Source organism: Aquimarina spongiae (assembly GCF_900141785.1).
In the GTDB taxonomy this organism is placed as follows: Bacteria; Bacteroidota; Bacteroidia; order Flavobacteriales; family Flavobacteriaceae; genus Aquimarina; species Aquimarina spongiae.
In genome coordinates this window covers 683-58,353 of record NZ_FQYP01000011.1, presented here as the reverse complement: position 1 = coordinate 58,353, position 57,671 = coordinate 683, and the positions used below count along the sequence as shown (strand labels likewise).

General features: G+C 35.3%; 55 protein-coding genes and 1 tRNA gene (1 of these 56 cut by a window edge). 38 read left to right on the top strand and 18 right to left on the bottom strand.

All coding sequences use genetic code 11. The annotated features are described in order from the left end of the window. Both BUE24_RS21380 and gyrB read right to left on the bottom strand, forming a co-directional pair. Positions 1–393, bottom strand: the 5' portion of a protein-coding gene (locus BUE24_RS21380; RefSeq protein ID WP_073321024.1) for an outer membrane protein assembly factor BamB family protein. The gene continues 1,506 nt to the left of window position 1, outside the view; 393 of the gene's 1,899 nt are visible here — the first part of the coding sequence; the start codon lies at positions 391–393; its stop codon lies off the left edge, out of view. 41 nt (positions 394–434) lie between these two features. After that, positions 435–2,375, bottom strand: coding sequence for a DNA topoisomerase (ATP-hydrolyzing) subunit B (gene gyrB / locus BUE24_RS21375; RefSeq protein WP_073321021.1), 1,941 nt, complete (start codon positions 2,373–2,375; stop codon positions 435–437). A 422-nt stretch (positions 2,376–2,797) separates the two neighbouring features. On the opposite strand from gyrB, the gene BUE24_RS21370 reads away from it, so the two are divergent. Beyond that, complete coding sequence (locus BUE24_RS21370; protein WP_084549646.1) at positions 2,798–3,970, top strand: M12 family metallopeptidase; 1,173 nt, start codon at positions 2,798–2,800, stop codon at positions 3,968–3,970. 122 nt (positions 3,971–4,092) lie between these two features. On the opposite strand, the gene asnB is transcribed toward BUE24_RS21370, so the two are convergent. Further along, on the bottom strand, positions 4,093–5,775 hold the full coding sequence (gene asnB, locus BUE24_RS21365; protein ID WP_073321018.1) for an asparagine synthase B: 1,683 nt from the start codon (positions 5,773–5,775) through the stop codon (positions 4,093–4,095). Between the two features lie 263 nt (positions 5,776–6,038). Here asnB and BUE24_RS21360 point away from each other — a divergent pair, with 263 nt between their 5' ends. Beyond that, positions 6,039–6,572, top strand: a complete 534-nt coding sequence (locus tag BUE24_RS21360) for a DUF2911 domain-containing protein (RefSeq protein ID WP_073321015.1) — start codon at positions 6,039–6,041, stop codon at positions 6,570–6,572. 1,736 nt (positions 6,573–8,308) lie between these two features. Here the strand turns inward: BUE24_RS21360 and BUE24_RS21355 are convergent. Continuing rightward, complete coding sequence (locus BUE24_RS21355) at positions 8,309–8,938, bottom strand: 7-carboxy-7-deazaguanine synthase QueE (protein WP_073321012.1); 630 nt, start codon at positions 8,936–8,938, stop codon at positions 8,309–8,311. A gap of 69 nt (positions 8,939–9,007) precedes the next feature. Then, positions 9,008–9,442, bottom strand: a complete 435-nt coding sequence (locus BUE24_RS21350; RefSeq protein ID WP_244548194.1) for a RidA family protein — start codon at positions 9,440–9,442, stop codon at positions 9,008–9,010. A gap of 121 nt (positions 9,443–9,563) precedes the next feature. On the opposite strand from BUE24_RS21350, the gene BUE24_RS21345 reads away from it, so the two are divergent. The 9 genes from BUE24_RS21345 (at position 9,564) to BUE24_RS21305 (ending at position 17,831) form a co-directional block, all read left to right on the top strand. After that, positions 9,564–11,099 (top strand): helicase HerA-like domain-containing protein, encoded by a 1,536-nt coding sequence (locus BUE24_RS21345; RefSeq protein WP_073321006.1) that lies wholly within the window; start codon positions 9,564–9,566, stop codon positions 11,097–11,099. A 39-nt stretch (positions 11,100–11,138) separates the two neighbouring features. Continuing rightward, positions 11,139–11,705, top strand: coding sequence for a hypothetical protein (locus BUE24_RS21340; protein ID WP_073321003.1), 567 nt, complete (start codon positions 11,139–11,141; stop codon positions 11,703–11,705). A gap of 9 nt (positions 11,706–11,714) precedes the next feature. After that, complete coding sequence (locus BUE24_RS21335) at positions 11,715–12,083, top strand: cupin domain-containing protein (protein WP_073320999.1); 369 nt, start codon at positions 11,715–11,717, stop codon at positions 12,081–12,083. Further along, positions 12,080–12,919, top strand: coding sequence for an alpha/beta hydrolase (locus BUE24_RS21330; RefSeq protein ID WP_073320996.1), 840 nt, complete (start codon positions 12,080–12,082; stop codon positions 12,917–12,919). The genes BUE24_RS21335 and BUE24_RS21330 overlap by 4 nt, the downstream gene beginning before the upstream one ends. Positions 12,920–12,982: 63 nt before the next feature. Beyond that, a complete protein-coding gene (gene rluF / locus BUE24_RS21325) occupies positions 12,983–13,843 on the top strand; it encodes a 23S rRNA pseudouridine(2604) synthase RluF (RefSeq protein WP_073320993.1) in 861 nt (286 codons plus the stop codon). A gap of 84 nt (positions 13,844–13,927) precedes the next feature. Further along, entirely contained in the window at positions 13,928–14,887 is a 960-nt protein-coding gene (locus tag BUE24_RS21320) for a YybH family protein (protein ID WP_073320991.1), read from the top strand. Positions 14,888–14,909: 22 nt separating this feature from the next. Next, on the top strand, positions 14,910–15,338 hold the full coding sequence (locus BUE24_RS21315; protein ID WP_073320988.1) for a VOC family protein: 429 nt from the start codon (positions 14,910–14,912) through the stop codon (positions 15,336–15,338). Positions 15,339–15,471: 133 nt separating this feature from the next. After that, complete coding sequence (locus tag BUE24_RS21310; RefSeq protein ID WP_073320985.1) at positions 15,472–16,470, top strand: sterol desaturase family protein; 999 nt, start codon at positions 15,472–15,474, stop codon at positions 16,468–16,470. Further along, positions 16,467–17,831, top strand: coding sequence for an aldehyde dehydrogenase (locus BUE24_RS21305; RefSeq protein WP_073320982.1), 1,365 nt, complete (start codon positions 16,467–16,469; stop codon positions 17,829–17,831). Before BUE24_RS21310 ends, BUE24_RS21305 begins: the two co-directional genes overlap by 4 nt. On the opposite strand, the gene BUE24_RS21300 is transcribed toward BUE24_RS21305, so the two are convergent. Next, the gene (locus tag BUE24_RS21300) at positions 17,828–18,628 is read right to left on the bottom strand and encodes a class I SAM-dependent methyltransferase (RefSeq protein ID WP_073320978.1); all 801 of its coding nucleotides are present in this window, start codon (positions 18,626–18,628) and stop codon (positions 17,828–17,830) included. The genes BUE24_RS21305 and BUE24_RS21300 overlap by 4 nt on opposite strands. A gap of 123 nt (positions 18,629–18,751) precedes the next feature. Between BUE24_RS21300 and BUE24_RS21295 the strand changes: the two genes are divergently transcribed. The 10 genes from BUE24_RS21295 (at position 18,752) to BUE24_RS21255 (ending at position 25,738) form a co-directional block, all read left to right on the top strand. Next, a complete protein-coding gene (locus tag BUE24_RS21295) occupies positions 18,752–19,396 on the top strand; it encodes a flavin reductase family protein (RefSeq protein ID WP_073320975.1) in 645 nt (214 codons plus the stop codon). Between the two features lie 42 nt (positions 19,397–19,438). Beyond that, positions 19,439–19,975: a GNAT family N-acetyltransferase gene (locus BUE24_RS21290; RefSeq protein WP_073320972.1), complete on the top strand. Its 537-nt coding sequence runs from the start codon at positions 19,439–19,441 to the stop codon at positions 19,973–19,975. Between the two features lie 51 nt (positions 19,976–20,026). Continuing rightward, the gene (locus BUE24_RS21285; RefSeq protein WP_073320969.1) at positions 20,027–21,448 is read left to right on the top strand and encodes an amidohydrolase family protein; all 1,422 of its coding nucleotides are present in this window, start codon (positions 20,027–20,029) and stop codon (positions 21,446–21,448) included. Between the two features lie 115 nt (positions 21,449–21,563). Beyond that, the gene (locus tag BUE24_RS21280) at positions 21,564–22,403 is read left to right on the top strand and encodes a helix-turn-helix domain-containing protein (protein ID WP_073320966.1); all 840 of its coding nucleotides are present in this window, start codon (positions 21,564–21,566) and stop codon (positions 22,401–22,403) included. Positions 22,404–22,519: 116 nt separating this feature from the next. After that, on the top strand, positions 22,520–22,993 hold the full coding sequence (locus BUE24_RS21275) for a hypothetical protein (RefSeq protein WP_073320962.1): 474 nt from the start codon (positions 22,520–22,522) through the stop codon (positions 22,991–22,993). Positions 22,994–23,032: 39 nt separating this feature from the next. Then, entirely contained in the window at positions 23,033–23,404 is a 372-nt protein-coding gene (locus BUE24_RS21270) for a DoxX family membrane protein (protein WP_073320959.1), read from the top strand. Positions 23,405–23,558: 154 nt separating this feature from the next. Continuing rightward, positions 23,559–23,714, top strand: coding sequence for a hypothetical protein (locus BUE24_RS24105; protein ID WP_170864653.1), 156 nt, complete (start codon positions 23,559–23,561; stop codon positions 23,712–23,714). 166 nt (positions 23,715–23,880) lie between these two features. Continuing rightward, positions 23,881–24,429, top strand: coding sequence for a carboxymuconolactone decarboxylase family protein (locus tag BUE24_RS21265; RefSeq protein WP_073320956.1), 549 nt, complete (start codon positions 23,881–23,883; stop codon positions 24,427–24,429). 128 nt (positions 24,430–24,557) lie between these two features. Beyond that, positions 24,558–24,926, top strand: coding sequence for a cupredoxin domain-containing protein (locus BUE24_RS21260; RefSeq protein WP_073320953.1), 369 nt, complete (start codon positions 24,558–24,560; stop codon positions 24,924–24,926). Between the two features lie 86 nt (positions 24,927–25,012). Next, entirely contained in the window at positions 25,013–25,738 is a 726-nt protein-coding gene (locus tag BUE24_RS21255) for a hypothetical protein (protein WP_073320949.1), read from the top strand. A gap of 2 nt (positions 25,739–25,740) precedes the next feature. Here the strand turns inward: BUE24_RS21255 and BUE24_RS21250 are convergent, their stop codons facing one another. Next, positions 25,741–26,883, bottom strand: a complete 1,143-nt coding sequence (locus tag BUE24_RS21250; RefSeq protein WP_073320946.1) for an MFS transporter — start codon at positions 26,881–26,883, stop codon at positions 25,741–25,743. A 126-nt stretch (positions 26,884–27,009) separates the two neighbouring features. Between BUE24_RS21250 and BUE24_RS21245 the strand changes: the two genes are divergently transcribed. The 10 genes from BUE24_RS21245 to BUE24_RS21200 all read left to right on the top strand — a co-directional run bounded on the left by BUE24_RS21245 (position 27,010) and on the right by BUE24_RS21200 (position 36,666). Beyond that, positions 27,010–27,876, top strand: coding sequence for an AraC family transcriptional regulator (locus BUE24_RS21245; RefSeq protein ID WP_073320945.1), 867 nt, complete (start codon positions 27,010–27,012; stop codon positions 27,874–27,876). A gap of 110 nt (positions 27,877–27,986) precedes the next feature. Continuing rightward, positions 27,987–29,255 carry a kynureninase gene (gene kynU, locus BUE24_RS21240; RefSeq protein WP_073320942.1) on the top strand — a complete coding sequence of 423 codons (1,269 nt, stop codon included), beginning with the start codon at positions 27,987–27,989 and terminating at the stop codon, positions 29,253–29,255. Further along, positions 29,255–30,652: an FAD-dependent oxidoreductase gene (locus tag BUE24_RS21235; RefSeq protein WP_073320940.1), complete on the top strand. Its 1,398-nt coding sequence runs from the start codon at positions 29,255–29,257 to the stop codon at positions 30,650–30,652. The genes kynU and BUE24_RS21235 overlap by 1 nt, the downstream gene beginning before the upstream one ends. 23 nt (positions 30,653–30,675) lie before the next feature. Next, a complete protein-coding gene (locus BUE24_RS21230; RefSeq protein WP_073320937.1) occupies positions 30,676–31,092 on the top strand; it encodes a RidA family protein in 417 nt (138 codons plus the stop codon). 26 nt (positions 31,093–31,118) lie between these two features. After that, positions 31,119–31,886: an IclR family transcriptional regulator gene (locus tag BUE24_RS21225; RefSeq protein ID WP_073320935.1), complete on the top strand. Its 768-nt coding sequence runs from the start codon at positions 31,119–31,121 to the stop codon at positions 31,884–31,886. A 12-nt stretch (positions 31,887–31,898) separates the two neighbouring features. Next, on the top strand, positions 31,899–33,341 hold the full coding sequence (locus BUE24_RS21220; RefSeq protein ID WP_073320932.1) for an aldehyde dehydrogenase: 1,443 nt from the start codon (positions 31,899–31,901) through the stop codon (positions 33,339–33,341). A 23-nt stretch (positions 33,342–33,364) separates the two neighbouring features. Next, entirely contained in the window at positions 33,365–34,144 is a 780-nt protein-coding gene (locus tag BUE24_RS21215; RefSeq protein ID WP_073321152.1) for an SDR family oxidoreductase, read from the top strand. A gap of 80 nt (positions 34,145–34,224) precedes the next feature. After that, on the top strand, positions 34,225–34,752 hold the full coding sequence (locus BUE24_RS21210; protein WP_073320929.1) for a 3-hydroxyanthranilate 3,4-dioxygenase: 528 nt from the start codon (positions 34,225–34,227) through the stop codon (positions 34,750–34,752). A gap of 61 nt (positions 34,753–34,813) precedes the next feature. Beyond that, the gene (locus BUE24_RS21205; RefSeq protein WP_073320926.1) at positions 34,814–35,914 is read left to right on the top strand and encodes an amidohydrolase family protein; all 1,101 of its coding nucleotides are present in this window, start codon (positions 34,814–34,816) and stop codon (positions 35,912–35,914) included. A 110-nt stretch (positions 35,915–36,024) separates the two neighbouring features. Beyond that, positions 36,025–36,666: an O-methyltransferase gene (locus tag BUE24_RS21200; RefSeq protein WP_073320924.1), complete on the top strand. Its 642-nt coding sequence runs from the start codon at positions 36,025–36,027 to the stop codon at positions 36,664–36,666. A gap of 102 nt (positions 36,667–36,768) precedes the next feature. Here BUE24_RS21200 and BUE24_RS21195 read toward each other — a convergent pair whose 3' ends face one another. The 6 genes from BUE24_RS21195 to BUE24_RS21170 form a co-directional block, all read right to left on the bottom strand. Continuing rightward, positions 36,769–38,265, bottom strand: coding sequence for a S8 family peptidase (locus BUE24_RS21195; RefSeq protein ID WP_073320921.1), 1,497 nt, complete (start codon positions 38,263–38,265; stop codon positions 36,769–36,771). A 345-nt stretch (positions 38,266–38,610) separates the two neighbouring features. Then, positions 38,611–38,904 (bottom strand): Sec-independent protein translocase subunit TatA/TatB, encoded by a 294-nt coding sequence (locus BUE24_RS21190; protein WP_073321149.1) that lies wholly within the window; start codon positions 38,902–38,904, stop codon positions 38,611–38,613. Between the two features lie 87 nt (positions 38,905–38,991). After that, positions 38,992–41,298 (bottom strand): M1 family metallopeptidase, encoded by a 2,307-nt coding sequence (locus BUE24_RS21185; protein WP_073320918.1) that lies wholly within the window; start codon positions 41,296–41,298, stop codon positions 38,992–38,994. A 63-nt stretch (positions 41,299–41,361) separates the two neighbouring features. Next, positions 41,362–41,868: a DUF6702 family protein gene (locus BUE24_RS21180; protein WP_073320914.1), complete on the bottom strand. Its 507-nt coding sequence runs from the start codon at positions 41,866–41,868 to the stop codon at positions 41,362–41,364. Between the two features lie 41 nt (positions 41,869–41,909). Then, positions 41,910–42,665 carry a peptidase associated/transthyretin-like domain-containing protein gene (locus BUE24_RS21175; protein WP_139242077.1) on the bottom strand — a complete coding sequence of 252 codons (756 nt, stop codon included), beginning with the start codon at positions 42,663–42,665 and terminating at the stop codon, positions 41,910–41,912. An 80-nt stretch (positions 42,666–42,745) separates the two neighbouring features. Then, a complete protein-coding gene (locus tag BUE24_RS21170; RefSeq protein WP_073320908.1) occupies positions 42,746–43,537 on the bottom strand; it encodes a carboxypeptidase-like regulatory domain-containing protein in 792 nt (263 codons plus the stop codon). A gap of 100 nt (positions 43,538–43,637) precedes the next feature. Between BUE24_RS21170 and pepE the strand changes: the two genes are divergently transcribed. Beyond that, positions 43,638–44,345, top strand: coding sequence for a dipeptidase PepE (pepE, locus tag BUE24_RS21165; protein WP_073320905.1), 708 nt, complete (start codon positions 43,638–43,640; stop codon positions 44,343–44,345). Between the two features lie 9 nt (positions 44,346–44,354). Continuing rightward, a complete protein-coding gene (locus BUE24_RS21160) occupies positions 44,355–45,269 on the top strand; it encodes a glutaminase (protein ID WP_073320902.1) in 915 nt (304 codons plus the stop codon). A 24-nt stretch (positions 45,270–45,293) separates the two neighbouring features. Here BUE24_RS21160 and BUE24_RS21155 read toward each other — a convergent pair whose 3' ends face one another. The 3 genes from BUE24_RS21155 to rffA are packed head-to-tail and all read right to left on the bottom strand — an operon-like array spanning position 45,294 to position 49,896. After that, complete coding sequence (locus BUE24_RS21155) at positions 45,294–46,508, bottom strand: hypothetical protein (RefSeq protein ID WP_073320899.1); 1,215 nt, start codon at positions 46,506–46,508, stop codon at positions 45,294–45,296. A gap of 30 nt (positions 46,509–46,538) precedes the next feature. Beyond that, positions 46,539–48,761, bottom strand: coding sequence for a tetratricopeptide repeat protein (locus tag BUE24_RS21150; RefSeq protein WP_139242076.1), 2,223 nt, complete (start codon positions 48,759–48,761; stop codon positions 46,539–46,541). A gap of 10 nt (positions 48,762–48,771) precedes the next feature. Next, the gene (gene rffA, locus BUE24_RS21145) at positions 48,772–49,896 is read right to left on the bottom strand and encodes a dTDP-4-amino-4,6-dideoxygalactose transaminase (RefSeq protein ID WP_073320893.1); all 1,125 of its coding nucleotides are present in this window, start codon (positions 49,894–49,896) and stop codon (positions 48,772–48,774) included. A 174-nt stretch (positions 49,897–50,070) separates the two neighbouring features. Between rffA and BUE24_RS21140 the strand changes: the two genes are divergently transcribed. The 4 genes from BUE24_RS21140 to BUE24_RS21125 all read left to right on the top strand — a co-directional run bounded on the left by BUE24_RS21140 (position 50,071) and on the right by BUE24_RS21125 (position 54,971). Continuing rightward, positions 50,071–50,988 (top strand): glycosyltransferase family 2 protein, encoded by a 918-nt coding sequence (locus BUE24_RS21140; RefSeq protein ID WP_073320870.1) that lies wholly within the window; start codon positions 50,071–50,073, stop codon positions 50,986–50,988. Positions 50,989–51,031: 43 nt separating this feature from the next. Next, a complete protein-coding gene (locus tag BUE24_RS21135) occupies positions 51,032–51,712 on the top strand; it encodes a GNAT family N-acetyltransferase (RefSeq protein WP_073320867.1) in 681 nt (226 codons plus the stop codon). Between the two features lie 163 nt (positions 51,713–51,875). Further along, positions 51,876–53,846, top strand: coding sequence for a tetratricopeptide repeat protein (locus BUE24_RS21130; RefSeq protein ID WP_073320864.1), 1,971 nt, complete (start codon positions 51,876–51,878; stop codon positions 53,844–53,846). 18 nt (positions 53,847–53,864) lie between these two features. Then, complete coding sequence (locus tag BUE24_RS21125) at positions 53,865–54,971, top strand: glycosyltransferase family 2 protein (protein ID WP_073320861.1); 1,107 nt, start codon at positions 53,865–53,867, stop codon at positions 54,969–54,971. 2 nt (positions 54,972–54,973) lie between these two features. Here the strand turns inward: BUE24_RS21125 and BUE24_RS21120 are convergent, their stop codons facing one another. Together BUE24_RS21120 and BUE24_RS21115 are read right to left on the bottom strand one after the other, a co-directional pair. Further along, positions 54,974–55,894, bottom strand: coding sequence for a lysylphosphatidylglycerol synthase transmembrane domain-containing protein (locus BUE24_RS21120; RefSeq protein ID WP_170864652.1), 921 nt, complete (start codon positions 55,892–55,894; stop codon positions 54,974–54,976). A 78-nt stretch (positions 55,895–55,972) separates the two neighbouring features. Further along, positions 55,973–56,045, bottom strand: a tRNA-Gly gene (locus BUE24_RS21115). A gap of 316 nt (positions 56,046–56,361) precedes the next feature. On the opposite strand from BUE24_RS21115, the gene BUE24_RS24170 reads away from it, so the two are divergent. Continuing rightward, positions 56,362–57,671: collagen-like domain-containing protein (locus BUE24_RS24170; protein WP_483188850.1), on the top strand; the 1,310-nt coding region annotated here is incomplete at its 3' end.

Here is a 57,671-nt window from a genome sequence, read left to right as displayed (position 1 = left end):
ATCAAACACCAATTCTCCGTTGAATGTATTGATCACTAGAAAAGCACCTCCCAAATCGATATTCATATAAGGAGTATCCTGTACATTAGAAAGTACTTTTGTCTTTTCTGAAGAAAACATGTCTAAGCTAATACCTCCATTTGTGAGGACCTGAGACATAAATGAAAATGCAGAAAACTCTTTTTCCCAAACTTTTTTATTGGTACTAGTATCAATTCCAGAATAACTTTTACCAGTCAATACAACAATATAACCGGTTACATCATTCAATAGCAATTCTTTAGCACTTTCATTCAATTTTACAACCGCACTTGGCTGTTGAAATTGAGCATAGGAAATGACTGAAATAAACGCGAACAGCAAAAAGACGCGTGTAGTTCTATAAAACTTCATAGTTAGTGTGTTAGATTAATTATTAGATCTCAATTGTAAAACTAAGCATCTATATTTGCATACACCGCATTTTTCTCTATAAATTCTCTACGTGGCGGTACCTCGTCTCCCATCAACATCGAGAAAATACGATCTGCTTCGGTAAGATTATCAATACTAACTTGACGCAGCGTTCGATACTCAGGATTCATTGTAGTATCCCATAATTGCTCTGCATTCATCTCTCCAAGACCCTTATATCGTTGGATTTTGGAATTCTCACCAAACTCTCTAACAATTTGATCTCGTTGATCATCATTCCACGCATACTGCTTTTTAGCACCTTTTTTCACTAAATACAGCGGTGGTGCCGCTATATATATATGTCCAGCTTCAATAAGCTCTTTCATATATCTGAAGAAGAATGTCAAAATTAAGGTCGAAATATGACTACCATCAACATCGGCATCACACATGATTACAATTTTGTGATATCGTAGTTTTGATAGGTTTAACGCTTTACTATCTTCTTCTGTTCCTATGGTTACTCCTAAAGCCGTAAAAATATTCTTGATTTCTTCATTCTCAAACACCTTATGATGCATCGCTTTTTCTACATTCAAGATTTTTCCACGAAGCGGAAGAATTGCCTGAAACATCCGATCACGACCTTGTTTTGCTGTCCCCCCTGCAGAATCACCCTCTACAAGGAACACTTCACACAATGCTGGATCTTGCTCAGAACAATCAGAAAGCTTTCCAGGAAGCCCTCCAATACTCATCACACTTTTTCGCTGCACCATCTCACGAGCTTTCTTGGCTGCATGACGTGCTTGTGCTGCAAGAATTACTTTTTCTACTATGGTTTTAGCATCTGAAGGATTTTCTTCCAGATAATTCTCAAGCATTTCAGAAACCGCTTGAGATACTGCAGAAGTCACCTCACGGTTACCTAATTTGGTTTTTGTTTGCCCTTCGAACTGAGGTTCGGCTACTTTTACCGAAACAATCGCGGTAAGTCCTTCTCGGAAATCATCACCAGAAATTTCGAATTTCAATTTATCGAGCATTCCAGAAGAATCTGCATATTTTTTTAGTGTAGACGTAAGTCCTCTCCTAAACCCTGAGAGATGAGTACCCCCCTCATGAGTATTAATGTTATTTACATACGAATGAAGATTCTCTGCATAAGAATCATTATAAATCATCGCCACTTCTACCGGAATATTATTCTTTTCTCCCTCCATAGAAATCACATCTCCTATAATCGGACTACGACTAGTATCAAGAAATCTTACAAATTCTTTTAGTCCTTCTTGAGAATGAAAAATTTCAGATACATTATTCCCTTCTTCATCCTGGTGACGCTTATCGGTCAAGGTGATCGTAATCCCTTTATTAAGGTATGCCAATTCACGCATACGACTAGCAAGAGTATCGTAATTATACTCCAATGTCTGTTGGAAAATTGTTGGATCGGGTCTAAAGGTTACTATTGTACCATTAAAATCGGTATCACCTGTTGATTTTACTGGATATAAAGGTTTTCCTCTTTCATATTCTTGCTCCCACACTTTACCCTCTTTATGCACTATCGCGTGCAAGTGATCCGATAATGCGTTAACACATGATACACCTACTCCATGCAGACCCCCAGAAACTTTATAGGAATCTTTATCAAATTTACCTCCCGCACCGATTTTGGTCATTACCACTTCCAGGGCAGAAACTCCTTCTTTTTTGTGTATCCCAACCGGAATCCCTCGTCCATTATCCTTGGTAGTAATGGAGTTATCTTCATTAATAGTTACATCGATGGTATCACAGTGTCCTGCCAACGCTTCATCGATAGAGTTATCCACAACCTCGTATACCAAATGGTGTAATCCTCTTACTCCTACATCTCCAATATACATGGACGGACGCATCCTTACGTGCTCCATTCCCTCTAACGCCTGAATACTATCGGCGGAATAATTACTTTTCTTTTGTTCTTCGCTCATAAACCAGCTTTATTTTTATGATAATTTTGGTCAACGAACAAAGATAAAAAAACACTAAAAGGATAAAAGGGTTTTCACAAAGATGATTTAAAGAGTTATCAACAATTAGTTAAGATAAATACCAGAAAAACAAAAAAAGCTCTTAAAAACGATAAAAACACCCTTAAACGGGTTTTATAAAAATTTTAATATTTCTTTAAGTACACTCGATTTATCTTCAAATGATGGTAAAAAAACCGGTTCGCAAGATAAAAAAAGCACTAGATATCTACGCTTACTCACTCATCTCTTACGAATACTCAGGCCTTATGAATAATTAACATTTTTTAGATTTTTTTTAACCTGTTGATTTGTACTAACCGCAGGAAACATCAAGTTATCACTGCTGTAACAAAACACAAACCCATAATTTAAACTTTAAAATGAAAACGAAAAACCTAATTAATTTAGCAAAGGTATCGATGTTTAGTCTGGGACTATTTATGACTTCCTGTTCTAACGAAAGCTTTGATGAATTACCAAACCCCGTAGGAGAACAACCTCAACTTATCGAAAAATTCTTTTTGGGAGAATCTATTCAGGTAGAAGACCTAGGAGAAGGATTGTATCTGCATGATGATGTGATCTTTACAGAAGATCAACTTACAGATTCTGCCATAAATTTCAACAAATCTCCAGAACCTGGCTCAGACGAAGACCAAAAACTAGGCCTAGCCGGTGGTGTACGTAAATGGCCAAACAATACCGTTATCTACGTATTAGACAACAGTCTGACATCAAACCAAATACAGGTGACGCTTAACTCTATGCAAGAGTGGTCTACAAAAACCAATGTCCGCTTTAAAGAAAGAACGAATGAGAACTATTATGTAACCATAAGAAACAATGGAAATACTTGTAATTGTGGTTCAGCGAATCTTGGTGTAATTGGGGATCGAGGAAGAATTAACATCGGAACAAGAACCAGTGAAGTAGTAATGATCCATGAGATAGGTCATACATTAGGATACATTCATGAGCAAAATCGATCTGATAGAGATGACCATGTAATTATCCGATTTGAGAACATTCAGGATGGAGCAGAGAGCCAATTCAGAAAAAGTAATAGCGCACAATTGATTGGAGATTTTGATATTCAGTCTACCATGATGTATGGAGCATTTACATTTAGTAAAAACGGTCAACCAACCATTACTCTTTTAGATGGTTCTACACACCCAAGAAGACAACCTAGATTATCTGCGGGAGATATTGCTGGTACCAATCAGGTATACCCTGGTGATGGTGGCGGTGGAGATGGTGGCGGAGATAATGACATCTGTGCCGGAGTTGAAGAATGGGTTCGTGGAAGACAATATAATGTTGGTGACAAAGTGACCTATCAAGGATTCTTATACGAAAGAGATTTCACAAGATGGAATCGTATCGGGCAGTGCGAAAACACTAATCCTGGTCCTGCAGATATTTGCGAAGGAGTGGAGCCTTATAACAGATCGAGAAGATACTCCCCAGGAGACGAAGTAACGTACCAAGGGTTTTTATACGAATTGCAGAGCAATTTTAGATGGGCAAACCAAGGAAGATGCGGAAACTAAATCAATTTCATTATACAATTAATTAATCAAAATAAAACCCTGAGACTCACTTCTCAGGGTTTTATACTCTCAATTAAACTCAACTTTCAGCTAGCAAATAAACTGAATTCTTCAATTTCTTCTTATACCGCTTCTACAGACTCGTAAGCTTCTTCGTGAACGTTAGCTACGGCTCTTCCACTAGGATCATTCATATTTTTAAAAGCTTCATCCCATTCTAAAGCAATTTTGGTACTACAAGCTACCGATGCTTCCTGAGGTACGCTTAACGCAGCTACATCACTAGGAAAATGACTTTCGAATATAGAACGATAGTAAAATTCTTCTTTATTTTGAGGGGTTTGTATAGGAAATCTAAAATGCGCATTTGCCATTTGCTCATCAGAAACTTCTCTTTCTACCACTTCTTTCAAGGTATCTATCCAGCTGTACCCTACTCCATCAGAAAATTGTTCTTTTTGTCTCCATGCTACACTTTCCGGCAGATAGGATTCAAAAGCTTTTCGGATCACCCATTTTTCCATTCTTTCGCCGTTAATCATCTTATCTTGTGGGTTAATACGCATGGCTACATCCATAAATTCTTTATCCAAAAACGGCACACGTCCTTCGATACCCCAAGCAGCCAGAGATTTGTTAGCTCGCAAGCAATCATACATATGAAGTTTACTTAGCTTACGAACTGTCTCCTCATGAAACTCCTGAGCATTTGGAGCTTTATGAAAATACAAGTATCCTCCAAATATTTCGTCTGCACCTTCACCAGACAATACCATTTTTACTCCCATAGACTTAATTACTCTCGCCATCAAATACATTGGCGTAGAGGCTCTAATGGTGGTTATATCATAGGTTTCAAGATTGTAGATTACGTCTTTTATTGCGTCTAATCCTTCCTGGATTGTAAATTTAATTTCATGATGCACAGTACCAATATGATCGGCTACCTTTTGGGCTGCAGCAAGATCCGGAGATCCTTCTAACCCAACAGAAAATGAGTGTAACCGTGGCCACCATGCAGCATCTGCATCATCAGATTCTATTCTTTTATCCGCATACTTCTTAGCTATTGCAGAAGTCACTGAAGAATCTAATCCTCCAGATAACAGCACCCCATAAGGAACATCTGACATCAATTGTCTATGAACTGCAGCTTCTAAGGCTTCTCTCACCTCATCTATACTTGTTTGGTTTTCTTTTACTGCTTCATAATCTGTCCAATCTCTTATATACCATTTAGTCAACTCTGTATCTTTACTAAATAAATAGTGTCCTGGAGAGAACAACTCAATTTTAGTACATACTCCTTCTAGGGATTTAAGCTCTGAAGCTACATAAAAAGTTCCATTTTTATCCCACCCCATGTACAATGGTATAATCCCCATATGATCACGAGCTACCATGTACAAATCATTTTCAACATCATACAAAGCAAAAGCAAAAATACCATTAAGCTCATCTACAAAGTCAGGTCCTTTTTCTTTGTATAAGGCTAAAATTACTTCACAATCAGACTCAGTCTGGAAATTGTACTTCCCTTCAAATTGTTTACGTAATTCTCTATGGTTGTAAATTTCACCATTGGCTGCCAAAATCAACTTCTTATCTTCACTAAACAATGGCTGCTTTCCTGATACAGGATCTACAATCGCCAAACGCTCATGAGCCAAAATAGCTTTATCATTTGCATAGATACCACTCCAATCTGGTCCTCTATGTCTAATCTTTTTTGACATTTCTAATAATTGAGGCCTTAACACCTCAGCTTCTTGCTTTAAATCAAAAGCACAAACAATACCGCACATAATTTTTCTTTTTTCTATTAATGACATACCAAAGGTGAGTATATAGTAATAAAATGTAAACAGTTAAACTTAAAACAATAACAATATGAAACATAAAAACAAAAAATAATATAAAAAATGTAACTTAAAACTATGTTTTTACCTTATTACACTATCAAACTGTCACAATAAACTTTTAACACAATTTATAGACTGGATTAACATTTAGCTTATAAGTTCGCGTATATCTTTACGACTATATTGTTTTTAATAAAATTTGAATTATGAAAAAATCACTCTTACTAATTGCTATTATGTTTATTGGGGCATTATCTACCGTAAATGCCCAAAAATTTGCTGGATTACAGAAAAGCCCAACGGATATCGCTTATGCAAAAGCAGATAGAAGTGCTAAGCCAGAAATTAAAGTTGTATACAGTAGACCACAAAAAAAGGGAAGAACTATTTTTGGAGACTTAGTAAAATATGACAAAGTATGGAGAACCGGTGCTGACGAGGCTACAGAGATCAAATTTTTCCAAGATGTAAAAATGGGAGATAAAACTGTAAAAGCAGGGACATACTCTTTATTTACTATTCCTGGCGACAAAGAATGGACTATTATTCTAAATTCTGATCTTGACAGCTGGGGTGCATACTCTTATGACCAAGGAAAGGATGCTGCTAGAATTAAAGTACCAGCTTCATCAGGAGATGCTCTAGAAGTATTTTCTATCGCTTTTAAGAAAGTAGATAAAGGATATCATATGGTTATAGGTTGGGATGCAACTCGTGTAGAAGTACCTTTCTATATGTAAACCATAAGATTACATAGTACGAACAAAAAACAGCTTGATTACTCAAGCTGTTTCTTTTTAATTTATGCCCTAAATTAATGATTTGGATTATCCTTTGCACAATAAGGATAATAATTTCTTTTTTCTCTTACCTATGAATTGCATGACTTGAAGCTCCAGGTAAGTCTCCTAGAAATTCCATTACAATTCTAAAGGTTAATCTGAATTTAGTGTAAAATAGCCCCATATTTCTATATTAAATTAACGTTAAACAAATATACCACTCAAATAGTTGGCAATCAATAATTTTCAATATTTTTAGATATAACCAGATATTTTATCGACAACAAGCACAAAAAATTTTATTGACTATAATTTCCCTGGTTAATACTGTTGTTTTTTACAAGGAAAATGGGGTAAATTCCCCAAATTCCATAATTATTTATTTACAAAATCGTAATCTTCACTTTCCCCTTATTTTCGAAAAAAATCGAAAATTAATTATCTATGAATTGCATTACTGCAAGCCGATGGCAATTGCTTTAGGAAATTCTTTAAAGCTTTCAAATCAATTACCAAAATACCGTAAAATAACTTCATAATCCTTTGATTTGTAATTTGTTAAACAAAGATACTATCGTTAATTGTGGAGGTGAAAAAATTAACATTTATAAAATCATATTTTAGACATACTTCTACATACATCGTTGTTCTACAACAAAAAGAATTTTCAAAGTTAATTTTTGAAGAAATATCCTACGAAAACCAATCGATATTTAGGGGTATTTTCCCCTTTATTCTCTTCAAGCTTTACAATAAGATTTCCTCTTTCCCTCAACAAATCGTTACATTATATCAAAATTGATGTAATGCTTATAAATACTCCATAAGTCGACAGCCAAAAACATCTTAATTTTATAAAAAAAGAGACCATACCATTTGGGGATAGTCTCTTTATTATTTTTGTTTGTAAACTTTTTTGTTTGTTCCTAAAATCTGGACTCTTGCAAACTACTAGTGACGCATAGCATTACCAGAAGCTCCAGGTAGGTCTTTTATAAAACCTATAAAGGATTTTACACCAAGCCAGATATTTCTAAAAAACTTATCCATGTGCGAATGATTTAGAATTTAACTGGTATTAAATTTAATTAATACATTCGAGAATGTAAAGGATATTAAAAAGTAAGTTTTGATTTTTTGATGAATCACACAATTGCAACGACAAGCGCATATTTATAAAAAACATCCTACAAAAAAATATTGAATTTTCCTACAAAAAAGAGGTTAGTAAAATACTAACCTCCTTAAATATAGTGCCTTAACCCATAGACATTAATAAGACTTATACCGTACGATATAAATCTTATTATTATCTACGCATTGCATATTTTGATGCACCAGGTAACTCGCTGATAAAGCCCATTACCGTTTTAAATTGTAATCCAAAAATAGTGTAAAATTGTTTCATAGCCCTCTGATTTAAAAATAGTTATGTAAAGCTAAGACTCAAAAAGATTGCAGTCAAGTTTGATGTTAACTAAAAATTAAACTTTCGTTACAAAACTTAAAACAAGGGATAAAATACATTTGAATAAGGAAACAGAAAAAACAAAAAGTAAGGCTTTTCTTTCGCTAACCACATAGCGTTCAAGGGAAATTTCCCTATAATCTATGGTTTTACCATAAACCCTTAACCATCTATTACTTGTATTTTCTTACAAAAAAAGGAAAACCGTAATTCTCTAGAATTTTTGTTATGGAATATTCAAATATTTATGAGTTTGTAAAGAAACTTTCCATTTAGGGTTTTTCATTACATAATCAACGATCAATGGAATCATTTTTTCTCTTACGCTCCATTCTGGCTGTAAATACAATATACAGTCTTCGGAAACTTTGGAAGCTTGCTCTTCTGCAAAAGCAAAATCACTTTTATTATATACAATACATTTTAACTCATCAGCCATCGGATAAATCTCGGCTACCGGTAGTTTTACTTTTTTGGGTGAAAGACAAATCCAATCCCATTCTCCACTTAATGAATAGGCTCCAGAAGTTTCAATATGTGTTTTTGCTCCTCCTTCTCTCAGTCCCTTGGTTAACAACGTCATATCCCATGTCAAAGGTTCTCCACCTGTTACTACCACTACATCACTATACTTCAATGCAGTATTTACTATAAAATCGGTATGTGTAGGTGGATGAAGCTCTGCATTCCAGCTTTCTTTTACATCACACCAATGACATCCCACATCGCATCCGCCTATACGAATAAAATAAGCAGCAGTACCTTTGTGGTACCCTTCTCCCTGAATCGTATAGAACTCCTCCATCAAAGGAAGCATTTCTCCCAGATTTACTAATTCCTGTGTACTCTTTTGCATAAGGGTGCAAAGGTACACAACATAAAAGAATTATATCAAATTACTTGAATTGGATTCTTGAGATCCTCTCTATTTTTTTACAGCGATGCACTCAATCTCTATTTTTGCCCCCACAGCAAGGTCTCTGGCAGCAAAAGTAGTGCGAGCGGGCTTTTGAGGAAAATAAGTTTTATATATACTATTAAAAGTAGAAAAATCCTTGATGTCCGACAGTATCACTGTACACTTCACCACATCTTTCATTTCCATATCATGATGTGCTAATACTGCTTTAATATTTTCTAAGGTTTGTTTGGTTTCTGCTTCTATGCCTCCAGATACCAATTTGCGTGAAGTATGATCCATTCCTACCTGTCCCGATAAAAAATACATATTACCTACTTGTACCGCGTCCGAAAATGGAGCATTTGCCTTCTTGGGCTCATGAGTTTCATGAAAAATTACTGCTTCAGAGGTGTTCGTTTGACAGGCACATAATAATACAGTCGTTAAAAGTAAAAACATGATTTTTTTCATTGTAGTGTCTTAATGTAGATAATTGTAACTCTTTAATTCTGATTAAAAATAGCGTATAATTTCAATAGAAAAGTTAAGATTCCTATTTTTATCAAAAATTACATCTACTATGAGCGATCATCAGGCATTTCTTGATCATATAAATCAAGGATACACAACAAAAGGAGATTTTTTAACCGTGGGAGCTGCCATGTTGAATGGAGAAACAATTGGTGATGCCCATGTAAAAGTTCCTTTAAAAACCTTAAATCGTCATGGGTTAATTGCTGGTGCAACAGGTACCGGAAAAACAAAAACGTTACAAGTTCTAGCAGAAAACCTGAGCGAAAAAGGTATCCCAGTTTTATTAATGGATATCAAGGGAGATTTGAGTGGTATTGCCGCAGCAAGTCCAGGACATCCTAAAATTGATGAACGCCACGCGAAAATAAAAATTCCTTTTGAAGCCAAAGATTTTCCAGTAGAAATACTTTCTTTATCCGAGCAAGACGGTGTTCGATTGAGAGCCACTATTAGCGAATTTGGCCCTGTATTATTGTCCAGAATTTTAGATGTAACCGAAACACAGGCAGGAATTATTTCGATCATTTTTAAGTATTGCGACGATAATAAACTTCCCCTTCTGGATCTAAAAGATCTCAAAAAAGTACTCCAATTTGCTACTCGTGAAGGTAAAAAAGAACTAGAAAAAGACTATGGTCGTATTTCTGCCGCTTCTACCGGATCCATTTTGAGAAAAATTGTAGAACTAGAACAACAAGGAGCTGATCTGTTTTTTGGAGAAAAATCTTTTGATGTTCAGGATCTGTGTCGAGTAGATGACAACGGTCGAGGAATTATCAACATTATTAGACTTACCGATATTCAGGATAGACCTAAGTTATTCTCTACATTTATGTTGAGTTTACTAGCTGAAATTTATGGTAATTTTCCTGAACAAGGAGATAGTGACAGACCAGAATTAGTCATTTTTCTAGACGAGGCTCACTTAATTTTTAAACAGGCTTCGAATGCCTTAATGGACCAAATCGAAAGTATTGTGAAATTAATTCGATCCAAAGGTGTGGGACTGTATTTCGTAACGCAAAACCCGACCGATGTTCCTGACGGAGTTCTAGGACAGTTAGGGTTGAAAGTGCAGCATGCGCTTCGTGCTTTTACTGCCAAAGACAGAAAAGCGATCAAACTCACCGCAGAAAACTACCCGATCTCAGAATTCTATGATACCAAAGAAATATTGACTTCTTTGGGAATTGGCGAAGCCTTGGTATCTGCTCTTGATGAAAAAGGTCGACCTTCGCCACTGGCTGCAACCATGCTTAGAGCACCAATGAGTAGAATGGATATATTAACACCTGCCGAGCTGAAAGCATTGCTAAAAAAATCCGAACTAAGCAGTAAGTACAATGAAGAGATTGATCGGGAAAGCGCTTATGAATTGCTAAACGAAAAAATTGAAAAAGCCGAAGCAGAAGAAGCCAAAGCCGCTGCAAAAAAAGAAAGAGAAAAACTGAAAAGAAGCTCTTCGAGTTCTCGCTCTAGTCGAAGAAGATCCAGCGCGACCGAAAAAGCAGTAATAAAAGTATTAACCAGTGCTACTTTTATTAGAGGAGCTTTGGGAGTATTAAATAAGTTATTGAAATAATTTACGTTAACAATACATAATTATTCAATTCACACAATTATGACTACTAAATATTTTGGAATCATCGTATTTCTAGTGCTTTTGACCTCATGTCAAAAAGAATCTCAACCAGACCCGTTTGAAATTGCTAAAAACAGAGTTGGGTTGCTTACCAATGAGATACAGTTGAATCAATTAGATTCAATTTTTGCCAATGATTCTATTGCTAACCGCAAAGCTGGAAATCAATTTTTGAGCAAATCCAACGAAATTGAAATTTATGAAAAAGGAGGTACAAAGCTTTTGGTACTCGAAGCCAAAGATGAATCAGATCCAACTTCAACTATAGAGAACATTCAGGTTATAGACTCCAGATATAAAACAGCTTCTGGCTTATCTTCGGGAAGTACATTCAAAAGCATTAAGGATAATTATACTATTTCAAAAATCAATAACACCTTAAGCACAGCAGTTATCTTTGTGGATAGCATTCAGGCCTATTTTACCATTGATAAAAAAGAATTACCTGTAACGTTTCAAAACTCGACAGACGCCAAAATTACCGTTTCAGACATTCCCGACACTGCAAAGATTAAGCATTTCTGGATTAGCTGGAGCGAACATTAAAATTATAGAATGAGTAAAAAATATCATATTCAAAAAACACCATTTATTGTTCCTACTACCGACGGGAAGCTCATCGAAGAGCATTTTGGAAGGGCTACCGATGGTAATTCGCAAATTAGCATTGCACATATGATTGCTCCCTCAGGATGGAGTGAACCTTTTCAAACACCAGAATTTGATGAATACACTTATATCATAAGAGGTAAGAAACAGTTTACCATCGAAGGCGAAAAGGTAATATTGCATTCGGGACAATCTATCAAAATTGAAAAAAACACAAGAGTTCAATATGCTAACCCATTTGATGAAGAATGTGAGTATATTGCCATTTGTCTTCCTGCTTTTTCTATGGAAGCTGTACATCGAGAAGATGAATGAGAGAAAAATTTAAAAAATACGTACCTTTACTCATTGGAAAGTATCTCCAGTTATTATTCTTTTTCTCTCCTAAAAAGGCATTACATAAGGCCTACATGCTATTTTGTACTCCTCGAAAAGGTAAAGTATTACCAGAACAAGAAGATTTTCTTGATGAAGCAGAAGATGCCGTTATTGCTGTAGAAGACATTTATATACAGTCCTACAGATGGGCCAACATGGGAGAAACCATTCTTGTGGTGCATGGATGGGAAAGCAATACTCATCGTTGGAAACGAATCATACAGAAATTACACCAACAAGGGTATAACGTTGTTGCTTTTGATGCTCCAGCACATGGGTATTCTAGCGGAAAAATACTGAGTGTTCCTTTTTACACTCAATGTCTTCAAAAGATGGTCGAACTGTATCGCCCTGATCATATTATGGGGCATTCTGTAGGTGGTATGACGACACTTTATCATCAGTATGTATATCCAGATCAAGAGATCAATAAACTCATTATTCTAGCACCACCTTCAGATTTAGAAAGAATCATGGGACAATTTCAAGGGATACTTCGTTTATCTTCAAAATTCATGAAAGCCTTGGATGACTTTTTTAAAAACAAATATGGATTTTATTTCGAAGAGTTTTCGGTTTCAAAATTTGCAACATCCATTGATAAAAAAGGATTGCTTATTCATGACAAGTACGACGATATAGCTCCTTATAATGAAGTAGTTGCTATTTCTCAAAGTTGGAAAGGATCACAGTTTATCACTACCGAAAACTATGGTCACTCTTTGTTTTACGAAGAAGTAGACGATATGATTATTACTTTTCTAAAAAGCTAAACATCTTTTTGATCCAAAGCCAAAATCCGACCGGTAATAGAATTTAATAATTACCTTTGCCGTGTGGAAAATGCTAAACTTACCAGACTAAATAAATATTTGAGCGAAGTAGGATATTGCTCTCGCCGTGAAGCTGATAAATTAATCGAGCAAGGTAGAGTTACTATCAACGGGAAAGTTCCGGAGATGGGGACCAAGGTGGCTGTAGATGATGAAGTTCGCGTTGATGGTGATCTTATAACAGAACCTAAAGAAAAACACGTATATCTTGCGTTTAATAAACCAGTGGGTATTGTTTGTACCACCGCTCAAAATGAAAAGGACAATATTATTGATTTTATCAATTATCCGAAACGTATTTTCCCAATTGGTCGTCTCGACAAACCCAGTGAGGGTCTAATTTTTCTTACCAGTGATGGAAATATTGTAAATAAGATCCTAAGAGCCCGTAACAATCACGAAAAAGAGTACATAGTTACCGTCAATAAATTGATCAATCCTCAATTTATCAAACGCATGGGAAATGGTATTCCTATTTTGGATACAGTTACTCGAAAATGCGAGGTAGAACAGATTAGCAAGTTTACTTTTAGAATTGTACTTACGCAGGGGCTTAATCGACAAATTAGACGGATGTGCGAATATCTGGGCTATGATGTAGTATCCCTGAAAAGAATCCGAATCATGAATATTACTCTGGATGTTCCTGTCGGAAAGTGGAGATATTTTACAGAAGAGGAACTGCAACACATTAACAAAGATGTAGGGGATTCTAGCAAAACAGAAGAAGCCTCAAAATTTGAGGAAAACAAAGAGCGATCAAGGCCAAAACGAAATATGGACCGTAAAAACAATGCTTCTGCTCCTTCCAAAAGAAATACTTCCAGCGACCATAGGAGAAAACGCAGAAGAAATAGCCGTTAACAAAATCCTAATTTTCTGATTCCTCAAAACAATTTGCTGATAAATTAAGTAAATTACTCATCTGTGCACTTAAAATGCTAACCGATGAAACATCTAATCATACTATTTGTTGGTTTGATTTCTATAGCCTGTTGGGGGCAATATGAAAACGAACCCTCTGAAGCCTATCCATTTGGAAAACCTCATCCCGATGCTCCTAAAGAAATTATGGATTTCCAACCGATGATCGGGATTTGTGATTGTACTTCGATAACCCGAAACAAAGATCAATCCTGGGCAGCTCCCAATATAATGACTTGGGAATTTAAATATATCATGAACGGAATGGCTGTTCAGGACGAAACACTAAAAGAAGATGGGAAACATTCTGGTAGTATTCGTCAATTTATCCAGGATAGTAGCAAATGGTACGTGCATTATTATTCTTCTAGTGGTCCTACTCCGGTGCTCTCTGCCTGGGAAGGAAATAAAAAAGATGATAAAATCATTTTGTACAAAGAACAAAAAGCTCCTAATGGAATGGAGGGATATTACAAGATCAATTTTTATGATATTACCGAAAAGGGATTTAAATGGTTAGGAGAATGGGTAAATACCAATGAGTCTTTTTCTTATCCCACCTGGAAAATTGATTGTATAAAGAGAAAGGATACAGAAAAGCTATCTGATGAAGACCAAATCCGTAATGCTGCAAAATCTTTTTCTGCTGCGTATTTAAAGAAAGATTTTGAAGCCATTGCGAATGCGTATACCAAAGATGCCAAAATATTTCCCAATAACACGCCTATTATCAAAGGATATGAAGCCATCAAAAAGCGATGGTCTGGGGGTGCCGACAGTTACACTCCTATTGCACACGAAATCATTCCCGAAGAAATCGTGATTTTGAATAATACAGCCCATGATTATGGGATTTACAAAGGAAAAAACAAAAGAGCCGATGGTACCGAAATTAGTTATCAAGGCAAATACGTCGTGGTATGGAAAAAAGAAAACAACCAGTGGAAAATGTACCTCGATATCTGGAATACCATTAAAGATTAACACAAATACTTCAATTTTTACTATGAATCATACTTTATCTCCTTTTCATCTAGCCATCCCTGTAGATGATTTACAGAAAGCCAGAAAATTCTATAATGATATTTTTGAATTAGAAGAAGGTCGTAGTAGCGATCACTGGGTAGACTTTAATTTTTTTGGACATCAATTAGTTATACACTATAAGCCAAAATCTGAGGAAGAAAAAGCGCATAGCAATCGGGTTGATGGTAAAGACGTTCCTGTACCCCATTTTGGAATCATTCTAGAGTGGGATGTTTGGGAAAACCTGGCCAAAATGTTAACTTCCAAGAAAATCTCTTTTGTTATCGAACCCTACATTCGTTTTGAAGGAGAAGTAGGAGAACAAGCCACCATGTTCTTGTATGATCCTTGTGGAAATGCTTTAGAGTTCAAAGCCTTTAAACATAAAGAGCAAATTTTTGCCAAATAAAGGTAAACAAAACAAAAAAGCAGGTTAAAAATGATAAAAAACTACAACTTTTTAGCAATTCATTCAAAAATGTTAAAGAATTGCTAAAAAATCTCACTATATTCTGCCCTTATTCAACAAGAACAAAAAAAGAATGGATTTTACCAACCCCTTAGTCTATGGAGTACCCTGCTTCTTAGGACTGATTTTATTAGAGCTAACCTACAGCAAAACGCATGATCATAGCAAAAAAGATTTGTATGAATGGAAAGATCTAGGTGCCAGTTTGTTTATGGGTGTAGGATCTGCATTACTTGCTCCACTAATCAAAACTATTTCGGCTATTGTTATTTTCAACTATGTGTATGACTTTTTTAATCCACTGGTTGATGGTGTACGAACTAATATTATGGGATGGGAGTCCTTTGGATATGCCTGGTATGTTTGGTTAGTATGTCAATTACTAGATGATTTTACCTACTATTGGTTTCATCGACAAAATCATATGGTTAGAGCGCTTTGGGCTGCTCATATTGTCCATCACTCGTCCGATAATTTTAATTTGGGTACCGCTGTGCGTAATGGGTGGTTTACTATTTTGTACAAACCCTTATTCTATATGTGGCTGCCTGCAATAGGTTTTCCTCCAGAAATGGTAGTGGTGTGTTTAGGAATTGAAGCTTTATGGCAATTCCAGCTGCATTCAGTATACATCCCTAAGCTTGGCTTTTTGGAAAAGATATTCAACACGCATACAATGCATCAAGTACACCATGCGAAAAATGTGGAATACATGGATAAGAATCACGGAGGGTTTCTAAATATTTTTGACAAAATGTTTAATACCTGGAAAGAATTAGACGAAAATATCGACGTACAGTATGGAGTAACACATGCACCTAACTCTTACAACCCATGGGTAATACTTACTCATGAATATAGGGACATCTGGAACGACACCAAAAAATCCAAAAACTGGTATCATAAATTCATGTATATTTTTGGCCCTCCGGGATGGAGTCACGATGGAAGTACTCTTACAGTAAAAGAAATGCAACGAGAACTCGAGCTTCAAAAGAAACAAGCTTCACCCAAAAAGGAAGTAATTCGAGAAAAAGCGAGTCATAAAAACCTTGAAAAAGTAGAAATATGAATTATCAAGAAATAGTAGATCAGCAACGTAATTTTTTCAATACGAATGCAACGAAAAATATTTCTTTTAGAATTCAAGAGTTAAAACGATTAAAAAACGTTTTAAAACAAAACGAAACGCTACTTTATCAAGCTATATATCAGGATTTCAAAAAATCCGAATTTGAAACCTACCTTACAGAGCTATCTATTATTTATCATGAAATTGATCTCGCATTGGTAAAGGTTAAAAAATGGGCAAAAAAGAAAAAAGTTTCTACTGGTTTGGCTAACCTTCCTGGTAAGAGCTATATTATTCCCGAACCTTATGGTACTATTCTAGTCATCGGTGCCTGGAATTACCCATACCAATTATCCCTTTGCCCAGCAATAGCTGCCATTGCTGCGGGATGTACTGTAGTTTTAAAACCAAGTGAAGTGCCTTCCCAAACTTCTGAAGTAATGGCACAATTAATCAATCAAAATTTTGATCCAAAACTGTTTAAAGTTGTAGAAGGTAGTGTAAAAGAAACCACAGCATTACTAGAGATTCGTTTTGATAAAATATTTTTTACCGGCAGTGTTCCTGTGGGAAAGATTGTATATCAAGCCGCTGCTAAACACCTAACGCCAGTCACTTTAGAATTAGGAGGAAAAAGTCCAGCTATAATAACAAAGGATGTAAATATCGATATGACGGCCAAGCGATTAGTTTGGGCAAAATATCTTAATGCAGGACAAACCTGTATTGCTCCAGATTATGTTTTGGTCGATGCTACTATAAAAGACAAATTCTTAGCGGCAATCAAAAAGTATATCGAAAAATCAGATTATCACGTCGATAACGATAACTATACTCAAATCATTAACGAAAAGAACCTGGATCGTCTTAATGATCTCATCAACGAAGACAAAATCTTTATAGGAGGCAAAGGAAACAAAGAAGAAAGAGTAATTCCCCCTACTGTTTTAACTGATGTGGTATATACAGACAAGGTAATGCAAGAAGAAATCTTTGGTCCTATTATGCCCATACTCACCTTTGATACTATCGATGAAGCTATAGAGCGTGTCAAGAAATTTGAGAAACCGTTATCTTTTTATGTATTCACCAAAAATAGCACAACCAGAAAAAGAATCTTAAATGAAATTTCTTTTGGCGGTGGAGCAGTAAATGATGCTGTGATGCATTTTACCGAACAGACACTTCCTTTTGGAGGAGTTGGAGAAAGTGGTATCGGGACCTATCATGGCAAATACGGTTTTGAAGCTTTTTCTCATTACAAAAGTGTGCTTCAGAAACCATTTTGGGTAGAACTAGACCTTAAATATGCTCCGTATAGCAGCAAAAAATTAAAGTGGCTAAAGCGTCTTGTGGGTTAACGGGTTGCCTTTACGGAAAATAAAAGCGGATAGAGTTTCTCACTCATTTCAAACATCCCCTCTTTATTCTTTATAAGGTTTGGAAAAATTTCATAGGGAGACGTATCGTACTCTTGCAGATACTCAATCTTTAGACCAGCTTTGGTTAAAGATGATACGACTTCGCCTAATCCATGATTCCACCCGTACTCTTTACTGATCATACTTGAGTCAGTATCGGCATACGTTCCTTGATACTCTTCATAAATCGCTTCTTTTTGATGGTATCCATATCGTATCACAGGTTCTTTTTCGAGATAATCAAACATCCATACAATAGGATGAAATTCTACCAAATAAAAGGTTCCTCCAGGCCGTAAACGTTCTGCAATCATGTTTGCCCAAGGTTGTAAATCGGGAAGCCAACCAATCACTCCATAACTTGTAAATACAATATCAAACACTTCTTTGACATGCAACGAAGTATCCAATACATTACAACATACAAATGAAGCATCTTGTTCTAGTTCTGAAGCTAATTTTCTGGCCAATTCGATGGCATTTTCAGAAATATCTACCCCAGTACACCTAGCTCCCATCCTACTCCAACTCAACGTATCTTGCCCAAAGTGACATTGAAGATGTAATAGCGATTTTCCAGAAACATCTCCTAAAGCATCGATTTCAAATTGGTTTAACGAAGTTGCTCCTTTTTTGAACCCTTCCATATCATAAAATGCACTACCCGCATGAATATTTACTTTTTCATTCCAGGTTTGTCTATTGGTTTCAAAATACTTCTCAAATGTATCCGGCATGATTGCTTCAATTTTATATTTTATTGATTGTTGTCACCCAAAAGCGATACGGGTAAACTTGTGATTGTACTTACTTTTTCTGTAGTTTTGAGTTTTTAGTATCAACTCACATTGCAATATACCATGAATCACTATACCTTACAAGACCTTACCGCTATGCCATCTAGATTTAGAGCAAATCTAATCAATAGTTGTACTGGTTATAAATCTTGTAATCTACTAGGTACCAAAGGAAAAGACGACAACACTAATGTAGCCATCTTTAATTCTATCATTCATATTGGTAGTAATCCTCCAATGTTGGGTTTTGTTCTACGACCTACAACTGTTCCAAGAAACACATACAAGAATATTAAAGAAACCGGTTTTTTTACGGTAAATCAGGTCCATAAAGATTTCATTAAAGACGCACATCATACTGCAGCAAAATACGAAGCAGATATTTCTGAGTTTGACAAAACCAGGCTTAATGAAGCCTATATTGATGATTTCTTTGCTCCTTATGTACAAAACAGTCCTATACAGCTAGGGTGTAAATACATTAACGAATACCATATCAAAGAAAATGATACTTTATTAGTAATTGGTGGGATTGAACACATATACATGGACGAAAAAATCATTCATCCTGATGGTTGGGTGCAACTGGACAAAGCTGAAACAGTATCATGTATCGGCTTGGATGGTTATGCATTACCACAGGTATTGGATAGATTTCAATATGCAAAACCTAATGAAGAAACACGATCTCTCTTAAAAGATCAATAAGTATCTTGCTTTTCTTTACTAAAATTTACAATTCTATTTCAAATGAAATACTTGCTCACAGACCAAGAAACCGAACGATTACGATTTCGGTTATTACAAGACAATGATTTTGATGAGTGGACCAACTTATTCAAAGAAGATCACGTAGCAGAGTTCTTAGGCTTGGATCCTAAATTATCTCCTTCTCAGCTTTGCCAAGCATGGTATGACAAAACCAATAATAGATATGACAAACAATTAGGAGGAATGAATGTATTGATTGATAAAAAAACCCATCGATTTGTTGGGCAAAGTGGATTATTAGTACAAAACATAGATAATGAGGAAAGGCTCGAAGTTGGATATTCTATACTACCAGAGTTTTGGAAACAAGGATATGCCTACGAAGCTGCTTTAAAATGTAAGAACTATGCTTTTGAAAACAGCTTTGCGGATTCGCTGGTTTCTGTAATACATTTCGATAACATTGGTTCTGAAAAAGTAGCTCTCAAAAACGGAATGATCTTCGAAAAAATAACAGACGAAGTTTTCAATGTTTTCAGTATTACCAAACAAGTCTGGATGGACCAAAAACGGTAGTTCAAAAGAATTTCGCATCTTAGTACTTCGCTAAACTTTATTAAGTCAATCATGAAAGCTAAACTATTTATACTTCTCACTCTAATACTTAGTTCGCTACATATTAGTGCACAAGATTTTACGCAACAAGTAAAAAAATTCATCACGGTTGATTCTTCATTAGTAGCAATCACTAATGTTTCGATTATCGATGGTACGGGTGCTCCCGTAAAATCAAACCAAACGATCGTCATTAAAAATGGAATTATTGATGCCGTAGGAGATAATGACTCCATAAAAATCCCAGAAAACGCTCTGGCAATTGACGGGACTAATAAAACGGTAATTCCTGGTTTAGTGATGCTGCATGAACACATGTTTTATCCTAAACCTTTTGAAAATTGGTTTAGTGTTGGGCAAATGACCTTCACCTTCCCCAGGTTATACCTTGCGGGAGGAGTTACCACCATGAGAACTGCTGGAAGTATTCAACCAGAAACCGATCTTAATGTAAAAAAATGGATCAATGAAGGTAAAATGACTGGGCCAAAAATGGACGTTACCGGTCCTTTTATAGAACGTGAAGGATATCAAATACCTGAACTCGGTTTTATCAATGGCACAAGTGATGTCGCCAAATTGGTTAATTACTGGGCAGATAGAGGCGTTACTTCTTTTAAGGTTTACAATCATATCACCAAGGAAGATTTAAAAATTTGTGTTATCGAAGCCCATAAAAGAGGACTAAAAGTAACTGGGCATTTGTGTTCTTTGACGCATCGCGAAGCTTCAAATATCGGTATAGATAATTTGGAACACGGATTTATGGTGTCCAGCGATTTTGTAAAGGATAAGGAAGAAAATCACTGCGATCCTTTTGTAGCTCGCAAAGCTTTGGATCAGGCTCCTCTAGACGACCCAAGAATACACTCACTTATCGATCTCTTAATCAAAAATAAAACAGCGATAACCACCACTCCTGTGGTTTTCGAACCATTTACTGGTCATGAAGTAGTACCAGGAGGAGGTCTAAAAGCTTTGGCACCACAATTTCAGGAAAAAATACAGGAGCGATATGATCGAGTTGTAAACAAAGATTCTTCGGCGATTAAGCGATTTGAAAAAAACCTAAAATGGCTCAAACAATTCAATGACAAAGGAGGCCTTTTGGTTGCCGGAACCGACCCCACAGGCGCTGGAAGAACAGTAGCTGGATACGCGAATCAGCGTACTGTAGAAATACTGGTAGAATCAGGTTTTAGTATTGAAGAGGCTATCAAAATATGTTCTTTAAATGGTGCTATTTATCTAGAAAGACAAAAAGATATTGGCACTGTCGAAAAAGGAAAAAAAGCAGATCTGGTTCTTATAAATGGTAGCTTGAAACAAAACCCTAAGAATATCCGAGAAATGGAAATTGTTTTTAAAGATGGATTCGGTTATGATTCAAAAAAAATGTTTGAATCCGTTCAAGGGATGGTAGGATTAAACTAAACACCTATTTCGCAAAACAGTTAATCCTTATCAATTCATAATTTTCCAGAAAGATTAACAATAAATTATTACATCTATCCTGTAATGAAAGGGGTAAAAATCCGACCTTTATAGTATGATCAAAGAGTTTAGAGAATTTTCAACCACAGCCTTACTCAATGTAGCCAACGAAGAAATCCTTCAACCCTTTAAGCAATCCAAAGTTATTGGATTGTATACTTTTATATGGGTGAAGAATTCAAAGGCGGTATTTGAGATTGATGGTATTGATGTTACTGTGGATGAAAACAATATTGTTGTCTTAACTCCTAATCAGTTTTTTAAATATATCAGTGGTTCCGATCTTATTGTATATCAATTTAATCGGGAATTCTATTGTATCAAAGATCACGATAAAGAAGTAAGTTGTATGGGAGTTTTGTTCTATGGTAACAGTATAATCCCAACTATACATCTGGACCAAAAGGAACAGGATAAATTAGAATTATTTCATAACATCTTCCTAGAAGAACTGGATACAGTAGATACCATACAAGCTGAAATGCTTCGCATGTTGATGGCTAGGTTTATCATCACCACCACACGTCTAATCAAACAACAAAATGATTTTAGCGCGGTCGATGATCAAATAGATCTGATCAGACAATTTAATGCATTGGTTGAATTTCACTTTAGAGAAGAACATTCGGTAGGTTTTTATGCGGATAAGCTATTTAAGTCTCCAAAGACCTTATCCAACAACTTTTCCAAGTTTGAAAAAAGCCCACTGCAGATTATTCATGATCGCATAATTTTAGAAGCTAAGCGTTTATTAATTTATACGGATAAAACTGCCAAAGAGATCGCCTACGAACTTGGTTTTGATGATGCATCTCATTTGAGCAGAATGTTTAAAAAACACACCTCTTTTTCTCCATCTGAGTTCAAAAAACAGTTAAAACCTGAACCAGCATAGGGAAAAATTGACAAGCTTTAAGGAATTAGAGCTATGTCATTATTTTAGTTTTTGCCCCAATTTTGTATCACAATCAAAAACAACCACCGAAATAGTTCGGGTAAAAAATAAAAGTCATGAAGAATTCAATACAACATATCAGATTTGTCATTATCGCCCTTCTTATAATGACAACAACTATTAGTAATGCTCAAGTAACTTACGAAGATGAATTGGAAACGGTATACCTAAACGACCAAAAAGAGGAAGTAGTATACACCAACGACTTCAGTAACTACAACAAAGAGATCATTGCTAAGAATGAAATTCATTTTGTGTCTGCGATTAGAGACGCCAAGCAAAATAACGACTATTTATTGTTCCTTTCTGAAAGAAGTAACCTAGAAATTTTGAATGTTGCTTATTTAAAAACATTACGAAAAGGAGCAAACAGAAGTGTTGACGTTGAGGCTTTTGCAGATTTCCTAAGAGATCGCCTTCCTGAGTTAATCCAACAATTTCAGAAAGATAAAAATCTTGAAGAATTGTATATTATCTCTAGAAAGAATACTTTTAATGGGAAAATAGATGCATTACCAAGTGTTTTATAAACACAAGGGAAGCGAAAAAAGTAAACACAAACTCCACAAATGAAAAAAATGTTACCCCTATTGCTGCGAATTATCGTGGCAATAATTTTGATTCAAACCCTCAGGTTTAAATTTACTGCACACCCCGACAGTGTTTATATTTTTACCAAGGTTGGCTTAGAACCTTATGGAAGAATTGGCACCGGAATTACAGAACTTATTGCCGGTATTTTGTTGCTTATTCCAAAAACCACATGGATTGGTGCAATGTTAACGCTGGGAATAATTGGTGGTGCAATAATGATGCATTTGACCAAATTAGGCATTGAAATTAACAATGATGGTGGTGTACTTTTTATTACTGCAGTAATCACCTTCGTACTAAGCGGTGTCATACTTTGGATCAACAGAAAAGATGTAAAATTCTTTTAAAGAATTACTATTAAAACGATTGTATTACAAACCTCTGCTTTTGCAGAGGTTTTTTTATGACCGGGAAGTATTGACAAGTCTTAGGGAAGAACCAGCATTTTATTACCTCCTTATATACCGCATCTTTGTACTGTTAATTTAAATCAATAATCAAATGAGAATTCAAAATAAATCAATCTTTAATCTTATAGAGATTTTCAGACAAGGAAGAAAGCAAATTATAAATTCGATAAGTCCTAAAACACATTGTGAGCAAAAAGGGATTCATGATTTTTATTGTGATGCTGAAAAGCCTTTTGTCAAAAATTAATTCTTTAAAAAAAACAACAAGGGAAATTTTGACAAGTAGTCGGGAAAAACGAACATTTTTTTGCTACACGTATTGAAGGACCTTTGTTTCATATTACAAACGACAATAAAATATATTATCAACACACACTGATTTAAACATCAGATAATCAAAAAAATTCAAAATTATGAGCACATTTAATGTACCAACCAGAGAAGAAGTAAGCGCTAATAACCAAGCGATATTCGATAATTTAAATAAAGCACTAGGTTTTGTACCTAATCTATATGCTACTTACGCACATAGTGATACCGCACTAGAAAACTATCTAAACTTTTCTAATGCAAAGACTTCGCTTTCTGCCAAAGAGAAAGAAGTAGTAAACTTGGCCGTAAGTCAAGTAAATGAATGTATCTACTGTTTATCTGCACATACAGCGATAGGAAAAATGAACGGTTTTACTGATGAGCAAATCTTAGAATTAAGAGCTGGTAGTGCTTCTTTTGACGCAAAATTAGATGCGTTAGCAAAGTTAGCTAAGAACGTTACAGAAAATAGAGGTAGAGCAGATCAACAAGTAGTAGAAAACTTCTTGGCGGCTGGATACACAAAAGGAAGCCTTATTGATACTATTGTTTTGGTAGGAGATAAAACCATATCAAACTATATCCATAGTACTACACAAGTTCCTGTAGACTTTCCAGTTGCGCAACCACTAGAAACTACAACAATATAAGTAGTAACCACTAGAGTTACCCCAAACATAAAACTACCTGAAAAGGAGAATACAAATAACCAACCCTCCTTTTCAGGTCTATAAAACAAAAAAATCAATAATCATTTATATTAATCATTTTTAAAACTATGAAAAATTTAATCACATTATTCACATTCATTTTAGCAATTACCTTTACTGCGCAAGCACAAGATGTTAAAACTGTTGCTCTAGAGCAAACTAAAGGAGAGTTCACTCAAAAAGAGATCAAACTATCTGAAGGTAGTTATGTATTTAACATCTCAAACAACAGTGCTGGTACTGATGTTGGATTTGTATTAGTTCCTGCTGGAAAAGATGCTGCTGATGCTAAAAATCACATCAAAGAAGCTTATGTAACCAAAGTAGTTGCTGAAGGAAAGACAGAAAGTTCAAACACCGTTACATTGAAGAAAGGTACTTATACTTACTTCTGTCCGCTAAATAAAACTCCACAATACACATTGACTGTAGAGTAGATTTCATATATATCAAATTCTAAAACCTTGTTAATCTAGATTAACAAGGTTTTTCTTTTTATATTTTTGCCAGAAAATGAACAAACATGAGATATTTATCAATTTTATTGTTATTTACTATTCTTCTTTCTGGTTGTAAAAATGAAACCAAGAAAACGGATTTGTATGAAGATGATGTAGAAGTTAGAGATCCAAAACCTGCACAGACTACCAGCAAGCCCAAAATATATTCGACTACAGAATCCATTGCATATGCTAATGGACTAAAACATTGGGACAAGGTAAAGGAGATAAAATTTACATTTAATGTAGATCGCGACACCATTCATTACGAGCGCTCATGGAGTTGGAAACCGAAAAAAGATTTGGTTACCATGACCACTGACAAAGACACTATCACTTATAACACCACCAAAATAGATAGTACAAATCAAAAAGCAGATCAAAGTTTTATCAATGATAAATATTGGTTGTTAGCTCCTTTCAATTTGGTTTGGGACAAAAAGAGTTTTGCTACAAAACATTATGTGACCTCGATTGCCCCTATCAGCGGAAAGGAAATGCAAAAACTAACCGTTATTTATCGAAATCAAGGAGGATATACTCCCGGAGATGCTTATGACTTTTATTTTGAAGGAGATTTTGTGATCAAAGAATGGGTGTTCAGACAACAGAATAGCGAAGAGCCTTCCTTGATCACCTCTTGGGAAGATTATGAAACTTTTGAAGGTATCAAAATTGCCAAAACTCATAAAAGGAATGAAGGGAATTGGACATTATCCTTCTCTAATATTGAAGTACTAACCGAATAGAACTATTTCTTTATCAAAAAAGACATTGCAAAAGACACTACAGCAAACAAAAGCAATGCCAGAAAACTAAGGCGTAGGGAAGAAATATCGGCCAAAAAACCTAAAAGAACAGGTCCAACCAGAAAACCTACAAAACCTGATCCAGCGATAGCAGAAACACCTTGAGAAGCTTCGATATTTTCGGCTCGACCTCCTATTCGGAATAATTCGGGAACAATCACCGAAAAACCAAGCCCAACAAATCCAAAGCCGGCAATGGCTATTATTGGATCGACCAGCAATACCATAATAAAACCCAACCCTCCTACAAGAGTACCCAACGTAATAGTGCGTTTTGCTCCTATTTTGGTACTAATGGTGTCTCCTAAAAACCTTCCTAATGCCATGGTCGCAGAAAAGGCGGTATACCCAAATCCTGTCCAGGAAATTTTTGCTTTTGACACCTTCTCAAGGTAAAGTGCGCTCCAATCTACAATTGCTCCTTCTGAAGCCATGACACAAAACCCTATTAAGATGAGCCCAAACAAAGGGATAAAATGGCGAATATTAAAAGAGAGCTCTTCGACCTCTTTAGAAACGATATGAATATAGTTTCGAACCAGCAGCGCATTGACAATAATCATGATTCCTACCACAACTAGAACATGATAGAGCGGATAAGTAATCGAAGTCAAAAAGAAGGTCCCAATCCCCGCACTTACCATTCCACCCAGGCTAAAAAAACCATGATTAGCAGACATAATATGTACTCCGTCCTCTTTTTCTATTTCAGTAACCAAAGTATTCATGGCTATGTCTGTAAAACCCGAAAAAATCCCCACAAAAAACATCACAAAGCATAGCATATAAAATGAAGAAGCAACAAATAATAATGGGAACACCAAAAGCAATCCCAAAATACCATAGGCCGTCGCTTTTCCAACATATAGTTTTTTGATAATCCCTGGAGCGCTAAGTAACATCGTTATTGTACCTAATGCCATAAAGAAAATGGCTACCCCCAAAGTTCCCTCGTCAATACCCAACTTATTTTTGATAGTAGGTATGTATATGGCCCAGGTACCAAACAAAATATTAATGGTAGAAAACACCACTGCTGGTGCCAAATACCTTGATCTACTACACAATAAAAAAAGTGAGTTCATACTTTGAGATTAACTATCTCAAAATTACAAACATAAATCAGGGACTACTGAAACAAATTATTCCAATTATAAGACAAAATATCCCTAAAATACATCTATAAAATCTAATTATGATAATTTTGTCTTATGGGAGTGTTATACGAACAAATTTATTTGAACCAATCCAGTTCACTAAAAGTAGCTAGTTACAATTACAAGAATAAATCTCAATGTAATATTGTAAGCTGGCACTTACACCCTGAGTATGAATTGGTATTCATAAGAAATGGAAAAGGAACGGTGCAGCTTGATATGTACACGGAGACCTATGACGATGGTTTATTAATATTTCTTGGGCCTAATATCCCACATATGCCATTTGGAAATACAGATTTCAAAACTAATGTTGAAGTTGTAATTCAATTTCCAGAGAGTTTTGTAGAAGAAAAACTAGTTCATTTTCCAGAGTTCAATGGATTATCAAAATTTATAGATTCCGCCAAAAACGGAATTATATTCTCTTCAGAAACACACAAAAAACTATCCAATCAATTTTTGAAACTCAAAAATCAAAATCCTACAGAACAACTTCTTAATACCGTTCATATTCTTTACCAACTTTCTGTCGCTAACCATCAACGTCGACTCTTAAAAAACAAATCCTTTATAGATATTAGCAACCATTCTCTAGAAAGAATTGCGACGGTATATGAATTTGTGAATACACATTATGCAGAACACATAGGGTCAGAGAAAATTGCCCAACGACTAGGATTGACCTCAAATTCATTTTGTAGACTATTTAAGAATACGACCAACCGTAGTTTTATTAGCTTTTTGAATGAATTCAGAATAAAAAAAGCCAAAGAGTTTTTTGATAATCATGGAGATACTAGCATTTCAGAAGCTATGTATCAATGTGGTTTTAACGACCCTTCTTATTTTTCTAAACAATTCAAAAAATATATGGGTTACACTCCTACTCAATACCGTAAACGATTATTACAGCTGTAAAGTGATCCTTATTTAACAATTCTTTTTCAAAAAATTAAACCAAATATTTTTCTGAGCTCAATGATTTTTGTAAATTAGTGAAACACTGTTTCAATAATTAAAACACGTTTATGTCTACCTTACAAAAATCCAGTCTGGATTTCGCAAAAGAACAAGATCAAAAGGATAAGCTAGCGGCGTATAGAGATAAGTTCCATATTCCCAAAGACAGTAATGGAAAGGATTGGATCTATATGTGTGGTAACTCTTTGGGATTACAACCCAAAACCACACAACAGTACATTCAACAAGAATTAAAAGATTGGGCTCATTTTGGTGTCGAAGGTCACTTTGAAGCCAAGAATCCCTGGATGCCTTATCACGAATTTTTGACCGATAGTATGGCAAAAATAATGGGCGCAAAACCAATAGAAGTGGTGATCATGAATACCTTGACTACCAATTTGCACTTATTAATGGTTTCTTTTTATCAGCCCACTGCAAAAAAGTACAAAATTGTTATAGAAAGTGATGCCTTCCCTTCTGATCGTTATGCCGTAGAATCTCAGTTGCATTTCCATGGATTTGACCCAAAAGATGGATTGATTGAATGGAAGCCTAGAGAAGGAGAGGAACTTTTACGGATGGAAGATCTGGAGACAATTTTGGATGAGCAAGGAGATGAAATTGCTTTGCTATTAATTGGCGGACTTAATTATTATACGGGGCAATACTTGGATCTCAAACAAATTGCAGGCCTTGGACATGCCAAAAATTGTATGGTAGGTATCGATCTTGCACATGGTGCTGGTAATATCATGCCTGATCTTCATGACTCTGGAGTAGATTTTGCAGCTTGGTGTACCTATAAATATTTGAACTCAGGACCAGGTAGTCTTGGTGGTTTATTTGTACATGAAAAACATGCGTATAACAAAGATTTAAAACGTTTTGCAGGTTGGTGGAGTCACAATAAAGATACTCGATTTAATATGCGTCAAGAGTTTGATGTGATGCCCGGCGCAGAAGGGTTTCAACTCAGCAACCCTCCTATCCTATCCATGGCCGCTATTAAAGCTTCTCTAGATATTTTTGAAGAGGTAGGCATGAGTAATCTAAGAGAAAAGTCGAAAGCACTTACAGGGTATTTTGAATATTTAATCAACGAAATAGATACGGATCGAATTCGAATTATTACTCCGAGTAATCCCGAAGAACGAGGATGCCAATTGTCTATCCAAGTGAAACATGCGGATAAGAGTTTACATCAAAAACTTACTGATCACCATATCATTACTGATTGGAGAGAACCGGATGTAATTCGTTGTGCTCCTGTGCCTCTTTACAATACTTTTGAAGATGTGTATCGAATGACCGAAATTTTAAAAACATTGCTATAATGAGCAAAAAGGAACATATTGTTATTATTGGAGCAGGGCTTTGTGGTTCGATGTTAGCACTACGTCTAGCACAACGAGGGTACAAAATATCATTATATGAAGGACGGCCAGATTTGAGGACTACAGATATTTCTGCAGGTCGCTCCATCAATCTCGCACTATCCGACCGCGGATTAAGAGCCTTGGATATGGTAGGTATTGCAGACAAAGTATTGCCATTATGCATCCCGATGCATGGGCGACTAATTCATGATACCAAGGGAAACACTTTTGCTTCCAACTACTCGGGAAGAAAAGGCGAATATATCAACTCTGTATCTCGTGGAGATCTAAATGCTTTACTGCTTACAGAAGCTGAGAAACACGAAAATGTAAACATCCATTTCAATAAAAAATGCATTAATGTTGATATCGAAAAACCCACAGCAGAATTTCAATGCTATCTCACCAAAGAAGAATTTACAGTGGATGCAGATGTGATTTTTGGAGCTGATGGCGCAGGTTCTGCATTACGAAAAAGCTATTATCTAGAGAAGAAATTCTTATTTAGCTATTCACAGAACTTTTTGACTCATGGATACAAAGAATTAGAAATCCCTGCGGACCAGGTAGGTAATCATCAAATCAGCAAAGACCATCTGCATATTTGGCCAAGAGGACAGTACATGCTTATTGCTTTACCCAATCTAGATGGCAGCTTTACAGTTACCCTATTTTTATCTTATGATGAGGGAGAATACAATTTCAATAACCTCACAACCATTGAAAAAGTACGAGAGTTTTTCGAATCCGAATTTCCGGATACTTTACCACTAATTCCGGATCTTAAAAATGAATTTTTTAATAATCCAACGGGATCTTTAGGTACTGTAAAGTGTTCGCCATGGTATTATAAAGGAAAAACCTTGTTGATTGGGGATGCCGCCCATGCTATTGTCCCATTTTATGGTCAGGGTATGAATGCTTCTTTTGAAGATGTCGTTGTTTTTGATGAGATCCTAGATCAATACGAAGGCGATTGGGATACTGTGTTTAAAATGTATCAAAAAACAAGAAAAGAAGATACCGATGCGATTGCAGACCTAGCCATAGACAACTATTATGAGATGAGAGACCATGTTGCTAATCCTATTTTCAAAGAAAAAAGAAAACTTGAAATGGAATTGGAAAAAGCATTTCCAGAGGAATATTCTTCAAAATATTCTATGGTTACTTTCAACGAACATATCAGCTATGCAAAAGCAATGAAAATAGGTAGGGCCCAAGATAAAGCACTGCTCAATTTGATTGCTGATAAGGAAATCGATGCGGATCTGGATATGAAACAAATCCTGCAACAAGTACAAAAAGAAACCGATGAAATTCTTGAAGAAGATAAAATAGCCAGATTGAAGTAATCTAAAAAAAACAATCATTAAACATGAACACCGGAAAACTAGTAAAAGGCAAAGCAACTCCCAGAGGAAAGTTCCCCCATGTAAAACGCGTGGGTGACTTTATATACGTTTCTGGAACAAGCTCCAGACGACCAGACAACACTTTTGAAGGTGTTGAAGTCGACGAATTTGGCACAACAAACCTGGATATCAAGGCGCAAACTAAGGCAGTGTTAGAAAATATCGATGACATTTTAAAAGAAGAAGGAGCTAGTCTAGATGACGTGATCGATATTACTTCTTTTTTAGTAAACATGAATGATTTTGGCGGATACAATGAGGTGTATGCACAGTATTTTGATTACAGTGGCCCTACTCGAACAACGGTAGCGGTTCACCAACTACCTCACCCGCACCTGCTTATTGAGATCAAAGCAGTAGCATACAAGAAACAAGCCTAATCAACAACACTATAAATCCACAAGAAATGAGTGATACGGTAGACAAAAAAATTCTAAACACCTCTGTAGAAAAAGCGTTCAAGATTTTGGATTGTTTTTCTACCGATAAAATAGAATTAGGGGTTACCGAAATTGCTCGTTTAATGGGCACAAACAAAAGTGCGGTATATAGAATGCTAGCCACTATGGAAACCCTTAATGTAATTCAGCAAAATCCAGAAAACGAAAAATATCGATTAGGATTAAAGTTATTTGAGCTTGGCCAAAAAGTAAGTATTCATAAAAATTTTATCTCCAAAGCCAGACCTTTTATGGAAGAGCTGGTCAAACGTGCAGGAGAAACTGCCCATCTTGCGATTTGCAGAAATCAAAAGGTATATTTTTTGGACAAGGTGGTAGGAAGACATGATTTGCAAATCAACTCACAAATAGGTAGCGAAAAACCTTTGCACTGTACAGGTTTGGGGAAAATTATGCTCGCCTTTGGTATACAGGATTATCATAAAACAGTAGCACAATTAGAACTGGAAACGATAACCTCAAACACCATTACGAATAAACAAAAGTTAATCGAAGAAATCGAAAACATCAAAAGAAATGGTTTTGCATTGGATATGGAAGAAAATGAAATCGGATTGGTTTGTGTTGCAGTTCCGGTATTTGGCGTCAATGGAAAGTTCTTAGCAGCCATAAGCACCTCGGGGCCTTCTGCACGATTTAACAAAAATGAAATCAAAACCTATACTGGAGATCTTAAGCACACAGCAGAACAGTTAAAATACATTTTCAGTTAATTCAATTAAGGAATGAAAGAAATACATAACTATATAAATGGCAAATTTATCCCTCCTGCACTAGATAACTGGATAGATAACTACAAACCTTCCACTGGTGAAGTATATGGACGTATTCCTAATTCGACTACCGAAGATATTGAGCTGGCCTACACGGCGGCAAAAAACGCCTATCCCGATTGGTCCAACACCACTTTACAACAACGTAGCGAAATTCTATCCAGAATCGCAACCTTAATCAATGAAAAAACAGATGAGCTAGCACTAGCCGAATCAATAGACAACGGGAAACCTCTTAGCCTCGCCAAAAGTGTGGATATCCCTAGAGGAGCCTCTAATTTTCAATTCTTTGCACATGCTATTACGCAATTTGCAAGCGAAGCGCACGAAAGCAGTGGTCTGGATGCGATCAATTTTACGTTGAGACAACCCATAGGTGTAGTAGGCTGTATCTCTCCCTGGAATTTGCCTTTATATTTATTTACCTGGAAAATCGCGCCTGCTCTAGCTGCAGGAAACACGGTAGTAGCTAAACCTAGTGAAATCACTCCAATGACTGCATTTTTATTTGGAGAAATCTGCACAAGTGCTGGATTACCCAAAGGAGTTTTAAATATTGTACATGGGTTGGGTACTAGTGCAGGTGAAGCTATTATCCAACACCCAGACATCAAAGCTATTTCTTTTACCGGAGGTACCAAAACAGGAGCTCATATTGCAAAAATTGCAGCCCCAACGTTCAAAAAATTATCTCTAGAGCTAGGAGGAAAAAACCCGAACCTCATATTCGCAGATTGTGATTATGACAAAATGTTAAATACCACACTCAGATCCTCTTTTGCCAATCAAGGGCAAATATGTCTCTGCGGTTCGCGAATTTTTATAGAAAGAAGTATTTATGATCAATTCAAATCCGATTTTGTTGAAAAAACCAAAGCATTAAAAATTGGAGATCCATTAGCCCCCGAAACCAACTTAGGAGCGTTAGTTTCTAAACCTCATCTCGAAAAAGTAAAGTCCTACATAGATAAAGCCAAAGAAGAAGGAGGAACTATTTTGTGTGGTGGAGAATATGTTACCGTTGAAGGCCATGAAAATGGATATTACTTGCAACCTACAATTATAGAGGTAAATTCCACGCAATGCAGTGTGATGCAGGAAGAGATCTTTGGCCCGGTAGTAACCATCACACCTTTTGACAATGATGAACAAGCATTATCTATGGCCAATGATGTTCGTTATGGTTTGTCCAGTACCATATGGACGAATAACTTAAATCGAAGTATGTATTTGGCCAAACACATCCACGCAGGTATTGTATGGATCAATACATGGATGATGCGAGACTTACGAACACCCTTTGGGGGTATCAAAAATTCTGGAGTCGGTAGAGAAGGTGGTTTTGAAGCCTTACGTTTCTTTACTGAGCCTAAAAACGTATGTATACAATATTAAAAACACTATAAGAAGTTTCTATGATGAATCTCAATCTTACCCATAAAAACGCATTAGTCTGCGGTAGCACCCAGGGAATAGGAAAAGCCTCTGCCCTACAACTAGCAGAATTGGGAGCGAACATTACCCTGGTAGCACGAAACGAACAAAAGCTACAAGAGGTGCTAAAAGAACTGGATACAACCCAAGGACAATCTCATGATTATTTGGTTGCAGATTTTCAAAACCCCTCTGACTTAGAGGAAAAAACAAAAAACACTACAAAGAATTATCACATACTCATCAATAACACCGGAGGACCAGCTGCCGGGCCTATATATGGCGCGACGGTACAAGAGTTTGAAAGCGCTTTTACACAACATTTAAAATGCAATCACATTTTAGTAAAAGCTTTGGTTCCCGGAATGCAAAAGGAAGGATATGGTAGAATTATCAATATTATATCTACCTCTGTAAAGCAGCCGCTTTCAGGATTAGGCGTATCTAATACAATCCGAGGGGCCGTAGCCAATTGGTCAAAAACACTCGCCAATGAGTTAGGACAATTTGGTATTACGGTTAACAATGTGTTACCAGGAGCTACAGCCACCGAAAGATTATCCCAAATCATTAAGAATAAAGCTTCAAAAACCGGAAAGTCGATTGAAGAAGTTGAAAATGCTATGAAGAATGATATTCCGGCCAAAAGATTTGCGCAACCAGAGGAAACTGCTAATGCTGTAGCCTTTTTGGCTTCAGAAGCAGCATCGTATATTAATGGGATTAATGTCCCTGTTGATGGAGGAAGGACAAAGTCCTTATAGTTAACCATTTGTTATTATAAAATACAAATCAAAATACTTACATTTAATAAAGGAATACTTAACAAAATCGAACGAATATTATGAATAATCTAGTTTCACCATTGAATTTTAAAGCCTGGATCGAAGAGCATAGACATCTGTTAAAACCTCCAGTTGGAAATAAATGCGTTTGGGAAAATGGAGATTTTATAGTAATGGTTGTTGGTGGTCCTAATAATCGTAAAGATTATCACTATAATGAGACTCCCGAATTCTTCTATCAAGTAGAAGGAGATATCATACTAAAAATAATAGAGAATGGTGAACCTAAAGATGTTCATATCAAAGAAGGCGATATTTATTTGCTACCACCCAAAGTACCACATTCACCACAACGTGGTGCCAATACAGTAGGTTTAGTGATTGAATATCCACGCAGTGAAGGCATGATGGATGCATTGGAATGGTATTGTGAAAACTGCAATTCCCCTTTATACAGAGAGGAGTTTGCTTTGGATAATATCGAAACTGATATGCCTATCATTTTTGACAAATACTATAGTAACAAAGAAAAGTGTACTTGTTCGAACTGTGGAGCGGTAATGGAGCCTCCTCAAAAGAAATCGTGATGCACACATGCTAATGAGCAAAAAGCTCATCAAATAACTTACATAACAACATAACAAACAGATGAAACGAAAACTTAGAATTAACGGACATTCGCATTTACTGCCCTATCCCGAGGAAATTCCGAAGTTCATGAAAGAAAAGGAGATTTTTTGGGTTGATGATGAGCGAAAGTATATGTTACAAAAAGGCTGGAAACGGCCGGTAACACATTCCAGCTTTTTCTTGAATGAAAAACTGGAATGGATGGAACAAAACAAGATTGATCATGCAGTAGTCCTTAATCTCTCGCAATTGTATGGAAATGGCTTAAGATTAGAGGAAATGAAGCACGCTTTGCGTTTTCAAAATGATTTTAACGCAAATGTACAGAGAGATCATCCAGACAAATTTTCTTGTGGTTTTGTGGTACATCCTGGATTTATTAATGGAGCACTATGGGAAATTGAACGTTGTGTAGAAGAACTAGGCATGTATGTATTATGCTTACCTACACATTTTATGGATTCTATTGGACAATGGCGATGCATTTTTGATGAAGAAAATGATCCTATTTTTGAGCTTGCCGACAAATACAAGCTTGCTATCGAAGTACATCCTTATGATGGTGATAAAATGATAAAGCTTGAAAATGTAGCCTGGCGTTTTCATTTGGTATGGATGCTAGCCCAATGTGGCGATGCCTATCATTTTTATACTTTAAACGGAATGCAAAATCGATACCCAAACATTAGAACTTGTTTTGCTCACGGAGGGCAATTGGCGCAAATGAATCTAGGACGACGTATTCAAGGTTTTGATGGTAGACCCGATCTTTTTGAAGGGAAACAACACCCAAGAAAAGCAGTAGGACATCCAAATATCTATTTTGACACTTTGGTACACGATACAGATTCGTTAAAACTTACTGTAGAACGACAGGGCAGCCAACAGGTAATTATGGGACTTGATGATCCTTATCCGTTAGGAGAAATGGAAAGCGAGCCGCAATCTTCTTATCCTGGAAAAATATTGGACTTGGCTTTAGAACGTGATATTATTAATGAAAAAGAATACGACGAAATTTGGGAATGCAATGTTCTAAATTGGTTATTTGGAGATAACGAAGAAGCCAAAAGAAACTTAACAAACAAAATTTTGGGAGAGACCATAAAAGTGGATTAACCCTAACTTTTCCAACAATACATTTAAATACACAAAAGGCTTTCTAAGTGATACACAACAAGAAAGCCTTTTATGAATTATCATAATCAAGCTTTACAAAAAACTAATATATGCACTTCATTCCAGAAGAATTAGACAATTACGTGGTCCAGCACACACAGCAGGAACCCGAATTACTACAAAAACTCACCAGAGAAACCTATCAAAAGATTTTACAACCACGTATGCTGAGCGGGGCTTATCAAGGAAGGGTATTAAGCATGCTTTCCAAACTTATATCGCCAAAACATATTCTGGAAATAGGTACTTATACTGGCTATTCTGCAATTTGCTTGGCAGAAGGAATGCAAAAAGACGGGCAACTACACACCATAGATATTAACGAAGAACTGGAGAATTTTCAGCGCAAGTACTTTGATTTATCACCCTATGGAAACCGGATACATCAACATATAGGTGATGCAACGACCATTATACCTAATATTGATTTAGCATTTGATTTGGTTTTTATAGATGCAGATAAACCGAATTATCCGCTCTATTTTGAATTAATCATTAATAAAATAAAACCAGGAGGTGTTATATTATCTGACAATGTATTATGGAGTGGCAAAGTAATAGAAGCTATAGAAGAGGATGACCTTTCTACCAAAGCACTCCTTGAATACAACAAACTATTAGTTGAAGATACTCGTATTGAAACGGTACTGCTTCCAATTCGAGATGGACTTACGATAAGTCGAGTACTATAGAGATAGAGCACATATACAAAAAACATCTCCTCTTATACAAGAGGAGATGCCTTACTCTTCTTTTCTGACCTAACCCAGAAAACAAATCATTACTCGCTCAACTTACTGCACTGCTTTCAGTGCATTAATATTTCCATATCCAAATCGGCTATTGCGACTAGGATAAAACTCTCCTGCTCTTTTTAACTTATCCAGCACTTGTGCTCTGGACATATTGGGGTTACGAGCCCATACCAAGGCTGCTATCCCTGCTGTTGTAGCCGTAGCTACCGAAGACCCCCCAACATAATTTCTAGTTCCACCGTTAAATCCAACTACCGGAACATTTCTACCTGAATCTCCTGCTCTTTGCATTACGATAGTAAAGTCTATCTTATTTCCATCGTGACAATTGCTACAACGGTTATACCCATTATCTTTTATTCCTGTAACAGCAACTGTTTCACTCATGCTAGCTGGAAAAATAACTCCATACCAATTGGTAAACGAAGTTGATGTTCCTCCTGCAGCAATAATCATTTTTCCTTTCCCATATGCATAACGAACAGCATCCTTTACATTACCAATAGACCAAGGATATCCAATGGACATCGAAATGATTCTTACATCGTTACGATTCCCTAATGCTCTTAAAGCATCACGAACACCTTTGCGCTCATGATAATCTTCTAGGACTACATCAGAAGTACCCCTATAAGACACCAAATTACTATTATAAGCTACTCCTACTGGCATACCATCATCGTTTCTTGGAGAAGCAATAGCTGATGCCATAGACGTACCATGACCACAGCGGTCATTTGGTCCATCTACATTGTTTGACCACCACCAAGGAGAATCGATATATGTTCCAAAACGTTGTACGAATCTTCCATTAGAACTACCGTCGTTAAAATTACTACCCAATAAGCTTTGGTTAGCAGAAAGCCCTGTATCTATTAATCCTACGGTAATTCCTGCTCCTGTACTGTAATTCCAAGCTTGCGGTACGTTATGAATATCAAAATTCCACGGTAACCATGCATTAGGAGAAATCACGCGATAATCATTTCCATTGATACTTTCTCCACTTTGTGCACATCCAAAATCCTTTTGTTGCACATCGTTTTGCTCCAAATAAGAAGTGTAGAATGTATCTATATACCGTACTTGATCTGCTTGCTGTAAAGCAATCACAGTTTCCAAACTAGAAATCTCAAAGTCTACAAAATTGAAAGTCTCATCTTCATATTGTAAAATATTTGATTTTGTAGTCTGTTCTGAGCCTTGAACGATATCTATAATATTATTTTTAGCACTGTTCAATCTAGGGGAACGTTGCTGTGTAGTAAAACTTTCTCCCTTTTCTCCATAACCAACACTTAAAATACCACCACTATGCATTACTGCACTATATAACACCATTGCTGGTGCATCTCGCCAAGCCAGATCACCTGTGGTTTTTAGCTCATTAGCTATATATTTGTTGATTTCGTCTACAGAAAGAATCTTTTGAGAATCGGTCGATTCTACCATGGGATCAATAATTGAATTCGGATCTTCTTTGGAACAAGAAAACACCAAAAGAAGTCCAAAACTTAGAAGGATTAGTTTTTTCATTTTTAGAATAAGATTTATGAGTTTGTGTGTTAAAAACTACTAAGTTGTGATTATCGAAAAAATAATCAAAATTTATCATTTAGTTAATTTCACTCCTAATATATTAATTATATTCTAAATATTTGATTGATTTTTTGCGGTTATCGCAACAAAAAACGCAATATTATGCTCGCATAGTACCTCGTTGTTAAGCTAAAATTTCCCCGAAACACCTATAAACACAGGAGCTTTTACTGATTGATATTTAAAAATATCATACCAGCAAAAAAAGTGTATTTTTTTTGAAAAAAAATTAAAATCTACAAGGAAAATTGATCAAAAATGCAAGTCGATTGAAAATCTAAATCATAATTTTCGTTTTACCGGGCCGGTAATCTCTTCGATATCGTCTTTTACCTGATCGATTTCTTTTTTGATATCTGTAGTAATAGAAGAAGTAATCTCGGTATCTATACCGTGCTTTTCTGCACTTTTGGTAATTTCGGTTTTGATATCGTTTGTAGCGTCTTTTACGATTCTCATTCCTTTGCCTAAGCCCCGAGCAATTTCAGGTATTTTATCGGCACCAAACACCATTACCAATATAAAAACGATAAAGGCAATCTCGGCTCCACTTATAAATAAAGGTACTGTCATCATATGGATACAAATATAGGTAATATCCATAAAACAAAAGCCATCACATTACTTGTGACGGCTTTGTTTATGAAAATTTTATGTTCGGGATTATTTTCCTTTCACTTTATTTTTAAATTTATCAAACTTACCAATTTGATTGTTTTGAGGCCAGCTGTTATTTGATGTATCTATATCTGCAGTCTCAAAATTTGGATCTACCACTATTTTGGTAATACTCTTTTCTGAAGCTATAGCACGTTTTACTTTTGTGTCATTTTTTCTCCAGATTTCTGCTGGATAAGTAATCGTTTCAGAAGTACCATCTTCATAAGTATATTCTACAATTAACGGCATTACCAAACCTCCTGGTTTTTCAAAAGTAACCTCATAGAAATACTTAGGCTCTTTTAATTTTTCTCTTTCTCCCAGAGAGAAGTTATCCATTACATACTCTTTTAGGGTCTTCGCATTATCAATAATGTTTCCATTACTCTTAATCGTATTGTATTCGTCACTACCTTCTTCTACCATAAATACTAATGGCCCAAAATCTTCAACTCTCACACCGCGAGCAGCAGCAAAGTCTTTAGCTTGTTGTGTAGCTTCTTTGGATACTACAAACTTCTTCACCTCTCCTACTCCAATATCTGTATAATCGGTAGTGTAGAACCATCCTCTCCAGAACCAGTCTAAATCTACAGCGGAAGCATCTTCCATTGTTCTGAAAAAGTCTTCTGGAGTTGGGTGTTTGAACATCCATCTTTGAGAATATGTTCTGAAAGAGTAATCAAAAAGTTCTCTCCCCATAACAGTCTCTCTCAATATATTCAAACCAGTTGCAGGTTTTGCATACGCATTAGGCCCAAATTGGTGGATATTATTAGATTGTGTCATAATCGGAGATAAGAAATCCTGATTTCCGCTCATATAAGGAATTATTTTTTGTGCAGGACCTCTTCTTGAAGGATATTTTTTGAGTGGTGCAACAGCTTCTGGATACCATTCTGCAAAATCTTGTTCTGCCACATACTGAACAAAGGTATTTAATCCTTCGTCCATCCATGTCCACTGACGCTCGTCACTATTTACAATCATCGGGAAGAAGTTATGTCCAACTTCGTGGATGATCACACTCATCATTCCATATTTAACTCGATCGCTGTAGGTACCATCAGGATTTGGTCTTCCATAATTCCAGCAAATCATAGGATACTCCATACCTTGATTTTTGGCATGCACAGAAATGGCTTTGTGATATGGATAATCAAAAGTCATTCGACTGTACGATTTTAAGGTACTTGCCACAACTTTTGTGGACCAATCTTCCCAAAGTGGATTTCCTTCTTTTGGATACATAGAAACAGCCATTACGTCTTTTCCTCCAACTTTAACAGCCATCATATCCCATATAAATCTTCTAGAACTAGCAAATCCGAAATCACGAACATTCTTAGCGCTAAATCTCCAAGTCTTTTTATCGCTGGCAAATGATTTCTCTTTTGCTTCAGCTTCTTTCTGACTTACTATAACTACTGGTTTATCATAGGATTTCTTAGCCTTTTCGTAACGGCTCATCATGTCCTTACTAAAAACCTCTTTTCTATTCGTTAATTTTCCGGTAGCATCCAAAATATGATCAGAAGGAACGGTGATATTCACATCAAAGTTTCCAAAAGGTAATGCAAACTCTCCTCTTCCCCAGAACTGGTGATTTTGCCATCCTTCTACATCATTGTACACTGCCATACGAGGATAAAACTGAGCGATAACATAGGCCCTGTTTCCATCGGCAAACTCTTCATATCCAGATCTCCCTCTTTTAAGAACATGGTTATTAATGTTATACCACCAATCGATAGAAAATACAAATTTCTCTCCAGACTTAAGATTCTTTGGCATTTCTACACGCATCATTGTAGCATTGATTGTATACTGTAGCGCATTACCACTAGCATCTTTTACTGCAGTAATATTAAATCCTCCATCAAAAGGTGAACCAAGGTATTTTGCGGCAAAAGTTCCAGGTTGCTCAGCTCCTGCAACTCCATCTGGTTGTATTAATGGAGTTTTGGAGTCTTTTGCTCTCATATTTTGATCCAATTGCACCCATAAAAACTCTAAGTTATCAGGAGAGTTGTTGGTATATGTAATCGTTTCTTTACCTGTGATTTTTTTATTCTTATCATCTAGCTCGATATCCATTTTGTAATCTGCTTGCTGCTGATAATAAGCTGGCCCTGGCGCCCCCGAAGCTGTGCGGTACATATTAGGAGTAGCAAACTCCTCATACATTTGTTTGAACTTGTTTTGATTTGTGTGCCCTAATCTTCGCGCACCTCCATCGTTCCCTTGGTTTTGTGCATAGGCCCCTGACACCATCACAGCTCCCAAAAGAAGTAAAAGAATCTTTTTCATTGGAATGAATTTGAGTTAATTGAAATGATTTGCAAAATAGTTGTTTTTTAAAAGCTTAAAGATTTATTCACTAAATTTTAACATCCCTGTATCCCTTCTTTTTTCTAGGATAAGGCTCTTACGGATGTTTTCATTTTTAACATGAATAATATTTTGTTGTTCTTCAAAAAGATCCATTAATACTTGATTGGATATTTCAAAAGTTTCTAAACTATTTATATTTTCTATTTCCAGATATAAGAGGATCAGATCATCTTCATATTCTTTTCCTAAAAAAACGAAAGGTTTTTCTTCTCCATTAATGATAAAAGTGATTTTTTGATCGAAGTATTTCTCCAAATACTCATCGACATTTGGACTTTCTGCATTTGGCTCTAGTTGAATTTTTGCATCATATCGCTGTCGGAGTACTTCTTCGATATCATCGATAAAAACTCTGGTAATAATCTGAAGTGATTGTTGTTCTTTATTATATTCGACTTGTGTAACACTGACATAAAACTTATGAGCAACGAACGAACTCAAAGTAATCACCATAACACATAACACAAGACCTAAGCTCTTTTTCATATTTAGAAAAAATTATAAAGGGTTAAATGTACTTAAAAATATCAATCCAACTCTTTGTGTTTTCGATATAATATTGCTTTACCTTTAAAAAAGTCCATCAAACTCAACTTTTTTGAATTCACCAGTAAATCTTTGAAGTAATCATCCTCAGCACAATAATAAATGAAATCTGTGATCAACTCCTCAGGAATCTCCAGAGCGATCACAAAAAAAGAGGTATCAAATGAAGTCTCTCCTTGATATACCACCTTATCCAAATCTTGAAGAGCTTTGATTCTCTTTAATTTTTTGAGAGTACCATTTAAATAATTGATAGGCCTTTCTAAAATTCCGGATTTTGCCGTATAAATCCTTCGTTCAACTTGTGTTGGCTGAGGTTTATCGCTAAAAGGAAGTCCTAAAATTTTATTATCAACATATGGTAATAATTCTACCTTACCCACATCATCATTAAGATATCCAGATAGCTCAATATTACTTACTTTTACACGATCAAGTAATTGAACTTTGGCAGATAGAACAATTTCTAAGTTTTCATTATCAAGATCCTCTTCACTTACTTTTAGGGTAACTACTTTGTATTGAACCGAAGAAAAGACAACAGAATCCCCAACATTGGCCGGAATGCTAAAAGACCCATTCTCGTCATTAGTAGTTCCCTTTAGGTTGGAGTAATTAACAATGTTGATCGCATACCCTTGAATTGAATCTGCTACTACCCTGCCCTTAAGCATTTGGGCATTCCCAAAACTAACAGACATCATCAACAGAATAAAAAAAGTAACAGTTTTCTTCATCAATTACGAGATAGAATGCTTAGTATCATATCCACTAAGCATTATGTAAAAGACGTTACCTGAATCTGACCGTTACAAAACTATTGTCGCTGACGGTACAATTTACTTTGATATACCAAAAACTGAAGAAGATCGAGTTCTTTGCCGGTTTCGAAATAAGCGTTATCCAGTCCGTTGTCCTCTGCAAAGAAAATGAAGTCATTGATCTGATCCATCTCAAGAGCCAAAAAATTTCTGAAGAAATCGTCATTGTACATATCTCTCATCTTCACATCAATATCTTTAGGTTTCTTTTTATTCTTTGAATTATCTTTATCATTATAAACCAATTTAAAAAGATTAACAAAGTTTAAACCGTTAATCATTCTGTCTTCTAAAAACACTTTATTTTCTAATGCACTCACTTCATCCGGTCTAAAATCATAGTCAGTGTCATTAATTCTTGTCGAAGTTTCTTTAGAAACCTCTCCAATACCGCTCTCACTAAAACCTATTTTTTTGACATCTACCGACACATTTCCTAATAAATCATAAGGAGTAACAACCACTTCTTCTAATTGATTGACAGATTCATTAAGAAACACATTCAACCTCTTACTGTCGACCACTCCTTTGTCTATTAATACCAAAAAGTGTTGATATTGCATAGCCACAATTTCTATTTTGTCATTAATCCCGGCATTGATCTTAAATTCTCCTTTTTGGTTGGTAATCGTTCCTTTATTAGAGCTACGATTATAAATTACTACACCTTCGACATCATCTCCAATAGGTGCACTAATTTTACCTTCAATCATCACTCTTGAAGTAATTTGAGCAATAGATTGAGTAATTGCTAAACATATGAATAAGACAGTTAATTTTACTTTCATTATAAACAGGGTTAATTTTCTTCAAAAAGATACTACATTTTTTTATCTTACCTCGGTATTTCTCTATAAGAAAAAGTTAAACCACCTATAAGAAAAATTAATGACAAATTGTATTATAGCTAGTACCTCTACCTTGCACGGCAGCCAACCATTAGAATATTTGCTAGAAACATTAGAAGAATTGTACCAAGGCCAAGACGAAGTTCTTTTCATTCCATATGCTCGACCTGGAGGCATAACCCATGACGAGTATACTATTGGTATTAATAATATTTTCAAGAAAATAAATAAACGTATTGTTAGCATTCATATGTTTTCTGATGCGCAAGAAGCTTTTAAAAATGCACAAGGTATTTATACAGGTGGAGGAAATACATTTTTGTTGGTAGATCAATTGTATCGTAACGAATGTATTCCGCTAATTAGAGATGCTGTCATGTCCGGTACACCTTATTTAGGAACTAGTGCAGGAAGTAATATTTGTGGTTTAACAATGCAAACCACCAACGATATGCCAATTGTTCACCCTCCTAGTTTAAAAACTTTGGGAATAGTACCTTTTAACATTAATCCACACTATTTGGATCCGGACCCCAACTCTACTCATAAAGGAGAAACACGTGAGACACGTATCAAAGAATTTCACAATCTCAACACGCAACCTGTAGTTGGTTTACGAGAAGGAAGTTGGTTAAAAGTAGAAGGCGATAAAATTACCTTAGGAGGAAATCTAACGGCTCGTATTTTTGAAAAAGACAAAACTCCATACGAGATTGAACCAGGAAGTTCTTTAAGTGAACTCAACTAATTTTTGATAATGAATTATCAGGCTATACTAAATCAAATACAAGAAGAACTGAACTTAAAAAAAAGTACAGGCACTGTTGCTTCTTACATTCCTGAACTTGCAAAAGTGAGTCCTGATAAATTTGGAATGAATTTGTATTGCATCAACTCCGGGCATTATCATTTTGGTAATTCCCAGGAACGATTTTCTATCCAAAGTATCTCAAAGGTTTTTGCATTGACACTTGCAATGTCCTTAATTGACGATAGTTTGTTTGAACGTGTAGATGTTGAGCCCTCTGGGGATCCGTTTAACTCTCTTGTTCAATTGGAGTATGAACAAGGTATTCCCAGAAACCCATTTATCAATGCAGGGGCCTTGGTCATTTCAGATATTCTAATTTCACTTTTGAAGAATCCTAAAAAAGACTTCCTCAATTTTATTCATACCATAACCGACAATACCACTATAGATATCAATAAAGAAGTATTCTATTCTGAAAAAAAGTATAGCCACAGAAATGCAGCTTTGTTGAACCTAATGAAGTCCTTTGGAAATATCAAAAATGATATCGAAACAGTGTTGGACTTTTATATTTTTCAATGTGCAGTTGAAATGTCTTGCAAAGAATTGTCTACCGCTTTTATGATGTATGCCAATCAAGGCAGAAAACTATCCGATAATCAACAAATTTTATCACCTCAAAAAGTAAAGCGAATTAATGCCATCATGCAAACTTGTGGATTTTATGATGAAGCTGGAGAATTTACTTTTAGAGTAGGGTTACCGGGTAAAAGTGGCGTTGGAGGTGGAATAACCGCTGTACACCCTGGGCAATATACTGTTACAGTATGGAGTCCTCCACTTAACCCTAAAGGCAACTCTGAATTGGGAATGTTTGCTTTGGAAAGGTTAACTACGCTTACGGGTTTGTCTATTTTTTAAATATTGTCAAATACCGTACAGTTTTTAATGATACCTACCGGTGAAGTACATCTTAAGTAAATATAATATTCCCGAAAGAAAATGAAGTATAAAAAGTCCCCATAAAATAATCCTTTTCTTAGAGTACAAACTTTGATTTTTCACTTTTCTAAGCAAAAAACTAACTGTCGTTAACAACAATAAGTAACTACAAATTATATTTTGCCAAGTGAAATTACCATGATGTTTTCTTAACCCTCCTTCTAATAAAAATGCACTTAACAAAATACCAAATAAAGTCAAGGAAAGTGCATATAAAAATGGTTTATACTTTAAGATTTCCCGGTAATAAAATATAACTGCAATTGGTAATGCAAACGAAAGCAAATATGCTACCGGGAGATACCATACAGGAATAAATGCGAGAAAAAACTCAAAAGGAACTCCAATTTCTAAGGCACTATTAGATAATTGTGTAGTTTCTGGTTGATTCTGATAAATAACTAAATATTGAATTAGCAAAAACACCCCTCCAACAAAAATGGGTAAAAGCTGTATAATACATTGCTTATTTAACTTCCAGTTTGTATTTATCATTATGAATAAAGCGGAAATTGGGAAGAAAACAAAAACAAAAGATGGCTTAATCAGAATATTTAAGATGATCAAAGCCAAAATCAAGAAGATATCTCGATCAAATATTGAAATTCGATCATTTCTATCAAATAATTTTAATTGTTTCCAAAAAAGAAGTATCGCAAAGGGAAAAACGCTTATTGTAGTTGAGTTATGCCAGACTACGGAAGGGGTTCTTCCAAGGTATAATTGCTTTAAGACAAAAAAATTATAAAAATCAGGTATCGCAAAACAGAAAAGTAATGCAAAGCTTACTATGGTTATTACATTATCTTTAAATTTTAAATTAATATCCGAAATCAATTGAGAAATTATTTTTTTCGAGATCCAATACTTACCTGCCGAAGCTAGGCCTAAAACTAATGATGTAACCAAAGTCATCAGTTTGAAATCACTAGAAAAAAAAGACAATGCATTTACTACAAAAAAAAACAAAAAGTGAGGATAGTAAGAGGATTGCCCATTATTCACCTTCACAATAGATCTCATATGGGCAGGCATATCGGTGTCTACATAATTTATAATGAACCAAAAAAAGATGGAAAACATTATAAAAACTACTTTGCCATTAATAAATTTTGAAATAACAACTTCTTTATTTAATTCTGTTTGATCTGTTTTCATCCATTAGTTTTAACTTATAACTCGTATTTATTAATCACCTATCTTCTTTTTTGCACTATCCAAGTTATTCCTCGCTACTTCATAATTCGGATTTATTTCCAATGCTTTTTCGCAAGCTTTTATTGCGTTCTCATAATCTTCTAAATTATTATAAGACGAACAGATATTGTTATATGCAATAACATTATCTGGATCAATCTCTAATAATTTTTCACAAGTATCAATACACTCTTTAAAAAAACCAAGTCTGTAGTAGTTATAACTCAAATTAAGGTATTCTTTTACGGTTAGATTTTCTTCTCTAGATCGTGATATTCTATTCTTAGACACCAACAAGTTATTCTTCGCTAAATCGAAATCAGGACGTAAAGAAATTGCTTTTTCACAAGCTTCTTGGGCTTTTTCATACATCTTCAGTCTATTAAAGGCCGAACAAATATTATTGTACGCAAGACTATTTGAGGGGTCAATATTTATCGCCATTTTAAATGCCTCTATACTTCGCACATATTCTGTTTTATTAAAATAAACAAGACCAAGGTCAATAAAACCGTTTGCAGAAGGAGAATTCGCTACGTTTTGTTGAAGTTCTAAAAAATAATCATCTCCTTTATAGTCGTTTTTCACGATATAGCACAAAGAGATTCCATCAACTTTTATTTCATGGACTGTATTCTTGGGGGACCAATTAACATCGAGATCCCTTTTATACTTACCCTCGGCTAACATGATGATTGAATAATCCCATTTAGAAGATTCTCTTTTAGACAAAGCATATTGCAAATTAGGATTTCGATCTAAATAAGATTTTATCTTCATCTGACTACCATAGTACAAACGTACTCTTGGTGGGTTCTTTGAGTCTCCAACATTTTTATCTAACCAATCTAAAGAAGGCTTGACAGCAACACCATAATAATCTATTTCATAATTTCCATATGCTCCTGATACACCCCCCACAATTGGACTAAAGTACAAAGCTTGCATAGGATGATATTGAATCATAAATCTTAAAGGTTCTAGCATTAAAAGGATCATCAACCCAAAAACTACCTTGACCAGATTCTTTTTCGGAATTAAACCAAATAATTTATACCAACTAAAAGCACTTAATACAACAATTGGCATTACCGAAAACATAAATTGCCTTGAACCGTCATGACTATTAGGCTTTCCTACAACTACCAAAAGCATTGGAAACACTGAAGCAAACAAAATCATTGATACATATAGCATCTGTTCTTTTGTCGTTCGGAAATAAAGAATTGGTATAAGAAAAAAGCCTAAAAAAGCATGCAATGGCATCATGATTATGAATAGATTTTTTATAGCATAATACCAAGGCATGTCAAAACTACTCTTCCAGACACCCTCAAACAACTGAAGATTCTCAAACCCCCTGAATTCTCCCATTTTAATTAAAATTTCTATTGGAACCTTAAAAGGATTTGTTTGAGCATATGGCCAAAAAATACTAACCGCTATATATGACGCCACACATATTGCTAATACTTTACTCCCCAAAAACAGCGAGTCTTTTTTATGAATCTTTGTAAAATTGTGCTTTTTATTCTCTAATAACCACCATAAAAAAACTCCTAATACAACATATCCTATCGTTATCAATCCTATTACTCTAATATTAATTAACAATGAAATATTAAGTATTAGGTAAAATGATCTCTTCAAACTTATTGCTGGGAGTTCTTTTAATAGTTTTATGTTGTGAAATATTACAATAATATAAAATGCTGCAGCAGGAATGTCCTTAGGGTTATTCATACTATAACCAAACATTACAGGTGTTAAGGTTACAAAAATCAATGTCAGAACTCCCAACTTCCAATTTCTTAACTCTTTTCCTATTAAACCACAAAACAAAAAAAGTAAAAATCCAAAAATGGAATTAACAAAGTTTTTAAATGCGTAAATTTCAGAAGAAGGATAAAATTGATGTAAAAAATTAGATACTAAATCAAAAAAACCTCCAAATCCATTCATCCCATGTTCCTCACTATCTAGATTTTTGTTTACATCATAATAATTGCCTTGATCATCTACAGGAGTCAATGCCGCTTTCTTATCTATTCCTTTGAAATAATTTAATATTCTTACTCCGTGATCCTGATGAATTCTTGTATCTTCCAATGGTCCATAGTCCGTACTCAAATACATCATCAAAATGCCTAAAAAAACTGAGAGACCTATAAATAAGTTACGATAAAGGTTTTTAGAGGAAAAATTAGATACCATAGATGTAATTTTATTCAAAAAAGGTTTTGACAGATTCAATTATTTTAACTTGATCCTGTGTATGCAACTCATAAAATAGCGGTAATCTTACCAAACAGTCTGCATATTTATCACAATTTTTCAATAATCGATTACTATTATCGGCAATATAAAAAGGACTTTTATGAAGTGATAAATAATGAAAAACAGCATATATGCCGTCATCTTTCAGGTGAGAAATTAATGCACTTCTTTGTTCAATATTCTTACAAACTAGATAAAATAAATGTCCATTTGCAGTAGCATAATCTGGAATTTTAGGTAATTCAATATCATCAATATGTTGTAAATCTTTCAATCCTTCATTATAGGTTTGCCACAACAATTTTCTTCTGGATTGAATTTTTTGAAAATTTTCCAATTGTGCAAATAAAAAAGCTGCTGTTACATCCGAAGGCAAAAAAGAAGACCCAACGTCTACCCAAGAATATTTGTCAACTTCACCTCTAAAAAAAGCTGAACGATTCGTTCCTTTTTCCCAAATTATTTCTGCTCTTTGATCAAAACGGTCATCATTCACCACCAGCATCCCTCCTTCTCCAGAAATAATATTTTTAGTTTCATGAAAAGAAAAAGCTGCCAAATGACCTATAGTACCTAGCGGTTTACCATTGTAATAGGAGTCTATTGCCTGAGCAGCATCTTCAACAACAAACAAGTTGTGTCTATTAGCAACATCCATTATAGTATCCATGTCGCAGGCTACTCCAGCATAATGCACAACTATTATTGCTTTTGTTTTTGGTGTAATCAACTCTTCGATGACACCAGCGTCTATATTTGGATTATTAGAATAACTATCAGCAAATATTATTTTAGCACCTCTCAAAACAAATGCATTGGCGGTTGAAACAAAAGTGAAAGAAGGCATAATCACTTCATCTCCAGGCTGTATCCCAATCAGAATAGCCGCCATTTCCAAAGCATCCGTGCAAGAAGAAGTTAGGAGACAATTTCTAAATCCAATAGTTTCCTTAAAAAAATTATGACATTTTTGAGTGTAGTAACCATTACCAGAGATTTTACCTTTTGCAACTGCATCCTTAATATAATACAGCTCATCTCCAGTCATATAAGGTTTGTTAAAAGGGATCATTTATATCTTGGGTAGATTATGATAAATAAGAAAGGCTTGCGTAGTTTTTAACTAAACAATTAAAAACCAGATTAAATGATACGAAAACCTTAATTCTAATAATCGACAAGTTAACAAACTCTTTAAATATTTTAGTATTTTTAGAAAAATATTCATTAAAATTCCTAAGAATACTTGAAGTTATCAATAGTAAGTCCCGTCTATAAAGCTGAACATCTTGTTGATGAGCTTGTAGAACGTTTAGAAAAAACATTATACGATATTTCCGATTTTTACGAAATTATATTAGTGGAAGACGGAAGTCCTGACAATTCGTGGGAAGCTATAGAAAAAATCTGTGCTATTAACAAGAATGTAAAAGGCATCAAATTAAGCAGAAATTTTGGGCAACATTATGCCATTACTGCGGGTTTAGAAAATATTTCTGGTGATTGGGTAGTCGTTATGGACTGTGATCTTCAAGATCGCCCCGAAGAGATTCCAAAACTTTTGGATAAAGCAAAAGAAGATTACGATATTGTCTATGCTCAAAGACAACTAAGACAAGATAGTTTCTTCAAAAAAATATCCTCAAAACTATTTTACAAAACTTTTGGGTATCTAACAGACAGCAAGCAGGATCCATCTATTGCAAATTTTGGTGTTTATAGCAAAACAGTAATTCATTCCTTATTATCAATGAATGACCATGTTCGTTTTTTCCCTACCATGGTACAATGGGTAGGTTTTAAGAGCACCAAAATTAGTGTAGCACATAGCTCCAGAGCTGAAGGAAAATCTTCCTATTCATGGGGGAAATTGATTAAATTAGCTTTTGACAATATTATTTCATTTTCTGATAAACCCTTAAGATTAACTATAAGATTGGGGCTTGTAATTGCAACACTTTCATTTATTTCAGGACTCATTTATATCTTTAAATATATCAACGGAGAAATTAAAGTATTGGGGTTTGCAAGTATTATTATTTCAATTTGGTTTTTGTCTGGATTAATAATATTTATCCTTGGAATTATAGGTATTTATTTAGGTAAAACATTTGATAAAGTTAAGGAAAGACCCACTTATATAATTTCTAAAATGGTCAACTAAAACACAACAAAATCTTCTTCTCATTCTTAACAAAAAAACATAAATGCCATTAAAAAACGAAATAGAAACTTTGAATTGGGATTCTGAATTCTTTGGTATTAGAGTTGGAAAGATGATTGCTAAAAATAATCAAATAGATCTATCAAAACTTTCAGATTTTGACCTAACATATATTTATTCTAGAGAAATTTTAAGAAACCCTACCCTGCCACTTTATGACCAAAAAGTTACATTTAAAAAAAAGGTTTCTACAGCAAATGAACTTTCTAAAAAACCAGAAGTAATAGCATATTCTGGTGTATTAACAAATGAGTTAAAAAACTTAGCTATTGCAAGTGGGAAATACTCCAGATTCAAGTTAGATCCAAAATTATCAGATTATTTCGAAAAACTATATATTCTTTGGATCACCAATAGTTTAAAAGGAAACTTAGCCGATCATATTTTAGTTTTTATGAAAGAGAACAAAATCATTGGATTTTTATCATTAAAAAAAAACAAATCATTTTATCAGATTGGGCTCATTGCAACTTCGCCAAAACACCAAGGTCTGGGAATTGGCAGTGCACTTTTACAAAAAGCTGAAGAAATTGCCTTATTAGAAAATATTCATGAGATTAAAGTTGTAACACAATTAGAGAATGAAATTGCTTGTAATTTTTACAAAAAAAATAGTTATGAAATTGATACTTTAGAATATATCTATCACTATTGGTCCGAATAGTCAAATACGCGATAACCACTTTTTACTCTTCAAATATTTATTTCAGATACTACCAAAACGATATAAAACTACTATATTTAGCCAATAGTATTTAAAATTAAATGACCAGTATCTGTAATGAATTTTCGTAACTAATTACTCTACTGTAATTTTTAAAGGATATATGTTCAGCGATTTAACTTCCAAAAAAATCTACTTAGTAGGTTTAACTATTATTCTGTTTATAACTTCTTTAGTTTATCTAAATCATTTTGACAATCCATTTTTCTTTGACGATTATCATACTATTAAAGAAAATGAATCTATTCGTAGCTTAGATAACTGGACAGAATTTTTTACCAATGCTGACACATTTAGCTCCCTTCCAGCAAACAGATCATACAGGCCAATAGTTACTCTTAAAAATGCTATCGACTATGCTATAGCTGGAGGATTAAACCCTAAATACTTCCATTATCATATTTTTCTTTGGTTTTTGGTTTTAATTGTCTTTTTATTTTTCCTAACTAAACACATCTATGAATCTGCTATTTCTAAAAATAAATACATAGTTATCATTAGCTTAATGGCAATAACCTGGTTTGCCTTGCATACTGCAAACGCAGAAACTATTAATTACATCTGTGCGAGATCTGATTCTTTTTCTACATTTTGCGTGGTTGTATCATTACTGCTATACATAAATCCTTTTGGAAGAAAATGGTTTCTTTATATAGGAACTATGATACTTGGTATTTGGACAAAACAAACTGGAGTAATGTTTTTTCCAATTCTTTTCGTTTACATCCTTTTATTTGAAGAATATGCTATCATTGAACAATTCAAAACGAAAACTAAGGAAAAAATAATCAGATTACTAAAAAAAATCGGCCCAACTGCGGTCATAACTACTTCATTATTTATCTTCAATCAATACTACTTAACACCAGATTCTACAAATTCTACAAATTACTTGGTTTCAAGATTTGAATATGTAAGCACTCAATGTTTTGTAGTTATGCACTATCTCGGAAATTTTATATTACCAATAAACTTGAGTGCTGACCCGGATATAGAAATCATAAAACCGTGGTATGATCTTAGAATTATATTTGGGTTACTAATAATTCTGGGAATGACATTCATAATGATCAAAACTGCTCTAAAAAGAGAATTAAGACCCATTTCGTTTGGGATAGCTTGGTTTTTTATTGCCCTGATACCTACTAGTCTTAATCCCTTATTCCAAATCGCTAACGACCATAGAACGTTTTTCCCTTACATAGGACTTTTTATAGCTATCCCCTGGTTTATTTTTATCACAATAAGAAAGTATAGTTCAATTCAAAACAACAAAACTGTTTCTTTTAGTGTTTTAATGGTATTTACCATACTGATGGTATTACATGCCTACGGAACATTTCAAAGAAACAAAGTATGGAATTCTGAAGAGAGCCTATGGAAAGATGTTACTGTTAAAAGTCCAAAAAATGAAAGAGGACTCATGAATTATGGACTTAGTCAACTAGAAAAAGGAAATTTAGATATTGCATTACAATATTTCAACAAGGCGAACAAGCTAGAACCCAATTACCCTATTCTACATACTAATTTGGGAATAGTATATGGGTTAAAGAAAAACTATGTTGAAGCCGAAAAATATTTTAAATCTGGAATTAGTTATAATACTACCTCTCCTGCACCTGAATTTTTCTATGCTCGATATCTTTACGGAAGAGGTAAATTCTCTCCTGCTAAAAGTTTTTTAAATAAAGCTTTAGAAAAAAGTCCAAACCATATACAATCTAAAGAGCTTTTAGCGAATATTAATTCACAACTAAATAACTCACTAAAAGAAATTGAAGTTTTAAAAGAAAAAATAAAAAGAACCCCTAGTTCCGAAAATTACATAGATTTAAGCCTGCTATATTATGAGTCTGGTAAATATGAATTAGTAATATCCACATGTAATGATTTACTGAAAATATACCCTAATAACCCTTATGCATACAATAACATGTGTGCAGCGTATAATCAAATGAAAAAATGGGAGCTCGGATATGCAGCTTGCAAAAAAGCCTTGGAAATTGATGCCAACTACCAATTAGCAAAAAATAATTTAAAGTGGGCAGAAGATAATATCTTAAAGAAATAACAACCAAAATAAAGGACAATGCTTAACAATAAAACAATCGGTGTTGTAATTCCATGCTACAATGAAGCTACTCAAATCTCAATGGTTCTTGACAGTATGCCAGAATTTGTTGATCGTATTATTATTATTGATGATGTATCTACTGATCAAACCATCGAAACTGTTTTGAACTACATTGAGGCAAACGATAATTCTTCTCCTCTCCAACTGTCCTCAAATCTACAAAACGAGATTACACCTACCATATATAATCGAGCGGATATAGAAGTACACCAAAAAAACAAGGAAGAAGTCAAAAGGTTTCTCCCATCAGAAGTTTTAAATAAAAATGCTGATAAAGAAAAAGTAATCCTAATCAAACATTTAAAAAACGGTGGTGTAGGAGCTGCGGTTGCAACAGGATATAAATGGTGTAAAGATCACGATATTGATTGTGCTGTCGTCATGAATGGGGACGGACAAATGGATCCAAATGAGCTCGAATCTATTTGTGGCCCTGTAGTATACGAAAATATCGATTATGTAAAAGGAAATAGATTAATTCACAAAAGTGCGTGGGTAATCATCCCTAGAATTCGTTTTTTGGGAAATTCGATTTTGAGTATTCTCACAAAAATTGTTTCTGGTTACTGGGGGATTTCGGATTTTCAGAGTGGATATACTGCTATGTCAAATCATGCCTTAAACTCAATTCCACTCTATAAGATTTACAAAAGATACGGAATGCCTAATGATGTTTTAGTGAAATTAAACATTGCTTTTTGTACCATAAGAGAAGTAAAAATTAAACCTGTATACGGGGTTGGAGAACAATCCAAATTAAATGTTGCTAAAGTTACCTTTCCAATTTTGTTTTTGTTAATTAGGTCTTTTTTCACAAGACTACATACCAAATACCTTATACGAAGCTTTCATCCTCTTTTCGTGTTGTACTGGATATCTTTTATAATCGCTGGTATAAATACGTATTTCTTGTACCACCTATTAGCTAACTTTTTTGCGCCAAACTCTAAAACTCCCACAGATTATTTGATCATCTTCATTTTCTTAACGATATCTGGTTTTCAGTCATTGCTATTTGCTATGTGGATGGATATTCAAGACAACGAAAGGTTATCAAAATAAGATCATTGCGACCTCCTAAAATCATGTAACCGTACTGGTGACAAATAAAACCAGATTGCTCCTGGAAAAAGAGAAATAAGTTGCACAAAAAATACAATCACAGAAAGGGCTATAGCATCTTCTGGAGCAAGCGTATACAAACTAAAGATCATTACAAGGGAAACTTCACGCACTCCTAAACCAAGCACCGTAATTGGCAATAAAGATAAAATTCCGACTACAAAAACTCCGAGAAATAAACCCAACTGATCTATATGAATCCCCATCCCCCATGCCAAGAAATTAAACACTCCATACAATAAGGTCATGCTTACGAATGTTAAAGAAAAAGCCCAAATTCCTTTATACCCTAATAAGGTATGTGCGTTAAAAGCGATCCACCACGATCCTGTAAACTTTCTGATTTTATCTCGAAAAACAAACACCAAAAGAACAATCACCATAGTTATTGAAATCAACCAAATAACAGATCCATGATTTGACAATTTTTCTACTATCTCAAACTGAATTTGATAATAAAGTAAAGCACACAAGCTAAAAAGTACTAAACAAATCAAGTCAAAAATTCGATCCATTATCAAGCTGGACCAACCAATTTTTCGATTAGGTAATTTATCCTTGATATAATATAACCTTGCAAAGTCTCCCACCTTACCTGGGGTTATATTTGCCAGGAAAAGACCTATAGAAAAAATTTTAAAAGCTTCATAAAACCCTAGAGAGATTCCATATGAATGAGACACTAATCTCCAACGCAAACTTTTTAAATAGTGCCCCAACCAAATGATAGGCAGGGAACCTAACAAATACCACAAAGAAGTTTTTTTAATCGATTTAAAGGTCTCCTGCCATCCCACATTATATATTAATAGGAAAAACAAAATTACCCCCAAAAGCTTTATCCAGAAACCTAACTTTTTCAAAATATTCTAATAATATGATATAAAAGTAACAAAGAGAATAGCAATAAAAAAAGCTTCATCAAAAAGATGAAGCTCTTGAGCGGGAGACCGGGTTCGAACCGGCGACATTCAGCTTGGAAGGCTGACGCTCTACCAACTGAGCTACTCCCGCCTTTTGTGATGGCAAATATATTAGAATTAAACAAAATAAAAAATTTAATCTTCCATTTCTTTAGAACTCCTAAAATTTTAACAAGAAGAGATGTTTAATTGTGATAATCTACGGTTTCCATTCGGCGAATTAACGTATTTAATCGATTAAAATTGTATTTTATCGAAAAAATTGTATATTTGCTTTGTTAAATCGATTTTAATTGCTTTAACAATTTATATTTATGAAGTAAAATTAACGTTAACCTACTAAGCATTCGTCAAGTGTAATGGCCCATTCATTTTGTTATAATGTAAGCCGCAAATAAACTATGAATATGAGGATAAAACTACTCTTTATCATCTTATTTCTATCTTTAGCTACCTCCCAGGCACAAGTCAAAGTTGGTGATAATCCCAATTTGATAGACCCAAGTTCTTTGATGGAATTAGAAAGTTCTGACAGGGCATTTGTTCTGACCAGAGTTAGTAATGCTGAGATGAATGCAATTACTCCCCTTAATGGAGCTTTAGTATATAACACAGATAATAACTGTATCTATCAGTTTAACAATAATAGCTGGAGCAGCCTTTGTACAGGAAATGACGATCAACAATTAAGTTTCGATCCTGTAACCAATATTCTCACCCTAGAAAATGGCGGAGGTGTTGATCTATCCTCTTTAATTAATGATGCAGATGCTGATCCCACTAATGAAATTCAAATCCTAAGTCGTAGTGGTAATACGATTACCTTATCTAATGGTGGAGGTTCAATAACCGAGACCATTTCTACTCTGGTTTCTAACCCAGATGGAACTTTTACATATACAGCTGAAAACGGCATACAAACTACATTTGGTGCAACCGGAGCACAAGGACCGACAGGTGCGACTGGAGCAACTGGTGCACAAGGACCTACAGGTGCGACTGGAGCAACCGGAGCGCAAGGACCAACAGGTGCGACTGGAGCAACCGGTGCACAAGGACCAACAGGAAATACAGGTGCCACTGGTGCACAAGGACCTACAGGTGCTACTGGAGCAACAGGAGCACAAGGACCTACAGGTGCTACTGGAGCAACAGGAGCACAAGGACCGACAGGTACGACTGGAGCAACCGGAGCGCAAGGACCAACGGGTGTGACTGGAGCAACCGGTGCACAAGGACCAACAGGTAATACAGGTGCCACTGGTGCACAAGGACCAACTGGTGCTACTGGAGCAACCGGTGCACAAGGACCTACAGGAAATACAGGTGCCACTGGAGCACAAGGACCGACTGGTGCGACTGGAGCCACCGGAGCGCAAGGACCTACAGGAAATACAGGTGCCACCGGAGCGCAAGGACCAACAGGTAATACAGGTGCCACTGGAGCACAAGGACCGACAGGTGCTACTGGAGCAACCGGAGCGCAAGGACCTACAGGAAATACAGGTGCCACCGGAGCGCAAGGACCAACAGGTAATACAGGTGCCACTGGAGCACAAGGACCGACTGGTGCGACTGGAGCAACCGGAGCGCAAGGACCTACAGGAAATACAGGTGCAACCGGAGCACAAGGACCTACAGGTAATACAGGTGCCACTGGAGCACAAGGACCTACAGGTGCGACTGGAGCAACCGGAGCACAAGGACCAACGGGTGC

Bases quoted from the DNA above. Each gene is read 5' to 3' on its own strand.
- gyrB (WP_073321021.1), bottom strand. From the start codon at position 2,375: ATGAGCGAAGAACAAAAGAAAAGTAATTATTCCGCCGATAGTATTCAG.
- BUE24_RS21370 (WP_084549646.1), top strand. From the start codon at position 2,798: ATGAAAACGAAAAACCTAATTAATTTAGCAAAGGTATCGATGTTTAGT.
- asnB (WP_073321018.1), bottom strand. From the start codon at position 5,775: ATGTGCGGTATTGTTTGTGCTTTTGATTTAAAGCAAGAAGCTGAGGTG.
- BUE24_RS21360 (WP_073321015.1), top strand. From the start codon at position 6,039: ATGAAAAAATCACTCTTACTAATTGCTATTATGTTTATTGGGGCATTA.
- BUE24_RS21355 (WP_073321012.1), bottom strand. From the start codon at position 8,938: ATGCAAAAGAGTACACAGGAATTAGTAAATCTGGGAGAAATGCTTCCT.
- BUE24_RS21350 (WP_244548194.1), bottom strand. From the start codon at position 9,442: ATGTTTTTACTTTTAACGACTGTATTATTATGTGCCTGTCAAACGAAC.
- BUE24_RS21345 (WP_073321006.1), top strand. From the start codon at position 9,564: ATGAGCGATCATCAGGCATTTCTTGATCATATAAATCAAGGATACACA.
- BUE24_RS21340 (WP_073321003.1), top strand. From the start codon at position 11,139: ATGACTACTAAATATTTTGGAATCATCGTATTTCTAGTGCTTTTGACC.
- BUE24_RS21335 (WP_073320999.1), top strand. From the start codon at position 11,715: ATGAGTAAAAAATATCATATTCAAAAAACACCATTTATTGTTCCTACT.
- BUE24_RS21330 (WP_073320996.1), top strand. From the start codon at position 12,080: ATGAGAGAAAAATTTAAAAAATACGTACCTTTACTCATTGGAAAGTAT.
- BUE24_RS21320 (WP_073320991.1), top strand. From the start codon at position 13,928: ATGAAACATCTAATCATACTATTTGTTGGTTTGATTTCTATAGCCTGT.
- BUE24_RS21315 (WP_073320988.1), top strand. From the start codon at position 14,910: ATGAATCATACTTTATCTCCTTTTCATCTAGCCATCCCTGTAGATGAT.
- BUE24_RS21310 (WP_073320985.1), top strand. From the start codon at position 15,472: ATGGATTTTACCAACCCCTTAGTCTATGGAGTACCCTGCTTCTTAGGA.
- BUE24_RS21305 (WP_073320982.1), top strand. From the start codon at position 16,467: ATGAATTATCAAGAAATAGTAGATCAGCAACGTAATTTTTTCAATACG.
- BUE24_RS21300 (WP_073320978.1), bottom strand. From the start codon at position 18,628: ATGCCGGATACATTTGAGAAGTATTTTGAAACCAATAGACAAACCTGG.
- BUE24_RS21295 (WP_073320975.1), top strand. From the start codon at position 18,752: ATGAATCACTATACCTTACAAGACCTTACCGCTATGCCATCTAGATTT.
- BUE24_RS21290 (WP_073320972.1), top strand. From the start codon at position 19,439: ATGAAATACTTGCTCACAGACCAAGAAACCGAACGATTACGATTTCGG.
- BUE24_RS21285 (WP_073320969.1), top strand. From the start codon at position 20,027: ATGAAAGCTAAACTATTTATACTTCTCACTCTAATACTTAGTTCGCTA.
- BUE24_RS21280 (WP_073320966.1), top strand. From the start codon at position 21,564: ATGATCAAAGAGTTTAGAGAATTTTCAACCACAGCCTTACTCAATGTA.
- BUE24_RS21275 (WP_073320962.1), top strand. From the start codon at position 22,520: ATGAAGAATTCAATACAACATATCAGATTTGTCATTATCGCCCTTCTT.
- BUE24_RS21270 (WP_073320959.1), top strand. From the start codon at position 23,033: ATGAAAAAAATGTTACCCCTATTGCTGCGAATTATCGTGGCAATAATT.
- BUE24_RS24105 (WP_170864653.1), top strand. From the start codon at position 23,559: ATGAGAATTCAAAATAAATCAATCTTTAATCTTATAGAGATTTTCAGA.
- BUE24_RS21265 (WP_073320956.1), top strand. From the start codon at position 23,881: ATGAGCACATTTAATGTACCAACCAGAGAAGAAGTAAGCGCTAATAAC.
- BUE24_RS21260 (WP_073320953.1), top strand. From the start codon at position 24,558: ATGAAAAATTTAATCACATTATTCACATTCATTTTAGCAATTACCTTT.
- BUE24_RS21255 (WP_073320949.1), top strand. From the start codon at position 25,013: ATGAGATATTTATCAATTTTATTGTTATTTACTATTCTTCTTTCTGGT.
- BUE24_RS21250 (WP_073320946.1), bottom strand. From the start codon at position 26,883: ATGAACTCACTTTTTTTATTGTGTAGTAGATCAAGGTATTTGGCACCA.
- BUE24_RS21245 (WP_073320945.1), top strand. From the start codon at position 27,010: ATGGGAGTGTTATACGAACAAATTTATTTGAACCAATCCAGTTCACTA.
- kynU (WP_073320942.1), top strand. From the start codon at position 27,987: ATGTCTACCTTACAAAAATCCAGTCTGGATTTCGCAAAAGAACAAGAT.
- BUE24_RS21235 (WP_073320940.1), top strand. From the start codon at position 29,255: ATGAGCAAAAAGGAACATATTGTTATTATTGGAGCAGGGCTTTGTGGT.
- BUE24_RS21230 (WP_073320937.1), top strand. From the start codon at position 30,676: ATGAACACCGGAAAACTAGTAAAAGGCAAAGCAACTCCCAGAGGAAAG.
- BUE24_RS21225 (WP_073320935.1), top strand. From the start codon at position 31,119: ATGAGTGATACGGTAGACAAAAAAATTCTAAACACCTCTGTAGAAAAA.
- BUE24_RS21220 (WP_073320932.1), top strand. From the start codon at position 31,899: ATGAAAGAAATACATAACTATATAAATGGCAAATTTATCCCTCCTGCA.
- BUE24_RS21215 (WP_073321152.1), top strand. From the start codon at position 33,365: ATGAATCTCAATCTTACCCATAAAAACGCATTAGTCTGCGGTAGCACC.
- BUE24_RS21210 (WP_073320929.1), top strand. From the start codon at position 34,225: ATGAATAATCTAGTTTCACCATTGAATTTTAAAGCCTGGATCGAAGAG.
- BUE24_RS21205 (WP_073320926.1), top strand. From the start codon at position 34,814: ATGAAACGAAAACTTAGAATTAACGGACATTCGCATTTACTGCCCTAT.
- BUE24_RS21200 (WP_073320924.1), top strand. From the start codon at position 36,025: ATGCACTTCATTCCAGAAGAATTAGACAATTACGTGGTCCAGCACACA.
- BUE24_RS21195 (WP_073320921.1), bottom strand. From the start codon at position 38,265: ATGAAAAAACTAATCCTTCTAAGTTTTGGACTTCTTTTGGTGTTTTCT.
- BUE24_RS21190 (WP_073321149.1), bottom strand. From the start codon at position 38,904: ATGATGACAGTACCTTTATTTATAAGTGGAGCCGAGATTGCCTTTATC.
- BUE24_RS21185 (WP_073320918.1), bottom strand. From the start codon at position 41,298: ATGAAAAAGATTCTTTTACTTCTTTTGGGAGCTGTGATGGTGTCAGGG.
- BUE24_RS21180 (WP_073320914.1), bottom strand. From the start codon at position 41,868: ATGAAAAAGAGCTTAGGTCTTGTGTTATGTGTTATGGTGATTACTTTG.
- BUE24_RS21175 (WP_139242077.1), bottom strand. From the start codon at position 42,665: ATGAAGAAAACTGTTACTTTTTTTATTCTGTTGATGATGTCTGTTAGT.
- BUE24_RS21170 (WP_073320908.1), bottom strand. From the start codon at position 43,537: ATGAAAGTAAAATTAACTGTCTTATTCATATGTTTAGCAATTACTCAA.
- pepE (WP_073320905.1), top strand. From the start codon at position 43,638: ATGACAAATTGTATTATAGCTAGTACCTCTACCTTGCACGGCAGCCAA.
- BUE24_RS21160 (WP_073320902.1), top strand. From the start codon at position 44,355: ATGAATTATCAGGCTATACTAAATCAAATACAAGAAGAACTGAACTTA.
- BUE24_RS21155 (WP_073320899.1), bottom strand. From the start codon at position 46,508: ATGAAAACAGATCAAACAGAATTAAATAAAGAAGTTGTTATTTCAAAA.
- BUE24_RS21150 (WP_139242076.1), bottom strand. From the start codon at position 48,761: ATGGTATCTAATTTTTCCTCTAAAAACCTTTATCGTAACTTATTTATA.
- rffA (WP_073320893.1), bottom strand. From the start codon at position 49,896: ATGATCCCTTTTAACAAACCTTATATGACTGGAGATGAGCTGTATTAT.
- BUE24_RS21135 (WP_073320867.1), top strand. From the start codon at position 51,032: ATGCCATTAAAAAACGAAATAGAAACTTTGAATTGGGATTCTGAATTC.
- BUE24_RS21130 (WP_073320864.1), top strand. From the start codon at position 51,876: ATGTTCAGCGATTTAACTTCCAAAAAAATCTACTTAGTAGGTTTAACT.
- BUE24_RS21125 (WP_073320861.1), top strand. From the start codon at position 53,865: ATGCTTAACAATAAAACAATCGGTGTTGTAATTCCATGCTACAATGAA.